The sequence below is a fragment of the Streptomyces sp. NPDC003300 genome, from assembly GCF_040610915.1.
Classification (GTDB): Bacteria; Actinomycetota; Actinomycetes; order Streptomycetales; family Streptomycetaceae; genus Actinacidiphila.
Genome location: NZ_JBEXNE010000019.1, coordinates 1 through 57671 on the forward strand (window position 1 = coordinate 1; position 57671 = coordinate 57671).

Genomic DNA, 57671 nt, shown 5'->3' on the forward strand with positions numbered 1-57671 from the left:
GCGCGCGGCGGCCACGGCACCCGCGGACCGGGTCCGCGCGGCGGCCGCCGCGGCGGCCGCGCGCCTCGGTACGGAGGCCGCGGAGGCGCTGGCCGCCGCGCAGGAGGAGGCGGCCAGGCGCCGCCGCGAGGCCGAGGAGCTGCTGGGCGCCGCCCGCGGCGAGGCCGAGCAGGAGCGCGCGCAGGCCCGCCGCGAGAGCGAGGAGTTGCTGGCCGCCGCCCGCAAGCGCGTCGAGGACGCGGCGGCGGAGGCCGACCGGCTGGGCGCGGAGGCCGACCAGCGGGCCGCGGAGGCGGTCGCGGCGGCGGAGGCCACCGCGCAGCAGGTCCGCGACTCGGTCGCGCATCTGCACCAGGAGGCCGAGGAGGAGATCGCCGGGCTCCGCTCGGCGGCCGAGCACGCGGCCCAGCGGGTGCGCGGCGAGGCCCAGGGCGAGGCGGACCGGCTGCGCGCGGACGCCAACTCCGAGCGGGAGCGGGCGTCGGAGGACTCGGCGCGGATCCGCCGGGAGAGCCAGGAAGAGGCCGACGCGGCACGGCAGTTGGCCGACCGTACGGTCACCGAGGCGATCGAGGAGTCCGACCGGCTGCGCGCCGAGGCCCGCGACGACGCCAACCGGATGCGTACCGACGCGGCGGGCCAGGCCGACCAGTTGGTCACCAAGGCCCGCGAGGAGGCCGAACGGCTCGGTATCCTCGCCAAGGACGCGCTGGACACCGCGGAGCGCGAGGCCGAGGAGGCGCGGACGCATTCGCAGCGCGTCCTCGACGAGGCGCGCGAGGCGGCCAACAAGCGCCGCAGCGAGGCCGCGGAGCAGGCGGACGAGCTGATCGGCAAGGCGCAGGCGGAGGCCCGCAGGACCGCGGCGACGGCCGAGGAGCAGGCCGACGCGATGGTCGGCGCGGCCCGCGGCGAGGCCGAGCGGCTGGTCAACGAGGCGACGGCGGAGGGCAACGGCCTGGTCGAGCGGGCGCGGACCGACGCGGACACCATGCTCGGCGAGGCCAGGCACGACGCGACGGCCATAAGGGAACGTACCGAGGAGCTGCGCCAGCGCGTGGAGTCCGAGGTCGAGGAGCTGCACGACCGGGCCCGCAAGGAGGCCGCGGAGGCGATGAAGACCGTCGGCGAGCGGGTCGACAAGCTGGTCACCGCCGCCACCGAGCAGCTCGCCGAGGCGGAGCAGAAGGCCGCCGAGATCAAGTCCACGGCCACCTCCGAGGCGAGCAAGGTCCGTATCGCCGCGGTGAAGAAGGTCGAGGGCCTCCTGAAGGAGGCCGAGCAGAAGAAGGCCGAGGCCGAGCGCGAGGCCGAGCGGGTCAAGGGGGAGGCCCGCAGCGAAGCCGATCGCATCGTGACCGAGGGCAGACGAGAGCTGGAGATCCTCGTGCGCCGCAGAGAAGACATCAACGCGGAGATCTCTCGCGTCCAGGACGTGCTGGAGGCGCTGGAGTCGTTCGAGGCACCCGGTGGCGGTGTCACCGCTGGTGCGGGCGCGGGAACCACTCGTTCGAGTGGCAAGCGCATCGATGATGCTCCACTCGATTGAGCGGACATTCTCCATACCTAATAGGCAATGGCTCGGTGACACGCCGCCTGGGCCCCTAGGATTCCCCCTATCACCTCAACCGGTCTGAATCGACAGGATCCCCATGAGCGACACTTCCTCCCCCTTCGGCTTCGAGCTCGTTCGGCGCGGATACGACCGCGGACAGGTGGACGACCGCATCACGAAGCTCGTCGCCGACCGTGACAGCGCACTGACGAGGATCACCGCGCTGGAGAAGCGCATCGAGGAGTTGCACCTCGAAACCCAGAACGCCCAGGCCCAGGTCAATGACTCGGAGCCGTCGTACGCGGGTCTCGGTGCCCGTGTCGAGAAGATCCTGCGCCTCGCCGAGGAGGAGGCGAAGGACCTGCGCGAGGAGGCCCGCCGCGCCGCCGAGCAGCACCGCGAGCTGGCCGAGTCGGCCGCCAACCAGGTGCGCAACGACGCGGAGGCGTTCGCCGCCGACCGCAAGTCGAAGGCCGAGGACGAGGGCGTCCGTATCGTCGACAAGGCGAAGGGCGACGCTTCGCAGCTCCGCGCCGACGCCACGAAGGACGCGCAGAACAAGCGCGAGGAGGCGGACGCCCTCTTCGAGGAGACCCGCGCCAAGGCCGCCCAGGCCGCCGCGGACTTCGAGACGAACCTGGCCAAGCGCCGCGAGCAGTCCGAGCGTGACCTGGCGGGCCGTCAGGCCAAGGCCGAGAAGCGCCTGGCGGAGATCGAGCACCGCGCCGAGCAGCTCCGCCTGGAGGCGGAGAAGCTGCGCACCGACGCCGAGCGTCGCGCGCGTCAGACGGTGGAGACCGCTCAGCGTCAGTCCGAGGACATCGTCGCGGACGCGAACGCGAAGGCCGACCGGATCCGCAGCGAGTCCGAGCGCGAGCTGGCGGCGCTCACCAACCGCCGCGACAGCATCAACGCTCAGCTCACCAACGTCCGCGAGATGCTGGCGACGCTGACCGGTGCCGCGGTCGCCGCGGCCGGTGCTCCGGCCGACGACGAGCCGATCTCGCGTGGCGTCCCGGCGCAGCAGTCCCGCTGATCTCCCGATCGGAAGCTCGGGCCCGGTCAGGAGCCACGGCCGCAGGAAGGGCCAAAGCGTCTGAACACGGGCTGAAGCCTCTGGACACGGGCTGAACGTTCGCCGACGGGTCGCCCGACACCCCCGCCCATCCCGGGCGGGGGTTTCGGTTTACTCCGGGGCGGTTGCTAGCCTCGCCACCATGATTGAGTTGCAGGGGCTCACCAAGCGGTACGGGGACAAGACCGCCGTCGACAATCTGACCTTCACCGTGCGCCCCGGCGTGGTGACCGGCTTCCTCGGGCCCAACGGCGCGGGCAAGTCCACGACGATGCGCATGATGCTCGGGCTGGACAACCCGACCTCGGGCAACGTACGCATCGACGGTCAGCACTACGCGCAGCTCAGCGAGCCGCTGAAGTACATCGGCGCACTGCTGGACGCCAAGGCCATCCACGGCGGGCGGACGGCGTACAACCATCTGCTGTGCCTGGCGCAGTCCAACCGCATTCCGCGGCACCGGGTGGACGAGGTGCTGGAGACGGTCGGTCTGACGGCCGTGGCGAAGAAACGTTCCAAGGGCTTCTCGCTGGGCATGGGCCAGCGGCTCGGCATCGCGGGGGCGCTGCTCGGCGACCCCGAGATCCTGATGTTCGACGAGCCGGTCAACGGTCTCGACCCCGAGGGCATCCACTGGATCCGCAACCTCATGAAGGGGCTGGCCGCGCAGGGCCGTACGGTCTTCGTCTCCAGCCACCTGATGAGCGAGATGGCGCTGACCGCCGAGCATCTGATCGTGATCGGCCGCGGCCGGCTGATGGCCGACACCTCGATGGCCGACTTCATCGAGAAGAACTCCCGCTCCTACGTGCGGATTCGCACCCCCCAGCCGGAGCGGCTGAAGGACGTGCTGGCCACGGCGGGGTTCACCCCGGTGACCACGAGCGACGGCACGTTCGAGATCCAGGACGGCGACACGGCGCAGCTCGGCGAGCTGGCCGCGCAGCATCAGGTGGTGCTGCACGAACTCAGCCCGCAGCGGGCATCGTTGGAGGAAGCGTTCATGCAGCTCACCGCGGACTCGGTGGAGTACCACGCGGGCGGTGTGCTCGCGCCGCCGCCCGGTCCGGGTGGTGCCGCGCCGCAACCCGGCGCCCCCGCCCCGCAGTGGGGTGCGGACTGGCGCAACTCCGGCTCCGGGAAGGGGAACTGACATGGCGTCTCCTACCGCCGTCCTCCAGTCGGAGTGGACGAAGATCAAGTCGGTACGTTCCACGGTCTGGACGCTGGCGCTCGCCTTCATCGTCACCGTGGGTCTGGGCGCGCTGATCTGTCTGGTGGTCAACAACACCTTCCACGACAGGTCCGCCACGGACAGGGCGACCTTCGACGCCACGAACACCAGCTTCTTCGGCATGTCGCTCGGCCAGTTGGCACTGATCGTCTTCGGTGTGCTGGTGATCTCCAGCGAGTACAGCACCGGCATGATCCGCACCTCGCTTGCGGCCGTCCCGCAGCGCGGGATGTTCTACTTCTGCAAGGTCGCCATCGCGGGCCTGCTGGGCCTGGTGGTCGGCATGGCCACCAGCTTCGTCGCGTTCTTCCTCGGCCAGGCGCTGCTCGGCTCGCACAAGACGTCGATCAGCGACTCGGGGGTGCTGCGGGCCGTCTTCGGCGCGGGGCTCTACATGACGCTGATGGTGCTGCTGTGCGTCGGCGCCGCCGCGATGATGCGCAGCCCGATGCTGGGTCTGGGCATCCTGATGCCGTTCTTCTTCCTGGTCTCGCCGATCCTGTCGGCGGTGCCGAAGGTGAAGACGTTCGCCAGGTACCTCCCCGACCAGGCGGGCCAGAAGATCATGCAGGTGGTGCCGGATTCGGGCGACCACACCGCGTACGGCCCCTGGGGCGGTATCGGCATCATGGCGATCTGGGTGATCGTGGCGCTGGTCGGCGGTTACGTGGTGCTGGCCAAGCGCGACGCCTGACGCGGTAGGGGGCCGCCTCCCGGGCGGCCCCGCACGTCGGCCGAGTCCCGATTGTCGCAATGGGGGCACCTCCCGGGTGCAACTCTGGGGGACTGTGGGGGGAACCAACCCCCACCGGCTACGCTTCCTCCCTCACGGGGGCGAGTCGCCTCCGTTGCAGCGAGGGGCGGAGCATGATCCAGGCAGTCGGCCTGACCAAGCAGTACGGCGCGAAAACAGCCGTGTACAACCTGTCGTTCCAGGTACGGCCTGGCACCGTCACCGGATTCCTCGGCCCGAACGGCTCGGGCAAGTCCACGACGATGCGGATGATCCTGGGCCTGGACGAGCCGACCTCCGGCCAGGTGACCATCGGCGGAGTGCCGTACCGGCGGCTGCCGAACGCGCCGCGCAAGGTGGGCGCGCTGCTGGACGCCAAGGCGGTGCACGGGGGCCGCAGCGCCCGCCAGCACCTGCTCTGCGTGGCGCAGCTCTCCGGCATCCCGGCCCGCAGGGTCGACGAGGTGCTGGGCGTCGTCGGCCTCCAGGACGTGGCCTCCCGCCGCTCGAAGGGCTTCTCGCTGGGCATGGGCCAGCGGCTCGGCATCGCGGGCGCGCTGCTCGGCGACCCGGAGGTGCTGCTCTTCGACGAGCCGGTCAACGGCCTCGACCCCGAGGGCATCCACTGGGTGCGCAATCTGATGCGCAAGCTGGCGAGCGAGGGCCGTACGGTCTTCGTCTCCAGCCACCTGATGAGCGAGATGGCGCTGACCGCCGACCACCTCATCGTCATCGGCCGCGGCCAACTGCTCGCCGACATGAGCGTCAAGGACTTCATCGCGCACCACTCGACCGGCTACGCGCTGGTCCGCACGCCCGCCGAGGGCGGTGAGCGGGAGAAGTTCAGCAAGGCGCTCACCGACGCGGGCGCCGCCGTACAGCCGGAGCAGGACGGCGCGCTGCGCGTCACCGGCCTCGAACTGCCCAGGATCAGCGACATCGCGTACGACGCCGAGGTCCGGATCTGGGAACTGTCGCCGCACCAGGCGTCGTTGGAGGAGGCGTACATGCGCCTGACCAGCGGCGCGGTCGACTACCGCTCGACGCAGGACCCGCGCCAGGGCCTCCAGCACGCGGCGCCGTACGCCGTCCAGGGCCCCGGCGGCTACGCGCCGCCGCCGGGAGCGCAGGGCTGGCAGCAGCCGTACGGGCAGCAACAGCCTTACGGGCAGCCGGGTTACGGGCAGCAGCAGCCCGGCTGGGGGTACCAGCAGCAGCCGATGGCCGCGCCCGTACCGCAGCAGTCGTACGCTCCCCAGCCGCCGCCGGCCGCTCCCGCCGCTCCCGCGCCTCAGCCCGCCGCACCCGCCGCACCCGCGCCTCAGCCCGCCGCACCCGCCGCACCGCCCGCACCCGCCGCCCTGAACATGGACAAGTCCGACAGCGAGGACGCCCGATGACCGCCCCGGCCCAGTTCCCGGCCTCCGCCCCCCGCGGCGGCTACCAGCAACAGCAGCCGCCGCAGCCGCAGTTCGCCTCGCAGTTGCCGGTCGCGCAGACCACCCTCGGGCAGGCGGTGCGCTCGGAGTGGACGAAGATCCGCACGGTGCGCTCCACGGTGTGGACGCTCGGCGTGATGCTTGTCCTGGTCATCGGCATCAATCTGCTGGTGGTCGTGCCGATCGACCACAGCAACGACACCAGCGTGCCGGTGCTCGCGCCCGGCCTGTTCGGCCTGATCCTGGGCCAGTTGGCGATCATCACGCTGGGCGTGCTGGTGATCACCTCCGAGTACGGCACCGGCATGATCCGTACCACCCTGACCGCGTGCCCGCGGCGCTCGCGGGTCCTGACGGCGAAGGCGATCGTCTTCTTCCTGCTGTCTTTCGTGACCACCACGGTCGCCTGCACGATGACCGCGCTCATCAGTTGGAGCGTGATGTCCGGCAAGCGGGTCTCCGGATACGACCTGGAGGACCCGCACCCGGGCGTCGTCATCAAGGACGGCGTGACCGCCGCGAGCGGCACCGAATGGCTGGGCGCGACCGTCGGCGTCGGCCTCTACGTGGCGCTGCTCGGCCTGCTGGCGCTCGCCGTCGGCACGCTGCTGCGGCACTCGGCCGGGGCGATCACCACCATGCTGGGCGTCGTCCTGCTGCCGCTGCTGATCGCGATCTTCCTGCCGTCCAGCCTGGACGGGGCCCGCGACAAGCTGGTGCGGTTCTCCGCGCCCAACTCGCTGGCCTCGCTGTACCACTTCCCGATGATCGGCGAGGGCGACCAGAACGGCCTGCCCCAGCTCATCACGCTGGCCTGCGTCACGGCGGTGCTGCTGGGAGCGGCGTACGCGACCCTCAACAGCAGGGACGTCTGAGCGTCAGGGGCGTCTGAGCGTCAGCAACGTCTGAGCGCCAGGAACGTCTGAACACCGGCGCCGCCCGAGGCGTACCGGACGGCTCAGCCGCTTCAGCCGCCGCCGGACATGGCCCCGGTTCAGTGCCGGGGGGCGTTACGGGACCGCTGCACCTTGCTGGTGCGGCGGTCCCTCGCGTTCCAGCACGCCCGGTGCCAGTGCCGCCGGTCGTCCACTCCCCCGTACTCCCGCCAGGCCACCACGTGCCCGACGCCGGGCGGGATCTCCTGGTCGCAGCCGGGGCAGCGGTAGTGCTTGCCGGAGGCGCTGCCCGCGACCGGGCGCACCACCCACTCCTCGCCCTGCCACTCCACGGTGCTGCCGGCGCCGAACCCCGACTCCTGCTGCTCCGTACGGTCGGCGGGGCGGCCTCCGCCGGGCGGGCGGTTTCGACGCGGCGACACGGGACACCTCGCGCTCTGCTGGGCTTCGCGGACTCTCCGTCAAGGGTACGCGGCCGGTCGGTCCATACCGGAACACCCGCCTCGCGCACACCAGAACGGCTCATCTCCGATATGACTGCCGAAAATCATGAAAACGTCCCAGAAAGCCGTGCCTTTGGCACGTGCCAAGCGTTACCAAGGGAGGAGGGATGAGCAATGCGAGTTGGGACTTTCGTCATAGCGGCCCAGTTCCCCGGTCAGGGCCAGGGAGAGGCGCTGCACCGGGCGATATCCTCGGCCGAGGCCGCTGACGCCGCGGGACTTGACACGGTATGGCTGGCAGAGCACCACTTCGTCCCGTACGGCGTGTGCCCGTCGGCCGTCACCCTCGCCGGGCTGCTGCTCGGGCGTACGCGGCGGATCGGCGTGGGCACCGCGGTGAGCGTGCTGCCGACCGCGCATCCGGTGGCGCTGGGCGAACAGGCCGCGCTGCTGCACCTGGCGTCCGGCGGACGCTTCACCCTCGGGGTCGGCCGCGGCGGCCCGTGGGTGGACCTGGAGGTCTTCGGCACCGGACTGGCCGCCTTCGAGGCCGGTTTCCCCGAATCGCTCGACCTGCTGCTGCGCTGGCTGCGCGAGCCCGCGGTCGGCGCGGACGGTCCGCGCTACGCCTTCCGCGAGGTGTCCGTCGTACCGCGCCCCGACGAGCTGTACGACCCGGCGGCGGAGCCGGTGGCGGGCTCGGGCCCGCCCGTCGTGGTCGCCTGCACCTCCCCCGCCACCGTCCGGCTGGCCGCGGAGCGCGGGCTGCCGATGCTGCTGGGGATGCACTGCGGGGACGAGGAGAAGGCCGCGATGGTGGCGGTCTGGCGGGAGACGGCGCTGGCCGCCGGGCACTGCCCCGACGCCGTGTCGGCCGCCGGTCATGTCTCGGCGGGCGTGGCCCAGGTCGGGGACACCAGGTCGGACGCGGTGGAGACGCTGCTCAAGTCGATGCCCGGCTGGCTCCAGCGCGGGCTCGGCGCCCACCGCACGGTGGACGGCAGCGCGCGGGCCATGCGCGACCCGCACGCCTACACCGAACTGCTCTGTGATCTGCACCCGGTGGGTCCGCCGCGGCTGTGTGCCGACCGCCTCGCGGCGACCGCGGAACGGACCGGTATCACCAGGTTCGCCCTCCTGGTGGAGGGCTCGGGGGACCTCACCGCCACCTTGGACAATGTGGCCAGGCTGGGCGCCGACGTGCTCCCGGAACTGGCCTGATTACGCGGGCGGGTCCGGTTGCGGGAGCGGGCCGCATTGTGCCGACGCCCAGTGCGCGCTAGGGCCGTGACCGGCGGTGTTCGCCGGGCGGGGCGTTACGTCAGCAGTCCCTGAACTCCGGTGACTGGTTGAGCACTTGGGACCTGACGGAAGTGAACTTGCCGTAGCTCTCGGCGATCCCGGGGTCCACCGTGTCCAGTGGGAAGACCGCCACGCGGTGGCAGTTCTGGAAGGCGAGCCGCACCCCGAAGTGCCGCTGTAGGGCCCCTCGTATCGCGTCGCTGGCCAGTGCACGGAGCAACTGGCCGCGTTCCTTCTCGCTCGGCGGCGGCACCTGGTTGTCGGCGAAGGCTCCGCCGTCGACCTTGAGCTGTGCCACCAACGAGCTGATCATCTCCCACGCGTAAGGGAGGGACGTCCTGACGCAGTCGACGAATTCCTGTTCGTCGACCTCGCCTCGCTCGGCCTGTTCGAGGAGGGCCGGTGAGACGTCGAGCGACATGGGTACTCCTCTCGTGACCCCGTGATCACACGGAGCCAGACGGACGGGTTGCCGGCGGCCGGACCAGCGTTCCCGCACGTCCGGCCTCCGCTTCAACCGTAGGGTCGTTGGTCCGACCGCACCAGGAGGTAGCACACTTAACCGGCCAAGTTTCCGCAGTCGTCCGGAGTCGTACGCACAGGGGCGGACGGGACGTGCGGGGGCGAAACGTGCGGCGGTGAATCACACGGGGCCGAATCGCGTACGGGGCGGCGCGTCCAGTAGCGTTGCGCACCATGCGTCTCGTCATCGCCCGCTGCTCCGTCGACTACGCGGGCCGGCTCTCCGCCCACCTGCCCTCCGCCACCCGGCTGCTGCTCATCAAGGCGGACGGCAGTCTGTCGGTGCACGCCGACGACCGGGCCTACAAGCCGCTCAACTGGATGTCCCCGCCCTGCACGCTCAAAGAGGGCGACGACGGCGTCTGGACGGTCGTCAACAAGGCCGGTGAGCAGCTCATCATCACCATCGAGGAGGTCCTGCACGACTCCTCGCACGAACTCGGTGTCGACCCCGGCCTGATCAAGGACGGTGTCGAGGCGCACCTCCAGGAGCTGCTGGCCGACCGGATGGAAGTCCTCGGCGAGGGCTGGACCCTGATCCGCCGCGAATACCCCACCGCCATCGGCCCGGTGGACATCCTGTGCCGCGACGCCTCGGGCGCCACCGTCGCCGTCGAGCTGAAGCGGCGCGGCGACATCGACGGTGTCGAGCAGCTCACCCGTTACCTCGAACTCCTCAACCGCGACCCCCATCTCGCCCCGGTCCGCGGGGTGTTCGCCGCCCAGGAGATCAAGCCCCAGGCCCGCGTGCTGGCCACGGACCGCGGCATCGGCTGTGTCGTCCTGGACTACGACGGCATGCGCGGCATCTCCGACGACAAGCTGCGGCTGTTCTAGCCCGCCCCTTTGACTCGCCGCGCTGGCCCGCCCCTTTGACTCGCCCCTTTGCCTCACCGCTTTGACCCGCGGCGCTGGTCCGCGGCTTCGAGGGAGTCGAGCCGGCGCGGGAGGCGGGCGCCGGCCCGGGCGGGGGTCAGTCGAGGCAGAATTCGTTGCCCTCCGGGTCGGTCATCACGATGTGGCCCGGACTGAGGAGGGCGGGCTCGTGGCGGGCGAGGCGGGTGGCGCCGAGGGCGACGAGGCGGTCGGCCTCCTTCTCGTGGGCCGCCATCCGCTCGTCGCCCTCCAGGCCGGGGGCGGCGCGGACGTCGAGGTGGACGCGGTTCTTGGCCTGCTTCCCCTCGGGGACGCGCTGGAAGAAGAGCCGGGGCCTGACGCCCGAGGGGTCGACGGCGGCGGAGCGTTCGTTGCGCAGCTCGGGCGGTACACCCATCGACTCCAGGGCCTCGTCCCAGGACGAGAAGCCCTCGGGCGGGTCCTGGAGCCGGTAGCCGAGGGCCTCGGCCCAGAAGACGGCCAGCGCGTTCGGGTCGGCGCAGTCGAAGGTGATCTGGATGTCGCGGACTTCCTGGTGCTCGTTCATGATCCCAGCGTGGCGCATATAGCGGACAGGTACGTTCCGTGATGGCCGGGCGGTGTGGAACGATCACCCGATGACCGTAGAAGCGACGACCGAACGGGTGCTGCGGCTGCTGTCGCTCCTCCAGCACCGCTCGTCCTGGACGGCCGGTGAACTCGCCGCCGAGCTGGGCGTCACCGACCGCTCGGTGCGCCGCGACGTGGAGCGGCTGCGCGCGGTCGGCTACCCCGTGCACGCGGTCCCGGGCGTCGGCGGCGGCTACCGGCTCGGCGCGGGCACCCGGCTGCCGCCGCTGCTGCTGGACGACGACGAGGCCATCGCGACGGCGGTCTCGCTGCGGCTGGCGTCGGGCGGCACGGTCGCGGGCGCGAGCGAGGCGGCGCTGCGGGCCCTCGCCAAGCTCGACCAGGTGATGCCGCCCCGGCTGCGCGCCGAGGTGCGGGCCGTCCAGGGCGCCACCGACACCCTGGTGGGCCCCACCGACGAAGTCGACCCGGACCTGCTGATGACCTTCGCGCGGGCCTGCCGGGACACCGTACGCGTACGGTTCGCGTACAGCGGCCGGGACGGCGGCACGGCGCGCGAGCGTACGGTCGAGCCGGTGCGGATGGTCACCACGGGACGCCGCTGGTACCTGATGGCCTGGGACGTCGACCGCGACGACTGGCGCACCTTCCGGCTCGACCGGATGCGCGACGCGCAGACGACCACCTGGCGCTTCCGGCCCCGCGAGCACCCCGACCCGGTCGCCTACGTGCGGCGCTCCGTGACCGAGTCCCCGTACGCGCACCTGGCCCGCGTCCGGCTGCGCGCCCGGACGGAGCTCGTGAGCGACATGGTGCCGCCGCAGGTCGGACGCGTCGAGGACGACGAGCGCGACGGCTGGTGCGTCCTCGTCATCGGCGCGGATTCCCTGGAGGTGACCGCCGCCCGCGTGGCCGCGCTGGGCTTCGAGGCCGAGGTGCTCGAACCGCCGGAGCTGCGCGAGGCCGCCGCCCGCCTGGCCCGCCGCCTCGCCGCCATGGCGGAGGGCGGCTGACCTCAGCCGGTCGGCGCGACGGTGTCCGTGGGTGCGGGGCCGGTGGCTCCGGGGCCGGTGGCTCCGGCTTCCGTCGTCGGCGGGGTGAAGGTGCCGGTCCTGGTGGGGGCGGCGCCGGAGGGGGTGAGGTTCGGCGGAGAGGAGACGTCGGCCGAGGTGGGGTCGATGGGCGGAGTCGTCGTGTCCGTCGGCGCTGGAGTCGTCGTAGGCGGCGTCGTCGTCGGAGTTGTCGGCGGCGTCGAGGGTGTCGTCGGCTTTGTCGTACGCGTCGGCGGCCTCGACGTCTGCGTGTTGCGCGGCGGCGTCGGCGTATCGCCCGGTGCCGACGTCAGGCCGCCGTCAGGGGGCGTGACCGGGGCTCCGGGGGCCGTTGTCGGGCCGCCCGTCGTCCCGGCCGGTGTCGACGGCGTCGGGGACGTGGCGGAGGCGGACGGCGAGGCGGCCGTGGGGCCGTCCGTCGAGGGATCGTCCGTCGGGGCGTCGGTTGAGGGGTCGTCCTGCTGGGCGGACTCGACCGGCTGGACCTGGTTGGGCTTGGGGCCGTCGCCCGAGGTGGCGCCCATCGTGACGATCGTGGCGAGGGCCGCCGCGAGCGCGACGCCGGTGCCGACCACTACCAGATTGCGGCGTCGGCGGTGCGTGGCGGGGCGCCCGGCCTCGCCCTGCGGTGCCGGGGCGCCGCTCTTGTTGATCACCGTCAGCGGCGTCGTGGCCGCCGTGATCGCGAGCGGCGCCGTACCGCCGGAGCCGCCCGGCGGGAGTTCGAGCAGCGCGGGCAGGTTCGGGAGGCCGCCGCCGTCACGGTCGTTGACCAGCGCGAGCGTACGGCGGCCGACGACGGTGCCCTGCCGGTCGGCGAGGGCCCCGCGCAGGGCGATGGACGCCTCCAGTTCGGCGCGGGCGCGGTCGGTGTTGCCGGTGCACAGCGCGAGGACGCCCAGCTCGTGGTGGAAGTACGCCTCTTCGGCGACCTCGCCCGACAGCCGTGCGGCCTCCTGGCCGATCCGCAGTGCCCGCTCCCAGGCGCCCCAGTGCAGCGCGGCGGCGAAGGCGGGCGCGACGGTGCGGGCGAGCAGGACGGCCGCGCTGGGGTTGCCGCCGTCGCGGCAGGCGGACATCGCGGCGAGGATCGCCTCGGACTCGGCGGCGGCGCGCTCGGGGCCGACCGAGGGGTGCCCGGTCCACCAGGCGTAGTGCAGGGCCGCGGTGTGCGACTGGACCGCGCTCAGCTCGCCGTCGGCGGTGAGCCGCGGCGCGAGCTGCTGGACGACTCCGGCGGCGAGGCGGAAGTGCGCGGAGACCGGTACGGCCAGGCCGACCGCGGTGAGTTCGCCGAGGGCCGCGTCGCCGTGGGTGTCACCGACGAGGGCGGGCAGGTGCGAGGGGTGCGGGCACTCGCCGTCGAGTGCCACGGCGAAGGCGAGGGCTTCGCGGGCCGATTCGCTCAGCCTGCTGGCGAGCAGTTCCGCGGGGGCCGCGCTCTCGGCGAGCGACGGCAGCGGCAGGTCGACGGGCGGGCCGGTGTATCCGGCGGGGCCGGGCTTGGGGGCGGACCCCGGTATCTCCGGTGTCGCGGGGGTCGCCGCGGTGTCCGGGCCGACGGTGAGCGCGTTCGCGGGGTCCTCGGCACCGTGCCCGGTGGGTGCGTCGGGACCCTGGAGTATGTCGAAGCCGGTGAGGTCGGGTATGGGCGGCGTTCCGGCGCCCTGCGGGCCGGTCGGCGAGCCGTTCTCCCACACCGAGTCGTCCCAGTCGGGCTCGGGCGGCTGGCGCAGCGCGTCCCGCTGCCGCAGCAGCGCGCCTGCCTGCACGAAGCGCAGCGGCAGGCCCTCGGACTCGAACCACAGGTCGGCCGCCCACGCGGTCTCGTCCTCGCCGAGGGGCCGCCCGGTGACGAATTGCAGCAGGTCGACGCAGGCGACGCGGGTCAGGCCCGACAGGAAGACCTCTTCGATCATCGAGTCGGCGGACGGTGTGGTGACGTCGGGTGTCGCGGACATCAGGAAGGCGCACTCGGGGGCCGCGGAGAGCAGTTCCTCCAGCCCCGCGCCGCCGAATTCCAGGTCGTCGATGACGACGACGGCGCCGGTGTCGCGCAGCAGGCCCGGCAGGTCCGCGCGGTCGGGGCGGTGGCCGTCGGTGGCGTAGACGGTGGCGAAGAGTTCCTGGAGCACGTCGGCGGGGGTGCGGCGGTAGCCGGACAGCCAGAGCACGCCGTCGGGGGCGAGGTCGGCGCAGGCGTTGGCAACGGATTCCAGCAGCGCGGTGCGGCCCGCGCCGGACGGTCCGGTGACCCGTACGGAACGGCCTCTGGCCAGCAGCCGGATCAGCCGCTCGCGCTCCTCGTCGCGCTCCAGCAGCGGCAGTTCGGGGGCGGGCGGTCCCGGCGGCGGCGACGGGCGGCCCGCGGCCAGGTGCGCGACGCGCTCCTCGGGGGTGCGGCGCAGCGGCAGCGGGCGCTCGGCGGGCGGGCAGAGGGTGACCTCGGTGCCGTCGATCGGGTTGACGGTCAGCAGATAGTCGGAGGTGGTGACGCGCAGCACGCGGGCGTTGCCGCCGCTGGAGGTGCCGCCCAGTTCCGGGGTGAGCGGGTCGCGGGAGGCGCGGGGGCCGCGCAGCGCCAGGGTGCTGTCCGTGAGGGCGGGCAGGGACCCGGTGGCGGGGCCGTTGCCGTTGCCGTGGTCGGCGGGGGCACTGAAATCGGAGCCGGAGCCCGCGGCGAAGTCGGAGCCGAAGCCGGTTCCCGGGCCGGGCGTGGGGGCCGGGCCGAAGTCGGCGGCGAAGTCCGCGCCGTGCCCGAATTCGACGCCCTGGCCGAAGTCGGGGCCGGTGGCGGGGCGCGCGTCGGCGTCGGCGACCGTCAGGTCGTCGACGTCCGGTATCGGGCGTTCGCCCGACTCGCCGGTGCGGTGGTCCATCTCGTACGCCCCCCAGGTGCGTGACGTGCGGGGGCCCGATCGGGCCGCCCTGTGTCCGCTGCCGGACCCGGCCCGATTCCCCTTTTCTGGCGTACGGGGTGGCACGCCTGCTGGCAATCTGCGGCAAACTCTAAAGGCTGCCACAGTATTCATGAAGTGCCGGGGCCACGGTGCCGCCCTTACGTCACCTTTCGGCCTCGATCGCGAGGATTCGGTGCAGCCGGGTGGCGACCAGCAGGCGCTGCATTCGCGGCGGGACCCCGCGCAGCACGAGCCTCCGGTTGGCGCGGCCCGCTCTGCGGTGGGCGCCCATGATCACGCCGAGACCGGTGGCGTCCCACGAGTCCAGCTCCGTGAGATCGAGCACCAGGTCCCCGCGGCCGGAGTCGACGGCGGTGTGCAGGGCCGAACGGGCGTCCGCCGCGCTCCGGACGTCGAGGCGGCCCCCGACGACCAGCTCGGCGTGGTCGCCCTTGATGTGCATAGTCGCTCCCCGAGGAGTGCCGGCTCGTGGGCCCGGCTCATGGCATGGCCGCCGCGGGACGGCGACGGCACGGATCATCCGTATGTCTTCACACAACTGACGGTCCGTCGTATGGAGAAGTTGCCGTCTGTGAGCGAACCGATACCGAATTCACTCCTGGGGGTGACGTTGTTTAGTACGCGTGCCCAGGATGCGCGTTCCGTACGGTGCCCCGGTGCGGGTGGAAACTCAGTACGAGTAGAAGCCCTTGCCGCTCTTGCGGCCGAGGTCGCCCGCGTCGACCATGCGGCGCATGATCTCCGGCGGCGCGAACTTCTCGTCCTGCGACTCGGTGTAGATGTTGCCCGCGGCGTGCAGCAGGATGTCCACGCCGGTGAGGTCGGCGGTGGCGAGCGGGCCCATCGCGTGGCCGAAGCCGAGCTTGCAGGCGATGTCGATGTCCTCGGCGGAGGCGACGCCCGACTCGTAGAGCTTGACGGCCTCGACGACCAAGGCCGAGATCAGCCGGGTGGTGACGAAGCCCGCCACGTCGCGGTTGACGACGACGCAGGTCTTGCCGATCTCCTCGGCGAAGGCGCGGGCGCGCTCCAGCGTGGCGTCGCTGGTCTTGTAGCCGCGGACGAGTTCGCAGAGCTGCATCAGCGGGACCGGCGAGAAGAAGTGGGTGCCGACGACGCGTTCGGGGTTGCGGGTGACGGCGGCGATCTTGGTGATCGGGATCGCGGAGGTGTTGGAGGCGAGGACCGCGTCGTCGCGCACGATCGTGTCGAGGGCGCGGAAGATCTCCTGCTTGACCTCGATCCGCTCGAAGACGGCCTCCACGACGATGTCCGCGTCCGCGGCGGCGTCGAGGTCGGTGGTCGCGGTGATCCTGGCCAGCGCCGCCTCGGCGTCCGCCGCGTCCAGCTTGCCCTTGGAGACGAACTTCTCGTACGAGGCGCGGATGCCGTCGGTGCCGCGCTTGAGCGCCGCGTCGGTGACGTCCCGCAGGACCACGTCGTACCCCGCCTGGGCCGACACCTGCGCGATACCGGAGCCCATCAGTCCCGCTCCGACGACGGCGAGCTTCTTCGCCACGGCACACACCTCTCCATTGGGGCCGAGCCATTGCGGCCGACTGGCCGAATTCGCTGATCTCGCCGGACCTTAACGCCCGTTCACCTCCGCGCGCAGCAGGAAGTAAGCGGTGTCACCGTGTGTCCTTCGTCGCACTGGGCGTCAACCGGCCGTCGGACGGGGGCGGGAGACGGCCCGTCGGGCGGGCACGCTCTACGCTCGACCGTATGGTCAACCTCACCCGCATCTACACCCGTACCGGCGACGACGGCACCACGGCGCTCGGCGACATGAGCCGGACCGCGAAGACCGACAGCCGGATCGCCGCCTACGCCGACGCCAACGAGGCCAACGCCGCGCTCGGTGTGGCGCTCGCGCTCGGCGCGCTGCCCGAGGAGGTCGCCACCGTCCTGGTGCGCGTGCAGAACGACCTCTTCGACGTCGGCGCCGACCTCGCCACTCCGGTGGTCCCCGACCCGGAGTACCCGCCGCTGCGGGTCGAGCAGACCTATGTCGACCGGCTGGAGGAGGAGTGCGACCGCTTCCTCGCCGATCTGGAGAAGCTCCGCAGCTTCATCCTCCCCGGCGGCACGCCCGGCGCGGCCCTGCTCCACCAGGCGTGCACCATCGTCCGCCGCGCCGAACGCTCCACCTGGGCCGCTCTGGAGGACCACGCGGACACGATGAACCCGCTCACCGCGACCTACCTGAACCGGCTCTCCGACCTGCTGTTCATCCTCGCCCGCACCGCCAACAAGTCCCGCGGGGACGTCCTGTGGATCCCCGGCGAGAACCGCTGACACCAGGGGTCGACATGGTCCAGACCTCTTGACCGGTGGTCCAGACCTTTCTAGGCTCCGGCTGACCCATACGGCCGGGGGTCGACACCGCCGCCCGTCGGCCTCCGGTCCTCACCGGGCGCGCCCGGGAATCCGCCCGCGAATCCGCCCGGCCGAAACCCGCGCCGAGCGACGCACCGGCCCTGAAACGCGCGAAGCCGCGCCTCCCAGAGGCACGGCAAGGAACAGGTGCTACGCCACGTTGACCCGCTGGCCGGGCGGCGCCGCTTCGAGCCAGGCGAGGAAACCCGTCAGGGCGTCGTCGCTCATCGCCAGCTCAAGCCGGGTGCCCTGATGCTCGCAGGAGAGCACCACCGCGTCCGACAGCAGGGCCAGCTCCTCCGAGCCCTGCGGGTCCCGGCGCCCCAGTACCTCGATCGCCGGACGCAACAGCACCCGCCGCGGGCGGGGCGCGTACGAGAAGACCCGGAACCACTCCACCCGGTCACCGCTGTAGCGCGCGACTCCGTACACCCAGCCCTTGCCGCCGCCGGCCGGCTCCGCGTCCTGCTCGGGAGCGGGGCGCAGGCTGCAGTCGAAAGTGCCGCCTGGCCGTTGGATCAGCCGGCGGCGCAGTCCGAAGACGAAGAGTCCGAGCAGCGCGGCGGCGATCACCGCGCCACCCACCTCAAAGGAGAGGATCACGTCCACCGACCTCCTCGCCTAGAAATGGGTTACTGCCCTTGCTGTACCGGAGCCGCGGACCGCCCCAGGAGGGCAGTCCGCGGCACCGTGGTCGTTCGGTCACGCCTGGTACGTCTGCTGATGCGGTTGTGGTGGTGCGGTTGCCCGGTCAGCCGGTCGCGCCGACCCGCGGACCGTCCTGCGGTCCGGTCAGTGCGCTCCCGCGGCGGCGGCGAGCCGGACCTCGGCACGGCGCTCGGCCGCGGCGTCGGTCTCCGACTTCGACCGCTCAAGAGCACGCTCGGCGCGCGCCACATCGATCTCGTCCGCCAGCTCCGCGATCTCCGCGAGAATCGAGAGCTTGTCGTCGGAGAAGGAGATGAAGCCACCGTGCACGGCGGCCACGACAGTGCCGCCGTCAGAGGTGCGCACCGTCACCGGGCCGGACTGGAGCACCCCGAGGAGCGGCTCGTGTCCCGGCATGATGCCGATGTCACCCGACGTGGTACGGGCGATGACCATGGTGGCCTCGCCGGACCAGACACTACGGTCCGCGGCGACCAGCTCGACGTGAAGATCGGCCAAGACGGCTCCTCGGGTTGGCACCCACCGTCCTCAGTGGATGCGTAAGACACAGAATAAGGGGTGCGAGAGGGGGCGGGCGCCCCGGGGCTTCGCCACGGGACTCACCGCCCCCCTTTTACGCTGTCGCGCGCGCTCCTACCGACGCGGACGCGCGGCCTGCGCGAGGCTCCCGCGTCAGTTGACGCCGAGCTTCGCCGCGTTGGCCTTGAGGTCGTCCAGGCCACCGCACATGAAGAACGCCTGCTCCGGGAAGTGGTCGTACTCACCGTCGGCGATGGCGTTGAACGCGGAGATCGACTCGTCCAGCGACACGTCGGAGCCGTCGACACCGGTGAACTGCTTCGCCGCGTGGGTGTTCTGCGACAGGAAGCGCTCGATCCGGCGGGCGCGGAAGACGGTGAGCTTGTCCTCTTCGCCCAGCTCGTCGATGCCGAGGATGGAGATGATGTCCTGGAGGTCCTTGTACTTCTGCAGGATTCCCTTGACGCGCATGGCGCAGTCGTAGTGGTCCTGCGCGATGTAGCGCGGGTCCAGGATGCGGGACGTGGAGTCCAGCGGGTCCACCGCGGGGTAGATGCCCTTCTCCGAGATCGGCCGCGAAAGCACGGTCGTCGCGTCGAGGTGGGCGAAGGTGGTCGCCGGGGCTGGGTCGGTCAGGTCGTCCGCGGGGACGTAGATCGCCTGCATCGAGGTGATCGAGTGACCACGCGTCGAGGTGATCCGCTCCTGGAGCTGACCCATCTCGTCGGCCAGGTTCGGCTGGTAACCCACCGCGGACGGCATACGGCCGAGCAGCGTGGAGACCTCGGAACCGGCCTGCGTGAAGCGGAAGATGTTGTCGATGAAGAACAGCACGTCCTGCTTGGCCACGTCACGGAAGTACTCCGCCATGGTCAGACCGGCCAGCGCCACGCGCAGACGGGTGCCCGGGGGCTCGTCCATCTGACCGAAGACCAGCGCGGTCTGCGGCAGCACGCCCGACTCGGCCATTTCCGCGATGAGGTCGTTGCCCTCACGGGTGCGCTCGCCGACACCGGCGAACACCGAGACGCCCTCGTGCAGCTTGGCCACACGCATGATCATTTCCTGGATGAGCACGGTCTTGCCGACACCGGCGCCGCCGAACAGACCGATCTTGCCGCCCTTGACGTACGGGGTCAGCAGGTCGACGACCTTCAGGCCGGTCTCGAACATCTCGGTCTTCGACTCGAGGTCGTCGAACTTCGGCGCCTTGCGGTGGATCGCCCAGCGGTCGGTGACCTCGGACTCGGCCTCCGGCTCGTTCAGGATCTGGCCCAGGGTGTTGAACACCCGGCCCTTGGTGACGTCGCCGACGGGCACCGTGATGCCGTCGCCGGTGTCGGTCACCGGGGCCTGGCGGACCAGGCCGTCGGTGGGCTGCATCGAGATGGCGCGGACCAGGCCGTCGCCGAGGTGCTGCGCCACCTCCAGCGTCAGCGTCTTCGTGCCGGACTCGGCGCCCGTGTCGGCCACGTCGACGTGCAGCGCGTTGTAGATCTCCGGCATCGCGTCGACGGGGAACTCCACGTCGACGACCGGGCCGATGACCCGCGCGACGCGGCCGGTGGCCGTAGCGGTTTCAACAGTGGTGGTCATAGTGGTTAGTCACTCCCCGCGTTCGCGTCGGCCAGCGCACTGGAGCCGCCGACGATCTCGCTGATTTCCTGGGTGATGTCGGCCTGTCGGGCCGCATTGGCAAGCCGCGTGAGCGACTTGATGAGGTCTTCCGCGTTGTCGGTCGCGGACTTCATCGCACGGCGGCGGGCCGCGTGCTCCGAAGCCGCCGCCTGGAGCAGCGCGTTGAAGATGCGGCTCTCGACGTAGCGAGGCAGCAGCGCGTCCAGCACACCCTCGGCGGAAGGCTCGAACTCGTAGAGCGGCAGGATCTCGCCCTTGGCGGCCCGCTCCTCGGCACCGGCGGCGGCCGTCTCGTCCAGCGAGAGCGGCAGCAGCCTGGCGTCGACCGGGGACTGCGTCATCATCGACACGAACTCCGTGAAGACGATGTGCAGTTCGTCCACGCCACCGTCGGCCGTGTCCTTGAGCACCGACTCGATCAGCGGCGCCGCGACCTTCTTGGCGTCGCCGTAGCCGGGGCTGTCGGAGAAGCCGGTCCAGGACTCGGCGACCGTCCGCTCGCGGAAGCTGTAGTACGCCACGGCCTTGCGGCCGATGAGGTACGAGTCGACTTCCTTGCCCTCCGCGCGCAGCCGCTCGATGAGCCGGTCGGCCGCCTTGATCGCGTTGGACGAGTAACCGCCCGCCAGACCGCGGTCGCTCGTGACGAGCAGGACCGCGGCGCGGGTCGGGTTCTCGGCCTCGGTGGTCAGCGGGTGCTTGGTGTTGGAGCCGGTCGCCACCGCCGTGACCGCACGGGTCAGTTCATCGGCGTACGGGGACGAGGCCGCCACCTGGCGCTGCGCCTTGACGATGCGCGAGGCGGCGATCATCTCCATCGCCTTGGTGATCTTCTTCGTGGCGGTGACGGACTTGATCCGGCGCTTGTAAACCCGAATCTGTGCGCCCATGCGATCAGCCCTCGACCAGCAGCGCGCCCGAGGACGTCTCGAACTGCTTCTTGAAGGCGGCGACCGCGTCGGTGAGCACCTCGACGGTCTCGTCCGGCAGCTTGCCGGTCTCGACGATCGCGGTGAGCAGCGACTTGTGCTCGCGGTGCAGGTAGTCGAGCAGCTCGCGCTCGAAGCGGCGGACGTCCTCGACCGGTACGTCGTCCAGCTTGCCGGTGGTGCCGGCCCAGATGGAGACGACCTGGTCCTCGATCGCGTACGGCGCGTACTGGCCCTGCTTGAGCAGCTCGACCATCCGCTGGCCGCGCTCGAGCTGGGCCTTGGACGCCGCGTCCAGGTCGGAACCGAAGGCGGCGAACGCCTCCAGCTCGCGGAACTGGGCCAGGTCCACGCGCAGCCGTCCGGCCACGCCCTTCATGGCCTTGATCTGCGCGGAGCCGCCGACGCGGGAGACCGAGATACCGACGTTCAGCGCGGGGCGCTGACCGGCGTTGAACAGGTCCGACTCCAGGAAGCACTGGCCGTCGGTGATGGAGATGACGTTGGTCGGGATGAACGCCGACACGTCGTTCGCCTTGGTCTCGACGATCGGCAGACCGGTCATCGAACCGGCGCCCAGGTCGTCGGAGAGCTTGGCGCAGCGCTCCAGCAGGCGGGAGTGCAGGTAGAAGACGTCGCCCGGGTAGGCCTCGCGGCCCGGCGGACGGCGCAGCAGCAGGGAGACCGCGCGGTAGGCGTCGGCCTGCTTGCTCAGGTCGTCGAAGACGATCAGTACGTGCTTGCCCTGGTACATCCAGTGCTGGCCGATGGCAGAACCGGTGTACGGGGCGAGGTACTTGAAGCCGGCCGGGTCGGACGCCGGGGCGGCGACGATCGTCGTGTACTCCAGGGCGCCGGCCTCCTCCAGCGAGGCGCGCACGCCCGCGATGGTGGAGCCCTTCTGGCCGATGGCGACGTAGATGCAGCGGACCTGCTTCTTCGGGTCGCCGGAACGCCAGTTGTCGCGCTGGTTGATGATCGTGTCGATCGCCAGGGCGGTCTTGCCGGTCTGCCGGTCGCCGATGATGAGCTGGCGCTGGCCGCGGCCGATCGGGGTCATCGCGTCCACGGCCTTGAGGCCGGTCTGCATCGGCTCGTGCACCGACTTGCGCTGCATGACCGTGGGGGCCTGCAGTTCAAGGGCGCGGCGGCCGTCGGTCTCGATCTCGCCGAGGCCGTCGATCGGGGTGCCGAGCGGGTCCACGACCCGGCCCAGGTAGCCCTCGCCGACCGCGACGGAGAGCACCTCGCCGGTGCGCTGCACCGGCTGGCCCTCCTCGATTCCGTTGAACTCGCCGAGGACGATCGCGCCGATCTCGCGCTCTTCCAGGTTGAGGGCGAGACCGAGGGTGCCGTCCTCGAACTTCAGCAGCTCGTTCGCCATGGCCGAGGGCAGACCCTCGACCTTCGCGATGCCGTCTCCGGCAACGCTGACCGTGCCGACCTCCTCGCGCGAGGCGGCGTCCGGCTTGTACGACTGGACAAAGGTCTCCAGCGCGTCCCGGATCTCCTCCGGCCGGATCGTGAGCTCCGCCATCTGGGTTCCCTGCTCTCCTTGTTGGGCCCGAAAGTCTTCTTGGGGGTTTCTGGGGTCAACCCCCAGAAAGGCTCTGTTAGGCTCCGTCGGCCCAACTCGGGCCGCTCGTACTGCGTCGTCGTGCTTCGTACTGCGTTCTGCGTGGCTGGTGCCGCGCGGTCCTGGTGGAGCGACCGGCTGTCAGCCCGCCATCCGCCGGGCCGCCTCGTCGAGACGGTCGGAGATGGCTCCGTTGATGACCTCGTCACCGACCTGCACCCGGACTCCGCCGAGGACCGTGGGGTCCACGTCCAGGTTCAGATGGACCTGGCGGCCGTAGATCCGGGCCAGCGCGGCGCCGAGGCGCTGCTTCTGCTGGTCACTGAGCGGAGTCGCCGACACCACTTCCGCGACCATCCGGTCACGGCGGGCCGCGGCCAGCTTGGACAGGGATTCGATCCCCGACTCCAGGCTACGTCCCCGCGGCGTGGTGACCAGCCGGACGACCAGCCGTTCGGTGACCGGATTGGCCCGCCCGCCGAGCAGCGTGTGCAGCAGTGCGGCCTTGGCCGGAGCGCCGACGACGCGGTCGGTGAGAGCGGAGCGCAGTTCGGTGCTGCCGGAGACGATCCGGCCGAAGCGGAACAGCTCGTCCTCGACGTCGTCGAGGTGACCGGCCCGCTGGGCGGTGGCGAGGTCGGCGCTCGACGCCAGCTCCTCGACCGAGTCGACCAGGTCGCGCGAGCGCGACCAGCGGGACCTGACCATGCCGGTGAGCAGGTCGAGGCTTTCGCCGCCGATCTGGCCGCCGAGGAGCTGCCGCGCCAGCGACGCCTTGGCCTCGCCGGACTTCGCCGGGTCGGTCAGGGCGCGACGGAGCGTGCCCTCGCGGTCCAGCAGCCCGGTGACGGCGGCCAGGTCCTCGGCGAGCTTGGCCACGTCGACGGACTGGACGTCCGTCAGCGCGTCGAGCCGTTCGCGGGCCGCGCCCAGCGCGTCGCGGCTCGCGCCGTTCATCGCGCCGCCTCGGCCGTCGCGGAACCGGCGGCGGGAGCCGCGTTGTCCAGGCCGTCGAGGAAGCGGTCGATGGTGCGGCTCTGCCGGGCGGAGTCCTCCAGGGACTCACCGACGAGCTTGCCCGCCAGTTCGGTGGCGAGCTTGCCGACGTCCTGGCGCAGCGCGGCGGCGGCGGCCTTGCGGTCGGCCTCGATCTGCGCGTGACCCGCGGCCACGATCTCCTCGCGCTGGCGCTGGCCTTCGGCCCGCATCTCCGCGATCAGCGCGGCGCCCTGCTCCTGCGCCTCCTGGCGCAGTCGCGCGGCCTCGTGCCGGGCCTCGGAGAGCTGCTCGCGGTACTGCTCCAGCGTCTGCTGGGCCTCGGCCTGGGTGGCCTCGGCCTTCTCCATGCCACCTTCGATGGCCTCACGGCGCTCGTCCAGAACCTTGTTGATGTTCGGGAGGAGCTTCTTGGCGAGGAAGAAGAAGACGATGGCGAAGGCGATCAGGCCGATGATGAGCTCGGGGATCGGCGGGATGAGCGGGTTCTCCGCTGTCGCCAGCGGTACCTGGGCGATCACATCAGTGCCTTCCGTCTAGGTTTCTGTTCGTCGGCCGGGATCAGGTGGCCGGGTAGACGAACGGCATGACCAGACCGATGAGGGCGAGCGCCTCACAGAAGGCGAAGCCGAGGATCTGGTTGGCGCGGATCAGACCGGCCGCCTCGGGCTGGCGGGCGAGGGCCTGGGTGCCGTTACCGAAGATGATGCCGATGCCGACGCCGGGGCCGATGGCCGCGAGGCCGTAACCGATCGAGCCGAGGTTGCCCTTGATCTGGGTGGCGGCGAGCGTCGCGTGCGCGAGAGCGGACATGCCGGTTCTTCCTTATCTTTCTCGGACCGGTGGGGGTTGGCCACCGGACATCTATCGGGTCGTGGGGGCGGTGCTCAGTGGTGCTCGGCGAGCGCGCCCTGGACGTAGCTACAGGCCAGGAGCACGAACACGTACGCCTGAACGGCCTGGATGAACAGCTCGAAGGCGGTCATCACGATGGTCATCACGAACGAGACGCCCGCGTAGGCGATGCCGATGCCGTTGAGCATGTACCAGCTCGCGATGGTGAACAGCAGCAGCAGCGTGTGACCGGCGAACATGTTGGCGAAGAGCCGGACCGCGTGGGTGAAGGGCCGCACCAGGACGTTCGAGAAGAACTCGATGGTCATGGAGAGCGGCAGCACGGCGCCGAGTGTCTTGTCGTAGCCGGTGATGTTCTTCAGGCCGCCGACGAAGCCGTGCTTCTTGAACGTCAGGTACATCCACGTGACGTAGACGATCGCGGCCAGCCCGACGGGGAAGGCGATGATCGACGTCACGGGGAACTGGGCGACCGGGATGACCGACCAGATGTTCATGATCCAGACGAAGAAGAACAGCGAGACCATCAGCGGGACGTACTTCTCGCCGACCTTCTTGCCGAGCGTCTCGTAGACGATGCCGCGGCGGACGAAGTCGTAGCCCGCCTCGCCCACCATCTGGACCTTGCCCGGGACCACCTTGGGCTTGTTGAACGCGGCCCAGAAGAATCCGACGACCACGATCGTGCTCAACAGCGCCAGCAGCATCGGCTTGTTGAAGTGGAAGCTGCCGATCGAGAAGATCGGCTCGAAGACGAACGAGTGCAGTCCGGGGGCCGGGAAGCCGCACCCGTCGAAGAGGTGGCAGTTCGTCTCGAAGGCGAGAACCTGGTCAGCACTCACCGCGAGCTCCTTCAGCGTGGCGCATGGGTACGGCAACCTCGATGTGTCGGCGGGCCTGACGGCCACGGAACGGCACTGGACTGGTGGGTCGGATGTGTACGCGGCGAGTCGGCGCTGAACCGAGCGGCAGGGCAGGCTTGAGCGCCGCTCGCGGCAGCTCCGCCGCAGTTGAGTCCGGACGATAGCAAACGAGCGGCAGGGTCTTTACACCGGCCCTACCGAACCCGCGGCTCACGACGGTGTTCCCGCCGACTCGGGCTCGACGTAAAGGATCTTGGTCTTCATGTGCGCGCGTGCCTGCGCGGCGATCCAGACGAGCGCCGCGGCCAGCAGCGAGAAGGCGAACGCGCGGGTGTTGAAGAGCGAGGTGTGCTTGAACACCGCGAGCACGATCGCCAGCAGCAGGATCTGCACGGTGTAGAGCACGAGGCCCATCATCTGGAACAGCGACGGGTACGCCTTGGCGGTGCGCTGGAGCACCACCATCCCGATCGCCATGAAGGCGATCACGACCAACGTGCCGGCGGCGGCGCCGATCGCTCCCTTGCCACCGGCCACCGCTCCGCTCACAGCGGTGGCGATGACACCGGCCGCGGCAGTGGGGACGGTGCAGTTGAGGAGAGTTCGGACGTCGTTGGACTGCATGGTGGCAGCTCCTCCGGCGGGAGTTGGGGAAAGCGGGTGTCGTCGGAGACGAGCGTAATCCGGGTTTGGGGACGTGCCTCACGCCGGAAGACCATCTCACTACGGTCTTTCGGCTTGTTTCCCGGGTTTCGTGAACGGTATCACAAAGTATTTAGCCAGGGCTTTACCATGGAGATGTGCTCACTGTCACACGGGAGAGGTATCGACACGCCGTTCAACTGACGTCCTATTTGCCCACTTCGGGGAAATTGCCGGATATGCCGGATTTAAAGGACTTTATCGATGACGGTCAACTACCGGCTGCCCACGCCGCTCAGAGCCTGCCCGACGACTACCGGCGGCTCTCGACGGGACGCCGGTCCGGCAGCCGCGAACGGTCGCCGATCGCGGTCGATCCGTGCAGCGGCGGCCGGTCCTCGGAGCGCATCTCCCGCTCGGCCGCGGCAGCGGCGGCGGCCAGCCGGCGGCGTCGGCGCCGGTAGCGTGGCGGTACGAACGCCTCGGCCCAGTGCGGCGCGCGCGGCCGGAACCGCGGCAGCAGCAGGACCAGCAGACCCAGCGCGCTCAGGCCGACGATCACCATGACGATGCCGAGGCTGGAGGAGTTCACCGAGAACGCCACCGCGGAGAAGGCGAACAGCGCCGACCAGAAGTACATGATCAGCACGGCCCGGCTGTGCGAGTGCCCGATCTCCAGCAGCCGGTGGTGCAGGTGGCCGCGGTCGGCGGCGAACGGCGACTGCCCCTTCCACGTCCTGCGGACCACGGCAAGCACCAGGTCGGCTGCCGGGATCGCGATCATCGTCAGCGGCAGCAGCAGCGGCATGTAGACCGGCACCATGAAGTGCACGGTGCTGCGGCTGGAGCCGGTGAAGTCGGTGATGGCGTCCGGGTCGACCTGCCCGGTGATGGAGATCGCGGACGAGGCGAGCACCAGGCCGATCAGCATCGACCCCGAGTCGCCCATGAAGATCCGCGCCGGGTGGATGTTGTGCGGCAGGAAGCCCACGCACATGCCGATCAGGATCGCGCTGAACAGCGTGGCGGGCGCGGCGGCCTCGACGCCGTAGCCGTACCACATGCGGTACGCGTACATGAAGAACGCGATGGCGGCGATGCAGACGACACCCGCGGCCAGACCGTCGAGGCCGTCCACGAAGTTGACCGCGTTGATGGTGATGACGACCAGCGCGACCGTCAGCAGCGTCGACTGGATCGGGGTGAGCGCGACCGGGCCGACGCCGGGCACCGGCAGCCACAGAATCGTCAGGCCCTGGAAGACCATCAGACCCGCGGCGATCATCTGCACGCCGAGCTTGACCAGCGCGTCGACGCCCCACTTGTCGTCCAGCACACCGAGCAGCCAGATCAGCCCGGCGCCGGACAGCAGCGCGCGCGGCTCGTTGGACTGCGAGAACACGTCCCCGATGTTGCTCAGGTGCGCGGCGACCAGCAGACCGGCGCACAGCCCGCCGAACATCGCGATGCCGCCCAGCCGGGGCGTGGGCTCGCGGTGCACGTCACGCGCGCGGATCGGCGGCATGGCGCCCGCCGCGATGGCGAACTTCCGTACCGGGCCGGTCAGCAGATACGTGACGGCGGCGGCGACGCACAGGGTCAGCAGATACTCGCGCACGAGCAGCCTCCGACGACTTCGGGGGCGTAGCAGCGCTGCGCACACGTCCGGGGGATCCTCACAGCGTCACACCCTAGTGGTGGCCGGGCCGAGACGGCGAACATCAATCAAGACTCACAGGGAGGGCCCACGGTTGCACACCGGCTGTACGGGGAATGTGAAGGGGTTGTCCCGGGCGTGCCGTCGCGGGCTCAGACGGCCGCGGGGATGCCCGTCAGGGCGGTGACGACGGGGTCGAGCGCGGTGTGGATCTCGTCGCCGATGCTGCGGAAGTACGAGATGGGAGCGCCGTACGGGTCGTGGACCTCGTCGGCGTCGGGGCTGGGCGCGAGCAGCCAGCCGCGCAGCGCGGCGGCGGCGCCGACCAGGGCGCGGGCGCGGTCGGTGACACTGCCCTCGGGCAGCGTGGTGGGGTCTATGGCCCGCACCAGGCGGGTGAACTCCTTGAGCGTGAAGGTACGCAGACCCGCCGCGTGTCCCATCGAGATCACCTGGGAGCGGTGGTCGCGGGTCGCGGTCAGGACGAGGTCGGCGTCGATCACGTGGTCGTCGAGCAGCTCCCGGCCGGTGAAACCGGTCGGGTCGGCGCCGTACTCGGCGAGTACGGCGGCGGCGTGCGCCTCCATCGGCGCGCCTTCGTGGCCCCAGGTGCCCGCGGACTCCACGACGATGCCGGTGGCGCCGTCGCCGAGGCGGCGCGCCAGCCCATGCCGCGTCAGCCGCTCGGCCATCGGCGAGCGGCAGACGTTGCCGGTGCAGACGTGGAGGATGCGGAAGGCGTCACCGCCCTGTCCGGGGAGGGTCCCCGCGCGGGCGGCGAGGCCCGGTATGCCACGCCCGTCGGGCGCAGTCAACTGCGCTCCTCCAGGTCGGGGACCACCTTGCGCAGCTCCTCCGCACTGATCGCCCCGGCCCGCAGCAGTACCGGGACCTTCCCCGTCACGTCCACGATCGAGGAGGCGACGGCGGACGGGGTGGGGCCGCCGTCGAGGTAGACCGCCACGGAGTCGCCGAGCATGCCCTGGGCGGCGTCGCAGTCCTGCGGCGAGGGGTGTCCCGTGAGGTTGGCGCTGGAGACGGCCATCGGCCCGGTGGCGGTCAGCAGCTCGATCGCGACCGGGTGCAGCGGCATCCGGACGGCGACGGTGCCGCGGGCGTCGCCGAGGTCCCAGTTGAGCGACGGCTGGTGCTTGGTGACCAGGGTGAGCGCGCCGGGCCAGAAGGCGTCGACGAGCTCCCACGCCTGCTCGGAGAAGTCGGTGACGATGCCGTGCAGGGTGTTCGGGGAGCCGACCAGGACGGGCGAGGGCATGTTGCGCCCGCGGCCCTTGGCCTCCAGCAGGTCGCCGACCGCCTCGGCGTCGAAGGCGTCCGCGCCGATGCCGTACACGGTGTCGGTGGGCAGGACGACGAGTTCACCGCGCTTGACGGCCGAGGTGGCCTCGCGCAGGCCGGTGGCCCGGTCGGTCGCATCCGAGCAGTCGTATCGCCGTGCCATTAGCTGACCTCCAGAAGATGCTGTGTCCCCGTCATGGTGTCGCCTTACGGGCCGTGGTGAAACGGGGGCGGTTGTTGAGATCGGGGTGGTCGGCCGCGTCCGCCCAGCCCGCGTCCTCCTTGAAGATCCACGGCACTTGGCCGCCCTGGGAGTCGGCGTGCTCGATGACGACGACGCCGCCGGGCCGCAGCAGCCGGTGCGCGGTGCGCTCGATGCCGCGGATGGTGTCCAGGCCGTCCTCGCCGGAGAACAGGGCGAGTTCGGGGTCGTGGTCGCGGGCCTCGGGCGCCACGTACTCCCACTCGGTGAGCGGGATGTAGGGCGGGTTGGAGATCACCAGGTCGACGTGACCGTTGAGTTCGGGGAACGCGGTCAGCGCGTTGCCCTGCCGCAGGTCGACCTTGCTGCCCTCGACGTTCTTGCGGGCCCACTCCAGGGCGTCCTCGGACAGCTCCACGGCGTGCACCCGCGAGCGCGGCACCTCCTGGGCCAGCGCCAGCGCGATGGCGCCGGAGCCGGTGCACAGGTCCACGATCAGCGGTTCCGCGACGTCCATGGCGCGTACGGCGTCTATCGCCCAGCCGACCACCGACTCGGTCTCCGGGCGGGGCACGAACACCCCTGGCCCCACCTGGAGTTCGAGGTAGCGGAAGAAGGCCCGGCCGGTGATGTGCTGGAGCGGTTCGCGTGCCTCGCGGCGCGCCACGGCCTCCCAGTACCGGGCGTCGAACTCGGTGTCGGCGACGCCGTGCAGTTCGCCGCGCTTGACCCCGTGGACGTACGCGGCGAGTTCCTCGGCGTCGAAGCGTGGCGACGGCACGCCCGCGTCGGCCAGTCGCTGGGCGGCCTGCGCCACCTCGGCGAGCAGCAGGTTCACTCTGCCTTCCCCCCTTAGCTGCCGTCGCCAGCGGCGGCCAGTTTGGCCGCCGAATCGGCGTCCACGCAGGCCTGGATCATCGCGTCCAGGTCCCCGTCGAGCACCTGGTCCAAGTTGTACGCCTTGAAGCCGACCCGGTGGTCCGAGATGCGGTTCTCGGGGAAGTTGTACGTACGGATGCGCTCGGAGCGGTCGACGGTACGGACCTGGCTGCGGCGGGCGTCGGAGGCTTCCTTCTCCGCCTCCTCCTGCGCGGCGGCCAGCAGCCGGGAGCGCAGGATGCGCATCGCCGACTCCTTGTTCTGGAGCTGGCTCTTCTCGTTCTGGCAGGAGACGACCAGGCCGCTGGGGAGGTGTGTGATGCGGACCGCGGAGTCGGTGGTGTTGACGGACTGGCCGCCGGGGCCCGACGAGCGGTAGACGTCGATCCGCAGGTCGTTGGGGCCGATCTCGACCTCGACCTCCTCGGCCTCCGGGGTGACCAGCACACCGGCCGCGGAGGTGTGGATACGGCCCTGCGACTCGGTGGCGGGCACCCGCTGGACGCGGTGCACGCCGCCCTCGTACTTCATACGGGCCCAGACGCCCTGGCCGGGCTCGTGGTTGCTCTTGGCCTTGACCACGACCTGGACGTCCTTGTAGCCGCCGAGGTCGGACTCGTTGGCGTCGAGGATCTCGGTCTTCCAGCCGACGCGCTCGGCGTAGCGCAGGTACATCCGCAGCAGGTCGCCGGCGAACAGCGCGGACTCCTCGCCGCCCTCCCCCGCCTTGACCTCCAGGATGACGTCCTTGTCGTCGCTGGGGTCGCGGGGCACCAGCAGCAGCCGCAGCCGCTCGGTCACCTCGTCGCGCTGCTTCTCCAGGTCCTTCACCTCGGCGGCGAAGTCCGGGTCGTCGGCGCCGAGTTCGCGGGCGGTACCGATGTCGTCGCCGAGCTGCCGCCAGGAGCGGTACGTGCTGATGATGGGGGTCAGCTCGGCGTAACGCTTGTTCAGCTTGCGGGCGTTGGCCTGGTCCGCGTGGACCGCGGGGTCGGCAAGCTGCTTTTCGAGGTCGGCGTGCTCGCCGATCAGTTCCTCGACCGCCTCGAACATCTTCGGTTCCCTAGCTGGATGAAGTGGCTGCCTGGCCTGGCTGGCCCGGGACGACAAAGCGCCGGTCCGGTCACCCATGACTGGGCGACCGGGAACCGGCGCTTGCGGGTCGCTACTTCTTGGCGGACCCGGCGGCCTTGCCGAAGCGGGCCTCGAAGCGGGCCACACGGCCGCCGGTGTCGAGGATCTTCTGCTTGCCCGTGTAGAACGGGTGGCACTCGGAGCACACGTCGGCGCGGATCTGGCCGCTCTTCTCGGTGCTGTGAGTGGTGAACGAGGCGCCACAGGTGCAGGTGACCTGGGTCTCGAAGTACTCGGGGTGGATGCCTTGCTTCAAGGGATGCTCCTAGGTTCGGGAGGGCGCCGGGTCGTACCGCGGGTTTGCGTGCACGTGAACCGGAGCCAGCGGTCCAGTCTGCCAGGACTGGCCGTATCTCCCAAAACGAGGGGTGGGCCCGGATAATTCCCGGCCCGAAAGCGCAGGTCGGAGCGGGTCCGGGGCGCGGGCCCCGGAGCGGGTCCGGGGCGGGTCCGGCCAGGTCAGGGCGTGGTGCTCGGGCTGAGGCCCGGGCTCGGCGAGGTGCCCGGGTCCGCGGTGGCGCCGGCCCCGACCACCTTCTTGGCGTTGACCTCGTCGGCGGCCGAGCCCTTGGTGGCGGCGGCCGGGATCGGCCGGTCGGCCCGCAGCGCGGCCCACACCATCGCGGCCTGCGCGGGCATCGGCTCCACCCGGTTGGGATCGCTGACCGCGTACTGGACCGGCAGTGTCACCATGTGGACATTCGTCGAGTCCAGGCCGCGCACGCTCTCCGCGAAGCCCATCAGGGAGCCGACCGAGGCGAGGTCGGAGTCGGTGGTGATGGCGCTGGTGGCGGTGTCGGCGACGTCGATCAGCTTGGTGGGGCTGGTCAGCAGGCCGAGCCCGCTCACCCGGTTCATCAGCGCCTTCATGAACGCCTGCTGGAGCTGGATCCGGCCCAGGTCGCTGCCGTCGGCCACGCCGTGCCGGGTGCGGACCAGGCCGAGCGCCTGCTCGCCGTTGAGGGTGTGGGTGCCCGCGGCCAGGTCCAGGTGGCTCTTGGTGTCGTGTATGGCCTGGGTGGTGGTGAGCGGGACGCCGCCCAGCGCGTTGATGAGGTTCTTGAAGCCGGTGAAGTCGACCTCGATGTAGTGGTCCATCCGCAGGCCCGTCATGGCCTCGACGGTCTTGACCGCGCAGGCCGGGCCGCCGACCTCGTAGGCGCTGTTGAACATGACGCTCCGCACGGCCGGTGCGGTGCCCCCGCCGGGCTTGGCGCACACGGGCCGGGGGACGAGGGTGTCGCGCGGGATGCTGACCACGCTGGCGGCCTTGTGGCCCTTGTTCAGGTGCACGATCATCGCGGTGTCCGAGCGGGCGCCGCCGCCCGCGTGGCCGTACTCGCTGTTGGCGCCGGACCGGGAGTCCGAGCCGAGCACGAGGATGTCCATCGCGCCGTTGCCCAGGGCCGCGGGGCGGTTGGTGCCGAGCGCGGAGTCGATGTCGACGCTCTTGATGTTGCCGTTGAGCCGGAAGTAGAGATAGCCCGCGCCCGCGCCGCCGAGCAGCACCAGGCCCGCGGTGCCCCAGGCGACCACGCGCAGCACCCGGCGGCGCCGGGTGCGCTGGTGCCGCCTGCTGCCCTTGCCGTCGCTGACGGCAGTGGCCCCGGTCGGCAGCTGGTCCTCGGACATGGCTCCCTCCGTTTCCTGGGCGTCGTGGGCGCGCACGGTCTTCGTGGGCTTCGCCGGCGTCACGGTCTTCGTGGGCTTCGCGGGCATTCGTCCCGAAGTGTCAGACGCTCCATCCTCCGCCGAGGTTCCCCTTCCCGGCATCCGGGGAGACCGGGAGAAGACGTGCGAGCGCCCGCGTACCCCCAGGTCAGGGGGTACGCGGGCGCTCTTTTGATCACCCTGCGTGAAACTCAGCCGAACAGGTTGTACGCATTCCAGCCGGTCCCGATCTTGACCTTGGCCGCGTAGGGGCCGGACGCGGAGCCCGTGCCCTTGTACAGCCACAGCGTGCCCGAGGCGTCCCGGGCGACCAGGTCGGCCTTGCCGTCGCCGGTGATGTCACCGACGGCCGCGAAGGCGTTGTACGCGTTCCAGCCGGTCCCGATCTTCGTACGGGCCGCCCAGGGCCCGGACGCGAGGCCCGTGCCCTTGTAGAGCCACAGGGCGCCCGCGCTGTCCCGCGCGATGATGTCGGGACGGCCGTCGCCGGTCAGATCGCCCTTGCCGTAGATCTGGCCGTTGAAGATGTCCCAGCCGCCGCCGATCTTGGCGCGGGCGCCGAGGGCGCCCTTGCCGTTGCCGGGGTAGAGCCACGAGTTCCCGCTGGTGTCGGTGGCGACCACGTCCGGCAGACCGTCGCCGTTGACGTCACCCGGCGTGATGATCGACTTCATGACGTTCCAGCCCGGACCGATCAGCACATTGTTACCGCTGTATCCGTCCAGCCAGAACAGCCGGCCGTCCGTGGTGCGGACGACCAGGTCCTGGTAGTCGTTCCGGTCCAGGTCGCTCTGACGGACCAGGTTCAGTCCGCTGAAGTCGCCCATCGACGCCTTCGGGGCGAAGGCGCCGCCGGTCGACACGTACTCGTACGCCGATCCGGCCGGTGTCACGGCGACCAGGTCGGCCTTGTCGTCCAGGCTGAGATTCGCGTCGTCGATCCGGGGGTTGACGGCGCCGACGTAGGCGCTGACCCGGCTGAAGACGCTGTACGTGCCCTGCGCGACACAGTCCTTGGTGCCCCACGAGACGACGCCGACCAGCTTCCCGGCGACCACGAGCGGACCGCCCGAGTCACCGTTGCAGGTCGCGGTGGTCCCGGCGTCCGCGCCGGAAGCGGGCGCTCCCGCGCAGACCATGTGGCCCGCGACGAATCTCGACCCGTACACCGTTGTGCACGCGGTGTTCGCGGCGACCGGCAGGGTCGCCTTCCGCAGCGTCTGCGAGGGGTCCGGGCTGCCGGAGCTGGTGCGCCCCCAGCCGTAGACGGTCCCCTGGGTGCCGGTGACGTACGAGGCGCTGTCGGTCGCCGTGGTGATCGGCAGCGGCTTGGCCGTCGTGGGGACGTCGAGCGTCAGTACGGCCACGTCGTTGTCGTACTCGGGGTTGTCGTACGTCGGGTTGCTCCACTGCCGCCACACGCCGGTGGCGGTACCGCCGTGCAGATCCGTGGTGGTGCCGTCGGCGCTGTCGGTGGGGAGCTGGTCGGTGCCGCCGATGACGACACCGTGCAGATTCCAGTTGAGGCCCGCGACGCAGTGGGCGGCGGTCAGGATCTTCGACGGGGACACCACGGTGCCGCCGCAGAAGAAGCTGTCGTCGTCCTTCGTCGAGTCGGTGCCCTTGTCGTCGAAGTACCAGAGCTGGACCATCCACGGCGCGCTGGAGATCGTCGTGGTGGTGCCGCCGATGATCTTCGGGTCGACCGTGTGCGGGCCGGCGGAGAGCTTGGTGCGGGACGGGCCGTCGTCCGCCGCCACCGCGCCCGCGACGCGGGCGCGCAGTTCCGCCTGGGACGGCGCACTGGGGTGCCCGGCCGGGTGGAGAACGGGCGGCTGCGGGTCGCCGGCCTGGGCCGGCGTCGCCAGGAACAGACTCACGGCGCCCGCGGCGACCGTGGCTGCGAGGACCGCTGTACGGCTGCGCCGCCAGCGCCCCCGGCCCTCATGGGCAGAGAACACTCAGAACTCCTGTCGTGGAAATGCGCGACGGCCGCCAACGGGCGGTGGCCGCACGGGAGATGTGCACAGGAGCGAGTAGCTGACCGGACGTCGGCGAAAAGGGGCGCGGGCAGGCTGAAGCACAGCCCTGCGGCCGGGTCGGACGTCCGAAGATGGTTCCCCCCACCTGCGACTGGCAGATCATATGACTGCCAGCTTGGCCCGGACCACCCTCACCGGTAGCCGGGAACACATGTTTGAGCAAAGAAACAGCTCGGCCCGCCGGGAAACCGGCGGGCCGAGCTGTTTCTCGTCTGTCCTGACCGGAAGGTCAGTCGTTGTTGCCCGGCGTCGTCTTCGCGATCTGCATCAGGAACTCCGCGTTGGACTTCGTCTGCTTCATCTTGTCCAGCAGCAGCTCGATCGCCTGCTGGGAGTCGAGCGCGTGCAGAACGCGGCGGAGCTTCCAGACGATCGCCAACTCGTCCCGGTCCAGCAGGATCTCTTCCTTACGGGTACCGGACGGGTCGACGTCCACCGCGGGGAAGATCCGCTTGTCCGCGAGCTTGCGGTCGAGCTTGAGCTCCATGTTGCCGGTGCCCTTGAACTCCTCGAAGATCACCTCGTCCATCCGCGAGCCGGTCTCGACCAGCGCGGTGGCCAGGATGGTCAGCGAGCCGCCGTCCTCGATGTTGCGCGCCGCGCCGAAGAACCGCTTCGGCGGGTAGAGCGCGGTCGAGTCGACACCACCGGACAGGATGCGGCCGGAAGCGGGCGCCGCCAGGTTGTACGCGCGGCCCAGACGGGTGATGGAGTCGAGCAGCACGACCACGTCGTGGCCCAGCTCCACGAGCCGCTTGGCCCGCTCGATGGCCAGCTCGGCGACCGTGGTGTGGTCCTCGGCGGGGCGGTCGAAGGTCGAGGAGATGACCTCGCCCTTCACCGACCGCTGCATGTCGGTGACCTCTTCGGGACGCTCGTCGACCAGGACGACCATCAGGTGGCACTCGGGGTTGTTCGTGGTGATCGCGTTGGCGATGGCCTGCATGATCATGGTCTTGCCGGTCTTCGGCGGGGCCACGATCAGACCGCGCTGGCCCTTGCCGATCGGCGACACGAGGTCGATGATCCGGGTGGTCAGCACGCCCGGGTCGGTCTCCAGACGGAGCCGGTCCTGCGGGTACAGCGGCGTGAGCTTGTTGAACTCCGGACGGCCGCGGCCGGAGTCGGCGCCCATCCCGTTCGCGGAGTCCAGCCGGACCAGCGCGTTGAACTTCTCGCGGCGCTCGCCGTCCTTGGGCTGCCGTACGGCGCCGGTGACGTGGTCGCCCTTGCGCAGGCCGTTCTTGCGGACCTGGGCGAGCGAGACGTACACGTCGTTGGGACCCGGCAGGTAGCCGGAGGTCCGGATGAAGGCGTAGTTGTCGAGGATGTCCAGGATGCCCGCGACGGGGATCAGCACGTCGTCGTCGGAGACCTGGACCTCGCCGCCGCCGAACTCGTCACGGCGGTTGCCCCGCCCGCGGCGGTCGCGGTAGCGCCCGCGCCGACGGCCGCGACCGTCGCCGAACTCGTCGTCGTCCTGCGCGTTGCCGCCGCCGCCCTGGCCGCCCTGCTGCTGGTTCTGGCCGCCCTGGCCGCCGCCCTGCTGCTGGTTGCCCCGGTCGCCGCGGTCGCGGTTCTGCCGGTTGCCGCCGTCGCGGTTGCCGCCCTCGGCGCCGTCCTCGCCGCGCCCGCGGCGGTCGCGCTGCCGCTCACGGCGGTCGCCGCGCTGGCCGCGCTGCCGGTCCTGGCGCTCGTCGCCGGACCCGGCGGCGCCGCCGCCGTTCTGCTGCTGCTTGCCGTCGCCCTTGGCGTCCTTGGCCTCGGTACGGCTGTCGGTCTTGCCCTCCGCGGTGTCGGCGGCGGCCTCGGCGGCGCGCTCGGCCTTCGCGGCCGACTTGGCCTGCTCACCGGCGGGCTGGCCGGGAATCTCGATCTGCTGGGGCTCCGCGGGCGCGGTGGCGGCGGCCTTGGCAGGGGCGGCCTTGGCCGCACCGTCCGCCTCGGCGGGCGCCTCGGCCAGCCGGGCCCGCGACGTCGCGCGGCGCTTGGGCTTCTCGGCCGCGGGGGCCTCTGCCGCGGGCGCGGCGGCCTGGGCCGTCGCGGCGCCGCCGCCCGCCTGCTTCTCCTTGATGGTCTCGATCAACTGGCTCTTGCGCATCCGCGCGGTGCCCTTGATCCCGAGACCGGAGGCGAGCTGCTGCAACTCGGCCAGGACCATGCCGTCAAGACCGGTCCCGGACCGGCGTCGCCGTGAGGCACTGGCCGTGGCAGCACCGGTAGCAGGCGCGTCGGCATCGGACGCGGCGACAGAGTTCTCTGCGCGCACGCCCATCAGATCGGTGGTGTCGCTCACGAAGGGTCCTTCCCTGGAGCGGACGTCGGCCTGTCTGGCTCGGCGACCGGTCGTGCTGTCCGGATCTGGGCGTTTCCGCTGCTCAGAGCCGGGGCGGTGGTCCGCCTGACGGCGGCAGAAATACATTCGGGGCTCGGCACGACAAGGGTCCTGGTGCCGACTCCGGAGCGTGCTCGACACTGCGCAGGACTGCTGCCTATGCGGTGTGGGAGGCTCCCGGAAGATAAGCGGTCCCACGGAAGGGACACAGTGCATCGCGCCCATTGGGCGTCGAATGCAGGCTTGAGGTTAACACTACCGGATCCAACAAACATTCCCCCTCTCTACGACCGGCAATCGTGTCACTGCCCCCCTGCGAGCGGCAGGACACTGGCTCCGGCCGTGTCGAGCGCCAGACGGTTGGCCGCCCAGCCCTCGCCGGCGAGCCGGGTGACCTTGTCGGCGGCGCCCTCCTCGGTGAGCGCCAGCACCGTGGGTCCCGCACCGGAGATCACGGCCGGTACGCCGTCGGCGCGCAGCCGGTTCACCAGCGCCAGGCTCTCGGGCATGGCGGGCCCGCGGTAGTCCTGGTGCAGGCGGTCCTCGGTGGCGGGCAGCAGCAGCTCGGGGCGCCGGGTGAGCGCCTCCACCAGCAGCGCGGCCCGGCCCGCGTTGGCCGCGGCGTCCACATGCGGGACGGTACGCGGCAGCAGCCCGCGGGCGGTCTCGGTGAGCAGGGGGGTGGCGGGCACGAACACCACGGGGACCAGCGAGCGCGCCGGGTCCAGCCGGATCGCGCGGGCCGCGCCGCCCTCGGTCCACGCCAGGGTGAAGCCGCCCATCAGGCAGGCGGCGACGTTGTCGGGGTGGCCCTCGATCTCGGTGGCCAGCTCCAGCAGCGCGATGTCGTCGAGTACGGCGGGGCCGCCTATCGTCACCGCGCGGGCGGCGATGATGCCCGCGCAGATGGCGGCGGAGGACGAACCGAGGCCGCGGCCGTGCGGAATGCGGTTGGCGCACACCACCTCGAGGCCGCGCGGCTGACCGCCCAGCAGGTCGAAGGCGGTCCGCAACGACCGTACGACCAGGTGCTTCTCGTCCCTGGCCAGGGTGTCGGCGCCCTCGCCCGCGATGTCCACGTGCAGGCCGGAGTCGGCGACGCGGACCACGACGTCGTCGTACAGGCCGAGCGCCAGGCCGAAGGCGTCGAAACCGGGGCCCAGATTGGCGCTGGTCGCGGGGACGCGCACTCGTACTGCGGCGGCGCGGAACGCGGGACCGGCCATCGTTCGACGAATCTCCTCGTGCGGTTCGCCCTGCGGGCGCGGCGTCATCGCCGGGCGGCGGGGCGGGGGAGGCACTGCCCATTGGCAACTGCCGGAGTCGGGCACACTGCGGTGCCGCTGAGGTAAGCCTATCGAAGGAAGGTTCTCGTGCGACATAGGGCGCACGAAGAGCGCGTGATGCGTGTCGCCCCTCCCCTGTGCGCCCCGTGCCTGCGGCACGCTTCCCCATGACGGCGAGCCGATCTTTTCAGAGCCGCCGCACCGCCGAGGACGGCGAGCCGATCTTTTCAGGGGCGCGGGGAACTGCGCGACAAGCCCCCACCGGGCTGTCAGCCCGGAAACAGCCGCAACTGCCCCGCTGGGGCCGGTTGTTAGGCCGCCCCACCGTCGGTGGCTGAGCGCGCAGTTCCCCGCACCCCTGGCGGGGCGCGTCCCGCCCCGGAGACGGCCCGGCTCAGACCAGCCCGAGCCGCTGCGCAGCAGCATCGGCATCGACCGGCACGATCACCGGCTGCGGAGCACCCTCCACGGCCCACCCGGGGTCCTTGAGCCCGTTCCCGGTGACCGTGCAGACGATCCGCTGACCGGGATCCACCTTGCCCTCTTCGCGGGCCTTGAGCAGCCCGGCGACCGAGGCGGCGGAGGCGGGCTCGACGAAGACGCCCTCCTTCGCGGCCAGCAGCCGGTAGGCGGCCAGGATCTGACGGTCGGTCACGGCCTCGATGAGGCCGCCGGACTCGTCGCGGGCCTGCTCGGCCTGCTGCCAGGACGCGGGGTTGCCGATCCGGATCGCGGTGGCGATCGTCTGCGGCTGACGTACCGGCGCGCCGTTGACGATCGGCGCGGCGCCGTGCGCCTGGAAGCCCCACATCCGCGGCCGCGAGGCGGACACACCGTCCGCCGCGTATTCGCTGTAGCCCTTCCAGTACGCGGTGATGTTGCCCGCGTTGCCGACCGGGAGGAGGTGGATGTCGGGGGCGACACCGAGCGCGTCCACGATCTCGAAGGCGGCGGTCTTCTGCCCCTCGATACGGGCCGGGTTGACCGAATTGACCAGCGCCACCGGGTACTTCTCGCTCAGCCCGCGCGCCAGGTCGAGGCAGTCGTCGAAGTTGCCGTCGACCTGGAGGATGCGGCTGCCGTGCACCAGCGCCTGGCCCATCTTGCCGAGCGCGATCTTGCCCTGCGGCACCAGCACCGCGCAGACCATGCCCGCGCGCACCGCGTAGGCGGCGGCCGACGCCGAGGTGTTGCCGGTCGAGGCGCAGATGACGGCCTGCGCGCCCTCTTCCTTGGCCTTGGAGATGGCCATGGTCATGCCCCGGTCCTTGAAGGAGCCGGTGGGGTTGGCGCCCTCGACCTTCAGGAAGACGTCACAGCCGGTCAGCTCGGACAGGAGCTGGGCGGGGACCAGCGGGGTGCCACCCTCCAGCAGCGTGACCACCGGGGCGCCCGGGGCGACCGGCAGCCGGTCCCGGTACTCCTCGATGATGCCGCGCCACTGGTGGGTGCCCGACATTCGGGGCCGGTCGACGGTTCCGTTGTTCATGGTGCTGTTCATAGCGGGCCCTACTCCCCTTCCACACGCATGATGCTGGCGACGCCGCGTACGGTGTCGAGTTTCCGCAGGCTGGCGACCGTCGCCGAGAGGGCGGAGTCGAGCGCGCGGTGAGTGACGACGACGAGAGAGGCCTCGCCGTCCTTACCCTGCTGCCGCACCGTGTCGATGGACACGTCGTGCTCGGCGAAGACCGTCGCGACCTGAGCCAGGACGCCCGGTTTGTCCGCCACGTCGAGGCTGATGTGGTAGCGGGTGACCACATCGCCCATCGGGCTCACCGGCAGTTGCGTGTACGCGGACTCGCCGGCGCCGGTGGTCTCGGCCAGCTTGTTGCGGCAGGCGGCCACCAGGTCGCCGAGGACGGCGGAGGCGGTGGGTGCACCGCCCGCACCAGGACCGTAGAACATCAGCCGCCCGGCCGCCTCCGCCTCGACGAAGACCGCGTTGTACGCCTCGCGCACCGAGGCCAGCGGGTGGCTGAGCGGGATCATCGCGGGGTGGACGCGCGCGGTCACCGAGCGCCCGTCGGGGCGGCGCTCGCAGATGGCGAGCATCTTCACCGTGCAGCCCATCTTCCGCGCGGACGCGATGTCGGCGGCGGTGACCTCGGTGAGGCCCTCGCGGTGCACGTCGTCGATGGTCACGCGGGTGTGGAAGGCGATTCCGGCGAGGATCGCGGCCTTCGCGGCGGCGTCGAAGCCCTCGACGTCGGCGGTCGGGTCGGCCTCGGCGTATCCGAGCGCGGTCGCCTCGTCCAGCGCCTCGCTGTACCCGGCGCCGGTGGAGTCCATCTTGTCGAGGATGAAGTTCGTCGTGCCGTTGACGATGCCCAGCACCCTGTTGACCTTGTCGCCCGCGAGCGACTCGCGCAGCGGCCTGATCAGCGGGATCGCCCCGGCGACGGCGGCCTCGTAATACAGGTCGACACCGTGCTCGGCGGCCTTGGCGTGCAGCTTCGCGCCGTCGGCGGCGAGCAGCGCCTTGTTCGCGGAGACCACGGACGCGCCGTGCTCGAAGGCGGTGGTGATCAGCGTGCGGACCGGCTCGATGCCGCCGATGACCTCGACGACCACGTCGATGTCGCCTCGTTTGACCAGGGCGGTCGCGTCCGTGGTGAGGAGTTCGGCGGGGACGCCCTCGCGGACCCGGTTGGGGCGGCGTACCGCGATCCCGGCCAGTTCGATGGGGGCACCGATCCGCGCGGCGAGGTCGGCGCCCTGCGTCGTGAGGATGCGCGTGACCTCTGAGCCGACCACTCCACAGCCCAGCAGCGCCACCTTCAGCGGACGCGTACGCATCATCCGACCTCGTCTCTCGTACAGCTCCGTGCGGACCCGGGGTCCGTACAGCTCGTGGATGGGAACCAGTCTCACTCACCGGACGGGAGATGCCACGCCCTGTCCGGTGAGTGAGACCGGCCGTTCACCCGGCGATATTTCACGTCACCGAGCGCGTTCGGCCCGTGAGATTACGCGTCAGCGGGCCCTCGTACTGCCGAATCGCCTCAACGTGCTTGCGGGGACGGTGAATTCTTCACCATCGCGGGCGCTTCGCGCTGCCGTCGTCCCGGCGGCGTCTGGCGGCATTTCGGCGGCTCTTCGGCGGCTTTTCCGCGGCCTTTTCGGCACCTTCGGGGTCAGCCGACGTCCAGCCGCAGCAGGTCGTCCTCCGTCTCGCGGCGGACGATCACCCGCGCCCGGCCGTCGGTGACCGCGACCACCGGGGGCCGCAGCGCGTGGTTGTAGTTGCTGGCCATGGCCCGGCAGTACGCGCCGGTGGCCGGTACGGCGAGCAGGTCGCCGGGCGCGAGGTCGGCGGGGAGGAAGGCGTCCTTGACGACGATGTCGCCGCTCTCGCAGTGCTTGCCGACGACCCGGCTGAGCATCGGCTCGGCGTCACTCGTACGGGACACCAGCGAGACGCTGTACTCGGCGTCGTAGAGCGCGGTGCGGATGTTGTCCGACATGCCGCCGTCGACGCTGACGTACGTGCGCAGGCCGTCCAGCGGCTTGATCGTGCCGACCTCGTACAGCGTGAAGGCGGTCGGTCCGACGATCGCGCGGCCCGGCTCGACCGAGAGCCGGGGCACCGCGAGCCGGGCCGCCTCGCACTCGCGGGTGACGATCTCGCCGAGCGCCTTGGCGATCTCCTGCGGCTCGCGCGGGTCGTCGTCGGTGGTGTACGCGATGCCGAGGCCGCCGCCGAGGTCGATCTCGGGCAGCTCGACGCCGTGCTCGTCGCGTACCTCCGCCAGCAGCGACACGACACGGCGGGCGGCCACCTCGAAGCCGGCCATGTCGAAGATCTGCGAGCCGATGTGGCTGTGGATGCCGACCAGTTCGAGGCTCTCCAGCTTCAGCACCCGGCGGACCGCCTCCGCGGCCTGCCCGCCCGCCAGCGCGAGACCGAACTTCTGGTCCTCGTGCGCGGTCGCGATGAACTCGTGGGTGTGCGCCTCGACGCCGACCGTCACCCGGATCTGCACGCGCTGCCGCTTGCCCTGCCGGTCCGCCTCCGCGGCGACCCTGGCGATCTCCTGGAACGAGTCGAGCACGATCCGGCCGACGCCGGTCTCCACCGCGCGCTCGATCTCCGCGGTGGACTTGTTGTTGCCGTGCAGCGCGATCCGCTCGGCGGGCATCCCCGCCTCCAGCGCCACCGCCAGCTCCGTACCGGAGCAGACGTCCAGATTCAGCCCCTCCTCGTGCAGCCACTTCACGACCGCGCGGGACAGGAACGCCTTGCCCGCGTAGAAGACGTCCGCGTCGTGCCCGAAGGCCGCCCGCCACGCGCGGCAGCGGGCCCTGAAGTCCGCCTCGTCGAGGATGTACGCGGGCGTGCCGTATTCCTCGGCGAGCGCGCGCACGTCCAGGCCGCCGACTTCGGCGGCGCCGTCGGCGTTACGGGTGACGGTGCGGGACCAGACGCGGGTGTCGAGGGTGTTGAGGTCGGCCGGCGGGGCAGCGTAGTGGCCCTCGGGCAGCACATCGGCGTGGCGGGGCCCGGCGGGGTGTGCGGAACGGCTCACGGTGTCGTCTTTCTTCGCAGATCGGGGGTTGTTTTATGGGGTGCTGGGTTGTGGACCGGCCTCGTCGTCGGCCCGCTGTCGTTCGCCGGGCTTCCGGCCGTCAGACGCGGTCGGGAGCGCTGATGCCGAGGAGGTGGAGGCCGTTGGCGAGCACGATGCCGGTGGCGTCGGCGAGCCGGATCCGGGCGGCGTGGACGGCCGAGGGTTTCTCGTCGCCCTTCGGCAGCGCGGGGCACTCGTCGTGGAAGCGGAGGAAGGCGTCGGACAGCCGTTCCAGATGGCGGGCGAGCCGGTCGGGCGCGCGGCGCCGTGCGGCGGTCTCGATGACGCGGGGGAAGTCGGCGATCAGGCCGAGCAGTTCGGTCTCCGCGGGGTGGTGGTACGGGTCGTCCACCGTGCTCTCGATCTCCACGCCCAGGTCATGGGCGTTACGGAGCAGCGCGCGGGTGCGGGCGTGGGCGTAGCGGATACGGAAGAGCGGGTTGCTCTCGCGCTGCGCGAGGAACGTGTCGTCCGTACGGGGCGGGTCCTCGGCGGGCGGCCGGAGCAGCGACCAGCGGGCGGCGTCGGGGCCGAGGCGGGCGACGGGGTCGTCCTGGGGTTCGGCCGCCGTCACGCGTTCCTCGGCGGCTGCTGGCGCGGCGCCCGCGGCGCGCAGCAGCCGGTTCACCGCCTCGGCGACGGCCTGGGCCCGTACGGCCCCTTCTTCCGCGGCCACGCCGCCGGCCTCACCGGCCAGGCCGTCCCCGGTCCCGTACTCCGGGCCCTGGGCGCGCACCTGCCGGACGACGTCCGCGTACGCCCACGCGTTGAGGGTGATGTTGAGGAAGCCGGGGCCCGCGATCTCGACCAGCGCGATGCCGGGCTCGGCGCTGAGCCGCCTGCTGAGGATCTCCGCGACCTGTCGCGGCGGGCGCCCCGCGGCTCCCGCGAGCTGCAACGCCACGTTCGTCGCGTAGTCCCCGCATCCCGGCCGTGGGGGCCTCTGCACCACGACTCGCTCCGGCACCTCCACCCCCAGCTCCCCCGCCGCGACGGCACGGCGCACCGTACTCAGCACGGTGCGGGACAGCTCAGCGGGGGTCACGCGGCAAAGCCTAGGCGAGGGGGTGGGCCTCGGGGCGACCGGGTTTTCCCAGGGGGGTCGCGGCAGCGGCTTTGCGGGGGGGCGGGGGGCGTCTTTCGACGCGGGGGGCGGGGCGGGGGCCGCACGGGTCGGTGCGGGGTGCGGCGCTAGCTCTCCGCGGGGGCAGGCGCCAGGCCCGACCGGCCTTGTGGGGTGGGGCGGGGCGGGGCGGGCGCGGCATTCTCGGCCAACGGAACGGGCCCCTGCCGAACGGGCTCGGGTACGGTCCCCCAGCCCTGTCCAGGCACCGGGCTTACGCGGAACCGGGTGCGGAAGCCGTCTGCCCGCGGGGCTCGGGCGGCACGGGGCCGCGCCGGACCAGCCCACGTACGGTCTCCACGAGGTCGGCGGGCTCGAAGGGCTTCGCGACATAGGCGTCCACCCCGCCCGTCCCCTCCGGCAGGGACCCGGCGCTCACCATGACGATGCCCACGCGCCGCGTCTCCGGATCCGGGTCCGCCCGCAGCCGCGCCGCCGTCCGTACCCCGTCCAGCCGCGGCATGACCACATCCAGCGTCACCACATCCGGCCGCACACTGTGCACGATCTCCAGGCACTCGGCACCATCAGCCGCGGTCACGACCTCGAAGCCCTCCAGCTCCAGGTTGACCCTGATCAGTTGCCGGATCACCTTGTTGTCATCCACAACAAGCACCCGGCCGGACGCACCCGCCACACCTCGAAGAGTAGGCGTGCCCCTCTCGATGCGTCCGCGTTTTGCCCATTTCTTCCCCGCCACGGGTGAACCCCCCTCCCCCCAGCACCCCCCACCTCCCCTCCCCCACCCAAACCCTGTCCAGCCCACCTCCCCCAACCTGCTAATGTTCTTCCCGTCGCCCCCGTAGCTCAGGGGATAGAGCAACGGCCTCCGGAGCCGTGTGCGCAGGTTCGAATCCTGCCGGGGGCACTTCCGGAAACAAGGCTCTGACCAGCAGAAATGCCGGTCAGAGCCTTTCTTGTACCTGCCAAAAGACACACGGTCTTCTGGCCGATGCTCTTTTCGGGGCCGCTCGGGCCTCCCAGAGCCGGTGCCAACCGCCACTCCCCCATCTTTGCGCTGGTCAGCGGCCTTGCACGTCGAAGTGGACGGGGCGCACGGCCGGCGCTAGGGGCCGCTCGGACGGGCCGGGCGCCCGGCTGCCACTTCCTTGGGGCAACCGCCCATGACCTGCCCCGATGCCGCGAGAGCCCTCGAAAACGCAAGCGGCGTTGGGGCGTTTGCGCATGACTTGAGTTGTTACAGGTGGTAGGGCTGTCCGGCCTGCGTGGGGGTGATCTGGTCGGTCGGGACCTCCTTGAGGGCGGCCATCACCTCGGGGTCGGAGACGAGGGAAATCAGTTGGGCAGCGGTAAGAGGCTGGCCCTTCTCCAGGGACAGCGTTTTGGGATTCACCGCCGTGGCGCCGTTGGACAGACCCCATGCCTGACCGTCTTGGGTGTATATCCGCACGGTCACGGTGTACCCGTCCTGTTGAGCGGCCGCTTCCCAGGCCCAGCCCCGGGAGCCGTCCGCCAGCGAGACGGGCTGGCAGTTGCTGTTGATCTGGGAATCGGTGCACGGGTTCTTCGCGCCTGCGAGGTTCTGCAGCCCGACCAGCGTCCCCAGTTCTGTCACCGTTCCATCGGAGCGCACCAAGTTGAAGTCACTTGGCCCGGAGCCGTCTTCGAGTGTCATTCCCGCCGGCAAGCGGCCGACCAGCGCCGCGCGCAAATCGGCGTGTGCCTTGTCGAGGTTGGCGCGGCTGTTGTCGTGGGGCGGGAGCGAGGGGGTTCGGGCCTGACCCGCCAGATCCGTTGTCACGCTCTGATCCTTCGAGCCTGCTTGGGCGTGCGTCAGGCTGTATCCCACGCCGAGCCCCGCAACGGCCAGGACCGCGGTGCCCAGCGCGACCTGCCGTACGATCGCGCGCCGCTGCTTCCTGCCTCCCCGGACGATCTCCTCCATGTCCGGTCCGTCGTCGGGCTCGGCGTTCAGGGCCTGCCGCATCGCGTTCTTCACGTCGTTCTCGTTCATCACCTGACGGTTCCTTTCTCCCCCAGCGTTTCCCGCAGCGCGGCCAGGCCTCGCGTCGCGTCCGATCGGACGGTTGCGGGTTTGCGGTTCACGATTCGTGCGACCTCGTCCACCGGCATGTCCTCCCAGTACCGCAGCACCACGACGGCGCGCTGTATCGCGGGCAGTGATTGCAGTGCGGTCAGCAGCGTCTGACGCAGTGCTATGTCGGTGTCGTCGAGGAGCTGGTCGGCAAAGTCTTCGGCGGGGAGTTCCCCTGCTGATCCTTTGCGTTGCCAGTCGATCCAGGTGCGGGTCAGTGTTGTACGTGCGAAAGCGTTGGCTCGGGCGGCCCGGCGTAGCGTCCACCAGCGGACGTACACCTTGATAAACGTTGCCTGCACCAGATCCTCGGCGGTGTGCCAGTCGCCGCACAGCCAGAACGCCGTACGCCGCAGCGCAGCCCATTCCGTGCGGGCGAACTCCTCGAACTCCACGCAGCTCCCCCTCGTCGAACATCTAGTAGACGAGACGTCATGGCCCCCGCGTTGCAGTTGCGGTGCGTCGGACTTACGGCTGTTTTCTCCTCATGGGCGACCGAGCTGCACACCACGGGCTGCGCATCGATCACGGTCGACGTCGAGGTGCTGTGGCGCCTGCTTCCACCGGACAGGCCTGCGATGAGCATTCGTACCTTTTGCGGAATTAGTCAAAAGCTGTGAGTCAACGCCCAGGAGGCGCAGCCTCGTTCGGGGTGCCCCCGAGGCAAACCGATCACAGGACGTCGGTTCGACGGTTGCCTTCTGTGCCTACGCATCCGCTTAATGGAGGTCTGCGTGTTCCGTCCCGCTCGTTTCGTTGCCGTGGCTGCCACCCTTGCGATGGCAGCCCTGACCGGGTGCTCCTCGTCCGGCTCGTCGGGCGCCGCGGGCAAAGGCTCGTCCCCGTCGACGGCGCCCTCGACTTCGTCCAGCGCGCCGACCGCCCAAGCCGCCCCCCGCTCGAAGGCGGACGTACGGATCACGAAGGCCGGGGTGGAGGACGACCCGGTGCGGGGGCCGCACGCGTACGTCGTGCACTACACGGTGACGAACCACGGGGCCGGTGCGGCGGACTGCTTCGCGCAGTTGGAGTTCCTGGACGCCGACGGTGACCACCTGGGGAACACGGGGATCACGGCTGACACGCTCGGGGCGGGCAAGTCCAAGACGGGCGACGCCGCGCCGCTGGACGTCGAGATCCAGAACGGGAAGATCGCCGATATCCGGTCGGTTCGTGTGACCGAGGTGGACCGTACGCCGTCGTCGTGACGGTCTCGGATCCGAGGTCGGTAGGTCGTTGGACCGCAGGTGACGGACGGATAGTTGGGAGCAGAGCGGCGTGACGGCGACGACGGATGATCCGTGGCTCGTGGATGCGATGTGGCGGGCGGTCGACTTGCGGGTGGCGTACCTCGAGGAGGACCGGGCTCGGGTCGTGAGCAGTCCGGCTGGCCTGGACGACGCCCGCCTGACGAAAGCTTCGCTTATCTGAAATGAACCAGAAACGCAACGAAGACAACCTCGCAGCGGGACTAGGACGTATTCTTAAAAATCGGAGGAATTTACTGCAACGAGGCCGAATGGCTCAAGAATCGGAATGAAAAACTTACAGTACCAGCCCAGATCAGCGAACCCAGAGGACTCCGAAATGAGCCTCTTGTTCACACTCGCCGAGAAAGTCACCCGAGAATACCCCGGGGAGAACAGCAGGTCTCCACCGCTTTCAGAATTTTGAATCCCTACGGCAACTCCGCTCACCGATCCGGAGATCCATGAATTCTCGATTAGGCACAGCACTGCATCCAGATCGGCGGAGTCAGCCCGGATCCAATCGTACAGATCATCCCCGGCATTTACAAAATACGAAATACCCTCACGATCAAATTCTACCCCAGCCTCTCGCAAACCACGGATGACTCCCTTAATATCCAACGGGCCTTCAAAGGTAAAATCGATCGATGATTCTCTACTCATACTTTATTAGCCACTCTCCTTCGGGATCATCTGCCACGGAATGCCCTTCTTTCGAGCCACGAGATAATACCTTCAGAAAATAATCCGGAATGTCCGCCTGTGCCATGTCCCAAAAATTTACCGGATTTGGCCTCATGCCAAGTTTCCGCCCCGGTCACCTCGTCCGTAAATTTACCTTCTCGTGAATACAATTCTCATGCTCCGGGCCATTTCACTGGGCGGCTGCATACCTGATTCGTGGGCTTCGTCGAAGGCTTGATTGAGGCCATCCCCGAGGGTTTTGGCGCCATCGACGGCTTGGACGCCGCCGTAATCAACGGCAGCCGTGCTTTCCACGCCTGCGTCAGACGCTGGAGGTAGTCGTAGGTGAAGCACTGCGTGTCGGTTTTCGCGGTGCCGCCGCCGTCCTGTACGTCGCTGATGGACGTGATCTGCCCTGCCGGGTCATAGGTGTAGGCAGTTGCATCCACGTGGGTGGCGCCGGACTGCATATCCAGGGCGGTGTTCAGCAGCCGCCCGGTGGAGGCTTCCCAGGTCCAGGCCGGCCGACGCGCACGCCTCACGCAACGCGGCCAAGGTCGTATCGGCTGTGAACTCCGCAGCTCCGCCACCCGTTTGACCCTGGTCAGGCACACCGGCTCACCCTGCCAGCAGCGTCAGCGGTGAGGTCGGGGGCTTTGCGTATGTGCGGCCGGATGCGGCGGACCGCGGCGGCCGTTTGCCAGTGATCGCCGGTCACGACGGGTCGGTGAACGTCTATCCAGGCCAAGGGGAAAAGGCTTTCGACTGGTCGAGACGGAACAGGGGACCGGGGTTCTCGGGGGCCCAGCCACGTGTGAGGGCAGCGCGCACAGCGGAGGCGACGTCTGATGGGAGCACCGGGCTGCCCGCCGAATGGACCGCGTTCCGCATGTGCGGTTGATCTGTTCTGACGGTGAGAACTGCGCCGGACCGATCAGCGCGTTCGACCGCGTATGTGCAAGGCGCCCAGCCGAGGAGCTGGTCGTACGTCGGCCTGCGCCGCAGCCGCCACCGGTAGGTCACGCCATCGACCACGATCCGTCGTGATCCCTTTTTCACCAATGTCATACGCACCCCCTCGGCAGCGCGGATGCTATCTGTTCACGCTCAACCGCCGCGATTGGATTCGGCGAAAGCTGACGGGGACCGCACCAGTTGTGCACCTCACCGGAGTGCGTTCACGCGTTGGCGAGGGAGGGGCGGGCGGCGGGGTCAGGCGGAGACGGGGTAGAGGAACCAGCGGGACTCGTCGTTGGTGCCGCAGGTGGCGATCATGAGGCGGCGGTCGGAGCCGCCGGGGCTGACGTTGCCGGGGCGGATGCAGAGGTTGCCGCTGATGAAGCTGCGGATGTGGACGGCACTGTTGCCGACGGGTTCGAGCCACCAGAGCTGGTTGTCGGCGAGGGTGCCGTCGCAGTTGGCCTCGTTGAGGGTGGTGCCGGCGGGCTGGGGGCCGCGGTTGGGCATGTCGAGGCAGAGATCGTCCTTGGCGTTGACGAAGAGGACGAGGTCGGTGCCGCCGGGGCCCTTGCCGACGGGCTGGACGCGCATGTTCCAGATCTGGTTGTCGTTGCTGGTGCCGTCGCACTTGTGGGTGTTGACGGACCCGCCGACCTTGCCCGCGCCGAAGTAGGGGATGTCGGCGCACAGCGCCGTCGCGGCGTTCAGGAGCAGCGCGGTGGAGGGATAGACGGCGATGGTCGGCGTGGGAGTGGCGGTCGCCTTCTCGGACCGCTTCGGCGAAGGCGTCGGCGAGTGGGTGGTGTGGACCGGCGCCTTGGGCGTGGCGGAGTGCGACGGCTTCGGCGTCGGCTTCTGCGCGGTGGGGCTGACGGAGCCGGTGGGGAGGTGGGCGAGCCGGTCGGCCGCCTTGGTCTGCGCGGCCGTGAGCTCCTTCGCGTCCTGGTCGGCCTGGTGGCCGCGCCAGGCGCCGATCCCCATGGTGGCGCCCGCGGCGAGCGCCAGTACGGCCGTGGCGCCCGCGACCCTGGAGCCCAGCCGGGAACGCTCCCCCGGCTGACGGGCACTGCTCGTGAGCACCTCGACGAACCGTGCCCGCCGCCGCCGCTTCGCCTCGTCCTGATCGGTGTCGCTCAACGCCCGTTCCCCACTCGCCAAGAGTCCAACAAAGAGATGCCCATCGCTCAGACGCACATGAAGGCCCTCAGGTCACACCCGGCCAGTCAAGCACCAGGACCGAGGCCAACGGCCGCCCCCGAAACCGGATGGGCACGGAATGGGCACGACATGAGCAGAAGGACCGGCGGGACGGCGCCGCCCGGCCCGGTGCGGCGTCCACCGGCCGCGTGCCGTGCGCGGCGGTGCCCGTACCGCTTGGCGACCGGAGTCCCCCACTCCCCTTGCGCACCACGAATATCACACGGCGCGTGCACCCCGCTACGGCGGTTCCTCTCGCGGATCCGGTGCCGGTGCGGGCACCGGATCCGCCGAGGCGTCCGGGGCGATCGGCGCTCTCGCCCTCACCGCCTCGTGGCCGGGCGCGGTTCGGAGCCGAAGAAGACCTCGGGCGCCGGTTCCCCGCCGGAGGCGGCCCGGCGCCGCGGGCCACTGGCCGTACCGAAGCCGAGTCGCAGCGGCGCTGACGGCGGCGCGGACAGGGGCGCGGACGGGGGCGAGGACGGGACGGTGGCCGCCACGTGCCGGTCGGGCGCCGAGGGCACCGGAGCCGGGGCAGGGGCCGGGGCCTGGTCCGAGGCCAACTCCGGTGCCGACAGCGGCGATACGGGCGGTACGGGCCGCTGCTCCGGTACGGCGCCGACGGGCTCGGTCGCCGCCCACCGCGCGGTGTACGGAGCGGGGTCCGCCTGCTGGAAGAGCAGGACGGGGCGGCCGTCGTCCGGTCCTGCCGTCCAGGGGGTTCCGTCCGGCGTCAGTACGGTGACCCGGAGCCCGAGCACGGGTGCGGCCACCGCGAGCACGAGCCAGTCCGCGTCATCGGAACCGGTCCCCGTACGTACGGCTTCGACGGCCGCTTCCTCGGAGCCGACGAGCGGCTCCGTCCGTCCGGGGGCAGTCAGGCCCGTGAGCGGCGGCCACAACCGCCGTTCCCCCGGCGGCCGTTGCGCGTCGGTCACGAGCGCGTCGGCCAGGGTGTCCCGCAACTCCTGCGACCCGGCGGGCCGTCCGTGCCCCACGAGCCGTCCGCTCTCCACCGGCGCGACGGCGGTCAACGCGTGTGTCACCGCGTCCCCTTGGTCGAGGATGTACAGCGGCGCCAGCCCGCGCTCGGCCAGCCGGTCCTCCTGCGAGCGTGCGGGGGACGGGAGTTCGGGGGCGGCGTGCGACGGACGTACGGCCACGGGCATCGCCGGTGCCGCTGGTGCCACGGGCGTCGCCGGTGCCGCCGGTGCCACGGCTTCGACCGGTACCGGACGGGACACGGGCGCCTGCTCCGTGACAGGAGCCTCGTACGCGACAGGGACCTCGCCCGCCGCCGGGGCCTGATCCGTAGCAGGCTCCTTGCCCTTCCCCGGCGGAACGTCCGCGCCCGCCCGCACGAGCGGCGCCGCGAAAGAGGTGCCGGTACGAGGCGTCACGGGAACGTGGACCGCCTCGTCCCCCGGCAGGGCCGGCACCATGTGCAGGCCGTCGCCGGAGAGCACCGGCACGTACGCGGTCGCGGACGGATCGAACTCGTCCCATACCTCGGCGACCTGCTCGATGTTCCCGACCTCGCCGATCCAGCCGCTGTCCCCGTACATGATCATGCCGGTCGGCGTGTGGATGAAGTCGTCACCGAAACTGACCCAGCCACCCGGAGACAGGACCGTGCCGTCCGGCAGCCTGATCCAGCCGCCCGGATCGACCTCGTACCCCAACGGCCGTGACGACGACGGCGTGTCGGCCGGAGGCAGCGGCAGGTCGAACACCGCGAACTCACCAGGTCGACCGGTCGTACGCGGACCCGCCGCAGGAGCGGGAACCCGCACCAGACCCGTGTCGGAGCGCGGCTCCATCAGCGTGACCACCCGCCCGATGCCCCACTGCTCCCGGATCGGATCGATCCCCACGTCCGGCGAACCGCCCCGCGCTCCCCACCGGTTGCCCGGCAGATCCCACGAGCCGCTCGGCCGCCCCGCCGAACTTCCCGGCCGACCCGACGACCCGCTCGGTCGGCTCGACGACCCACTCGGTCGACCCGACGACCCGCCCGGACGGTCCCAAGACCCGCTGGGCCGACTCGAAGACCCGCTGGGCTGGCCCGACATACCGCTCGGCTGCCGCGACAGCCCGCTCGGCCGCCCCGAAGACACGCTGGACCGCCGCGACAGCCCGCCCGGCTGACTCAAGGACACGCTCGGCCGCCGCGACGAACTTCCCGGGCGGCCGGACGACCCTCCCGGCCGACCTGACGAACCGCCAATCGGCCGGTTCGAGCCCGGAATTCGAGGGTGCCGGTGCGCGAAGTAGACGTCCCAAGCGTGCCCGGGCGGATACATGTTCCGGACGGGCGACGGCATCGCGAGGTCCTGGTACATGTTGTACAAGCCCTCGTACTGACTGGCCGCGACGGGCGTGCCGGTGAAGTCCATGATGTTGAGGATCGCGCCCGTGTCGATCTGGCTGAGACCGACGTTCAGGTAGTCCACCCCGTCGTGCGGGAGCGGAACGGCCCTCGGGGTGATCGACGGCGCGTTGCGCGGACCGACCAGGAACGGGAAGGGGAACGCGGGGTCTCCGGCGAAGATCGGAGTCGCGTTCACCTCCCACGGGTCGAGCAGGACGATGTTGCGAGGCCGCTCGGGATAGCCGACCGCGATGAACACGTGGTCGGTGTACGGCGCGATGGCGTGCAACGGGTGTTCGCCCGGGTGGAGGTTGAGCGGCACGTGCCAGATCCGCATCCCCGGGGGCAGCTGCCTCCGGTTCAGGAGGACGTAGGTCAGGGCCGCGTGCTCACCGCAGTTGCCGGTGTTGACCAGCGACGCCTGGGCCGCGCTCTGCCCCAACGACTCCTGGATATTGCGGGGTTGAACGCGGGGCACCTGACGGGCCAGGTGGTTGCGCACCAGGAGCGCCCCGCCCGTCGCCGCGACCGAGGACGCCTGATTCGACTGGCCTCCGTGCAGGATCTCGCGTACCCCGGCGAAGATCTCATGGCCGAGGTCCATCAGCCACAGCTCGTTCTGCAAAGGCTCCGACGGGAGCATGTCGGGCGGAAGGGGATCGCCCATCCCCACCCGCCGTCCGCCGCGACTCGCCGCCTCGGCCGCGTCCCGTTGCGCGTAGTAGTTGGTGTGCCACTGCACGGACTGACGGTTGAGCCGCTCGATGGCGAACCACTGCTCGGGCGCCATGCCGGGCGGCGGAGCCGTCGCGGTCGGTACGTAGAAGGGGGCGGGCTGCCAGCTCGGCAGGCGGGGTGAGGGCGGCGCGTCCGCCATCTCCACGTCCTCCGGCTCGAAGGAGCGCGCAGGCGGCCGACTGGGCCCCGCGGTCGGCGGATACGGCTGCCTGCTCGACCCTGCGGTCGGCGGGTACGGCTGCCGACTCGATCCGGCGGTGGGCGGGTACGGCTGTCGGCTCGATCCCGCCGACGGCGGATACTGCTGCCTGCTCGATCCCGACGAGGGGTACTGCTGCCTGCTCGGCTCGGCGAAGGAGGACTCCCTGCTCGGCCGGCGGGTGAACCCGGAGGAGGGGTAGGACAAGACGCCCGTCCGCCGGACCGACCCGGAGGAGGGATAGGACCGGCGGCTCGACCGGCGACCGGAAGACGACACCGGCGGCCTGCTCTCCTCCCTCGGATCGGTGTAGACCGTAGTCCTGGAATACCCTCCCGAACCCGAGTACGACGATGACCCGCCCGGGAGCGACATCGGACGACCGGTCACGATCATCTGCGCGATGGCCTGGCCACGCGGCCGCAGCGGCATACGCTGCCGCCAGTCGGGCAACTGCGCGTGCAGCTCCGGCACATCGGCCACCGTCACCGGCGGATGCGTCGCGTCCAGCCGGTGCAGTTCCGTGTTGATGTCCTGGGCCAGGACCACCTGATCGAATTCACTCAGGTCGGAACCGTGGCCGGACGTCCCCTGCGCGGGAGGCGACGGCACGGCGGACGGCGTCGGCGCCATCGGCCGGACGACGGGCGCCCAGGCCGCCGCGGGCGTCTCGTCCCAGCCGGAAGTCCCCTCCGTCGCGGGCTCCTTGCCCTTGGCGGACGGACCCGGTGCACCGGATGTGCCCGATGTGCCCGCCGTGCCCGATGTGCCGGTCGGCACGGGGCCACGGGGCCGCGGCGTCTCGGAGCCGGGGTGCGCGATCGGGGCCGCCGCCTGCGTCTCCGAGTCGGTACGGGGCCGCAGCGGGATGTGCACGGCCTGGTCGCCGGGGTGTACCGGCACCATGTGCAGGCCGTCGCCGGAGGGCACCGGCAGGTGCGGGGCCGCCGACGGGTCGAAGTGGTGCCAGGTCGCGGCGATCTGCTCGATGTTGCCGACCTCGCCGATCCAGCCGCTGTCGCCGTGCATGATCGCGCCCGTGGGGGTGTGGATGAAGTCGTCCCCGAAGCTGACCCAGCCGCCGGGCGACAGCACGCTGCCGTCCGGGAGCCTGATCCAGCCGCCCGGATCGACCTCGTACCCCAACGGCCGTGACGACGACGGCGTGTCGGCCGGAGGCAGCGGCAGGTCGAACACCGCGAACTCACCGGGCCTGTCGGCCGTACGCGGACCGGCCTCCGGGGCAGGACCGCGCACCAGACCCGTGCCGGAGCGCGGCTCCGCCAGCGTGACCACCCGCCCGATGCCCCACTGCTCCCGGATCGGATCGATCCCCGTGTCCGGCGAACCGCCCACCGTACGGGCCGGGCCGCCCGGCTGGTCCCACGGCATGCTCGGCCGACGCGACGAGCCGCTCGGCCGCCGTGAAGAACCGCTGGGCTGACCCGAAGAGCCGCCAGGCTGGCGCGATGAGCCGCTGGGCCGACGCGAAGAACCGCTGGGCTGACGCGACATGCCGCTCGGCTGCCGCGACGGCCCGGCCGGTCGACCCGAAGAGCTGCTCGGCCGACTCGACGAACCGCTCGGCCGGATCAGACCCGACGGCTGACCCGACGAACCGCCCGGCCGGATCAAGCCGGGCTGCTGGGGGTGCCGGTGCGCGAAATAGGCGTCCCACGCGGGGCCGGCCGGATACATGTTCCGGACGGGCGCCGGCATGGCGAAGTCCTGATACATGTTGTACACCCCCTGGTACTGGCTGGCGGGGAGAGGCGTACCGGTGAAATCCATGATGTCGTGGACTTCGTGCCCGATCTGACGATGGCCGATGGCCAGGTAGTCGATTCCGTCATTCGGCAGAAGAACGGCCCGCGGGTTGATCGACGGCGCATTGCGCGGACCGACCAGGAACGGGAAGCGGAAAGCGGGATCCCCGGCGAAGATCGGAGTCGCGTTCACCTCCCACGGGTCGAGCATGACGATGTTACGGGGCCGCTCGGGATAACCGACCGCGATGAACACATGGTCGGTGTACGGGGCGACGGGGTTGTCGCCGGGTTCACCCCGGTGCAGATTCAGAGGCACGTACCAGATACGCATGCCGTCGGGCAGCCTGTGCCGGTTCACGAGCGTGTAGGTCAAGGCCGCGTGCTCACCGCAGTTGCCCGTGCCGGTGATGGATGCCGTGGCCGCGCTCTGCCCCAGTTGTTCCATGGTATTTCTGGGCTGCTCCCGGGGAGCGACCTGCCGGGCCAGGGAAAGGCGAATCTGGAGCGCCCCGCCCGTCGCCGCGACCGAGGACGCCTGATTCGACTGGCCCCCGTGGAGAATGCGGCGTACGTCGGCGAAGACCTCATGACCGAAGTTCAACAACTCGATCTCGCGCGGCAGCGGCTCGAACGGCAATGTGTCGTGCGGAGAGACCGGTATTCCCTGATTCCGCAGGTTCTGGCGGATCGCCTCCTCTTGAAGGCCCATTCGCCGGTAGTAATCGGTGTGCCATCGCTCGGAGATCCGCTGGGCCTCCAGGATGTCGTGCCAATGCCTGTCGGAGATGCCGTGGGGCCGGACCGTCGCGGTCGGCGCGTAGAAGGGGGCGTGCTCCGGGGGCGGCGCGTCCATCATCTCCACGTCCCCGATGTCAGAGACGGGGGTGCGCGGTCGGCTCGAACTCGGCGGCGGGTACGGCTGTCGGCTCGATCCCGACGGCGGCGGGTACGGCTGTCGGCTCGATCCCGACGGCGGCGGGGCGTACGACTGCCCGCGCGACCCGGAGCTGCTGGGCTGCCTCCTCGGCGCGGGGGCGGGCGGCGCGATCGGTCGGCGGCCGAGCCCGGAGGAGGGGTAGGACAGCAGGCCAGGCCGCTGGACCGACCCGGGGGAAGGATAGGACCGCCGGCTCAACCGGCGCCCGGAGGACGAGACCGGCGGCCTGCTCTGCTCCCTCGGGTCGGTGAAGACGGACGTCCTGGAATATCCTCCCGAACCCGAATGCGAGGACCCGCCGGGGAGCGACAGCGGCTTGCCCGTCACCATCGTCTGCGCGATCGCCTCACCGCGTGGCCGCAACGGCATGCGCTGTCGCCAGTGGGGCAGTTGGGCGTGCAGCTCGTCCACGTCTCCTGGGCGGACCGGAGGTCGGCGTGGATCGAGCCGGTGCAATTCGCGGTTGATCTCGTGCGCCAGGATCACCTTGTCGAATTCGCTCAGGCCGGGACCGTGGCCCGACCCCTCCTGCTCATGCGGCTGTTCGCCCGGCGGCACGTGCTCCGAGGGGGGTGCCTCCTCCGACGCGGGCTCCTTGCCTTTGCCCTTGCCCTCATCGGTCGCGGGCTCCTTGCCTTTGCCCTTGTCCGACGAGGCGGGGGCCGGCTCGGTGGTGGTCTCCGACGTCGACTTGCCGTTCTGGGGCTGCTTGCCCTCCTTGCCGGAGGGAGCGGGCGACTTGGGCTCGGGGGCCACCGTGGTCGGCGGGGCCTCCTTCGTGTGCGGTGCGGCGGCCGGGGGTTCCTTGCCGACCGGCGGTACGGTCTGGCCGCCGTCGGGCCGACTGCCGTTCCCGGAACCGGAGTCCTTACCGGAACCGGGCTCGTGCGGCGGCGGCGCGGTCTCGATCTGCGTATGGCTGCTGTTGCCCTGGTTCGGACGCAGATTGCCAGGGCCGTCGCCCGAACTCCCGTTGCCGGAGTTCGACCGCCCGCCCGGTACGTCGTCGAGCGTCGCAGGACCGTCGTAACCGGGGCCCTTGCGCGTCGGCTGCTTCGGCGCGGGCGGCAGCTTCGGTCCGCCCCCGTGCGAGCCGTCGCCCCGGCTGCCTGAACCGGGCGGCTTCCACAGGCCGTTCGGGTCCGGGATGCCGCCGCCCAGGCGGTGTCCCGGATTCTCCATCGGATCGGAGCTGACGGGCTTGGACGACGTTCCGGATGACGTCCCGGACGATCCGCCCCGACCCGGCTCCTTCCAGCCCGAATCCGGCGCGGGCTTCGCGCCGCCCAGCGTCCGACCGGGGTTCGCCATCGGGTCGGAGTGCGACTCCGGGCCGCCGGAACCCTGCGGCTTCGTCTCCGGCGCGGGGAACGGATTCTCACCCGGACCACCCAACCGACGCCCCGGATTGTCCATCGGATTCGGACTCAACGGCACCGGCGACGACTCAGAAGAACCACCCGAACGCGGCTCCGTGCCCGGCACCGGCTTCCCATTGCCCAGCGTCCGACCGGGATTCGCCATCGGGTCGGAGTGCAACTCCGGCCCGCCGGAACCCTGCGGATTCGACTCGGGCGCGGGGAACGGATTCTCACCCGGACCACCCAACCGACGCCCCGGATTGTCCATC

General features: G+C 70.8%; 46 protein-coding genes, 1 tRNA gene and 2 pseudogenes (1 of these 49 running past the window's edge). 12 read left to right on the plus strand and 37 right to left on the minus strand.

Annotated elements, in window-relative coordinates; all coding sequences use genetic code 11:
- The 6 genes and pseudogenes from ABZX65_RS25085 to ABZX65_RS25110 all read left to right on the plus strand — a co-directional run.
- A pseudogene (locus tag ABZX65_RS25085) lies at positions 1-1549 on the plus strand (hypothetical protein); the annotation flags it as partial.
- Positions 1550-1652: 103 nt separating this feature from the next.
- Positions 1653-2591: a cellulose-binding protein gene (locus ABZX65_RS25090; RefSeq protein WP_188281921.1), complete on the plus strand. Its 939-nt coding sequence runs from the start codon at positions 1653-1655 to the stop codon at positions 2589-2591.
- A 181-nt stretch (positions 2592-2772) separates the two neighbouring features.
- The gene (locus ABZX65_RS25095) at positions 2773-3783 is read left to right on the plus strand and encodes an ATP-binding cassette domain-containing protein (protein ID WP_355344135.1); all 1011 of its coding nucleotides are present in this window, start codon (positions 2773-2775) and stop codon (positions 3781-3783) included.
- Between the two features lies 1 nt (position 3784).
- Entirely contained in the window at positions 3785-4558 is a 774-nt protein-coding gene (locus tag ABZX65_RS25100; RefSeq protein WP_355344138.1) for an ABC transporter permease, read from the plus strand.
- 173 nt (positions 4559-4731) lie between these two features.
- Positions 4732-5997 carry an ABC transporter ATP-binding protein gene (locus ABZX65_RS25105; RefSeq protein ID WP_355344141.1) on the plus strand — a complete coding sequence of 422 codons (1266 nt, stop codon included), beginning with the start codon at positions 4732-4734 and terminating at the stop codon, positions 5995-5997.
- Complete coding sequence (locus tag ABZX65_RS25110; RefSeq protein ID WP_355344144.1) at positions 5994-6911, plus strand: ABC transporter permease; 918 nt, start codon at positions 5994-5996, stop codon at positions 6909-6911. Before ABZX65_RS25105 ends, ABZX65_RS25110 begins: the two co-directional genes overlap by 4 nt.
- A gap of 119 nt (positions 6912-7030) precedes the next feature.
- Here the strand turns inward: ABZX65_RS25110 and ABZX65_RS25115 are convergent, their stop codons facing one another.
- A complete protein-coding gene (locus tag ABZX65_RS25115; protein WP_355344147.1) occupies positions 7031-7354 on the minus strand; it encodes an ATP/GTP-binding protein in 324 nt (107 codons plus the stop codon).
- 195 nt (positions 7355-7549) lie between these two features.
- Between ABZX65_RS25115 and ABZX65_RS25120 the strand changes: the two genes are divergently transcribed.
- Complete coding sequence (locus ABZX65_RS25120) at positions 7550-8596, plus strand: LLM class flavin-dependent oxidoreductase (RefSeq protein ID WP_355344150.1); 1047 nt, start codon at positions 7550-7552, stop codon at positions 8594-8596.
- Positions 8597-8696: 100 nt separating this feature from the next.
- Here the strand turns inward: ABZX65_RS25120 and ABZX65_RS25125 are convergent, their stop codons facing one another.
- Positions 8697-9098: an SCO5389 family protein gene (locus ABZX65_RS25125; protein WP_188281928.1), complete on the minus strand. Its 402-nt coding sequence runs from the start codon at positions 9096-9098 to the stop codon at positions 8697-8699.
- A 275-nt stretch (positions 9099-9373) separates the two neighbouring features.
- On the opposite strand from ABZX65_RS25125, the gene nucS reads away from it, so the two are divergent.
- Positions 9374-10036 (plus strand): endonuclease NucS, encoded by a 663-nt coding sequence (gene nucS, locus ABZX65_RS25130; RefSeq protein ID WP_355344154.1) that lies wholly within the window; start codon positions 9374-9376, stop codon positions 10034-10036.
- 136 nt (positions 10037-10172) lie between these two features.
- On the opposite strand, the gene ABZX65_RS25135 is transcribed toward nucS, so the two are convergent.
- Positions 10173-10622 (minus strand): VOC family protein, encoded by a 450-nt coding sequence (locus ABZX65_RS25135; protein WP_355344157.1) that lies wholly within the window; start codon positions 10620-10622, stop codon positions 10173-10175.
- 70 nt (positions 10623-10692) lie between these two features.
- Here ABZX65_RS25135 and ABZX65_RS25140 point away from each other — a divergent pair, with 70 nt between their 5' ends.
- On the plus strand, positions 10693-11658 hold the full coding sequence (locus ABZX65_RS25140; RefSeq protein ID WP_355344160.1) for a YafY family protein: 966 nt from the start codon (positions 10693-10695) through the stop codon (positions 11656-11658).
- Positions 11659-11660: 2 nt separating this feature from the next.
- Here ABZX65_RS25140 and ABZX65_RS25145 read toward each other — a convergent pair whose 3' ends face one another.
- From ABZX65_RS25145 to ABZX65_RS25155, 3 genes are all read right to left on the minus strand, one after another.
- Entirely contained in the window at positions 11661-14576 is a 2916-nt protein-coding gene (locus ABZX65_RS25145; protein WP_355344163.1) for an ATP-binding protein, read from the minus strand.
- 184 nt (positions 14577-14760) lie between these two features.
- Positions 14761-15060, minus strand: coding sequence for an STAS domain-containing protein (locus tag ABZX65_RS25150; protein WP_188281939.1), 300 nt, complete (start codon positions 15058-15060; stop codon positions 14761-14763).
- A 228-nt stretch (positions 15061-15288) separates the two neighbouring features.
- On the minus strand, positions 15289-16137 hold the full coding sequence (locus ABZX65_RS25155) for a 3-hydroxyacyl-CoA dehydrogenase family protein (RefSeq protein WP_355344167.1): 849 nt from the start codon (positions 16135-16137) through the stop codon (positions 15289-15291).
- 206 nt (positions 16138-16343) lie between these two features.
- Between ABZX65_RS25155 and ABZX65_RS25160 the strand changes: the two genes are divergently transcribed.
- On the plus strand, positions 16344-16916 hold the full coding sequence (locus ABZX65_RS25160) for a cob(I)yrinic acid a,c-diamide adenosyltransferase (RefSeq protein ID WP_355344170.1): 573 nt from the start codon (positions 16344-16346) through the stop codon (positions 16914-16916).
- A 231-nt stretch (positions 16917-17147) separates the two neighbouring features.
- Here the strand turns inward: ABZX65_RS25160 and ABZX65_RS25165 are convergent, their stop codons facing one another.
- The 25 genes and pseudogenes from ABZX65_RS25165 to ABZX65_RS25285 form a co-directional block, all read right to left on the minus strand.
- The gene (locus ABZX65_RS25165; RefSeq protein WP_355344173.1) at positions 17148-17600 is read right to left on the minus strand and encodes a DUF2550 domain-containing protein; all 453 of its coding nucleotides are present in this window, start codon (positions 17598-17600) and stop codon (positions 17148-17150) included.
- 189 nt (positions 17601-17789) lie between these two features.
- Positions 17790-18164: a F0F1 ATP synthase subunit epsilon gene (locus ABZX65_RS25170; protein ID WP_355344176.1), complete on the minus strand. Its 375-nt coding sequence runs from the start codon at positions 18162-18164 to the stop codon at positions 17790-17792.
- A 174-nt stretch (positions 18165-18338) separates the two neighbouring features.
- Entirely contained in the window at positions 18339-19781 is a 1443-nt protein-coding gene (gene atpD, locus ABZX65_RS25175; RefSeq protein WP_355344179.1) for a F0F1 ATP synthase subunit beta, read from the minus strand.
- A gap of 5 nt (positions 19782-19786) precedes the next feature.
- Entirely contained in the window at positions 19787-20713 is a 927-nt protein-coding gene (locus ABZX65_RS25180) for a F0F1 ATP synthase subunit gamma (protein ID WP_355344182.1), read from the minus strand.
- A 4-nt stretch (positions 20714-20717) separates the two neighbouring features.
- On the minus strand, positions 20718-22289 hold the full coding sequence (gene atpA / locus ABZX65_RS25185; RefSeq protein ID WP_355344185.1) for a F0F1 ATP synthase subunit alpha: 1572 nt from the start codon (positions 22287-22289) through the stop codon (positions 20718-20720).
- Positions 22290-22469: 180 nt separating this feature from the next.
- Complete coding sequence (locus ABZX65_RS25190) at positions 22470-23285, minus strand: F0F1 ATP synthase subunit delta (RefSeq protein WP_355344188.1); 816 nt, start codon at positions 23283-23285, stop codon at positions 22470-22472.
- Positions 23282-23845: a F0F1 ATP synthase subunit B gene (locus ABZX65_RS25195; RefSeq protein WP_188281951.1), complete on the minus strand. Its 564-nt coding sequence runs from the start codon at positions 23843-23845 to the stop codon at positions 23282-23284. Before ABZX65_RS25195 ends, ABZX65_RS25190 begins: the two co-directional genes overlap by 4 nt.
- Before the next feature lie 40 nt (positions 23846-23885).
- Positions 23886-24137 (minus strand): ATP synthase F0 subunit C, encoded by a 252-nt coding sequence (atpE, locus tag ABZX65_RS25200; protein WP_188281952.1) that lies wholly within the window; start codon positions 24135-24137, stop codon positions 23886-23888.
- Between the two features lie 74 nt (positions 24138-24211).
- Positions 24212-25021, minus strand: a complete 810-nt coding sequence (gene atpB / locus ABZX65_RS25205) for a F0F1 ATP synthase subunit A (RefSeq protein ID WP_355344193.1) — start codon at positions 25019-25021, stop codon at positions 24212-24214.
- Positions 25022-25252: 231 nt separating this feature from the next.
- Complete coding sequence (locus ABZX65_RS25210; RefSeq protein ID WP_188281953.1) at positions 25253-25666, minus strand: hypothetical protein; 414 nt, start codon at positions 25664-25666, stop codon at positions 25253-25255.
- Between the two features lie 331 nt (positions 25667-25997).
- A complete protein-coding gene (locus ABZX65_RS25215) occupies positions 25998-27302 on the minus strand; it encodes an MraY family glycosyltransferase (RefSeq protein ID WP_188281954.1) in 1305 nt (434 codons plus the stop codon).
- Between the two features lie 191 nt (positions 27303-27493).
- Complete coding sequence (locus tag ABZX65_RS25220) at positions 27494-28132, minus strand: protein-tyrosine-phosphatase (RefSeq protein ID WP_317452698.1); 639 nt, start codon at positions 28130-28132, stop codon at positions 27494-27496.
- 20 nt (positions 28133-28152) lie between these two features.
- Positions 28153-28800 carry an L-threonylcarbamoyladenylate synthase gene (locus tag ABZX65_RS25225; RefSeq protein ID WP_188281956.1) on the minus strand — a complete coding sequence of 216 codons (648 nt, stop codon included), beginning with the start codon at positions 28798-28800 and terminating at the stop codon, positions 28153-28155.
- 31 nt (positions 28801-28831) lie between these two features.
- Positions 28832-29677, minus strand: a complete 846-nt coding sequence (prmC, locus tag ABZX65_RS25230) for a peptide chain release factor N(5)-glutamine methyltransferase (protein WP_188281957.1) — start codon at positions 29675-29677, stop codon at positions 28832-28834.
- A gap of 14 nt (positions 29678-29691) precedes the next feature.
- A complete protein-coding gene (gene prfA / locus ABZX65_RS25235) occupies positions 29692-30771 on the minus strand; it encodes a peptide chain release factor 1 (RefSeq protein ID WP_355344200.1) in 1080 nt (359 codons plus the stop codon).
- 112 nt (positions 30772-30883) lie between these two features.
- Positions 30884-31108 (minus strand): 50S ribosomal protein L31, encoded by a 225-nt coding sequence (gene rpmE, locus ABZX65_RS25240; RefSeq protein WP_188281959.1) that lies wholly within the window; start codon positions 31106-31108, stop codon positions 30884-30886.
- 203 nt (positions 31109-31311) lie between these two features.
- Positions 31312-32484 carry an LCP family protein gene (locus ABZX65_RS25245; protein WP_355344203.1) on the minus strand — a complete coding sequence of 391 codons (1173 nt, stop codon included), beginning with the start codon at positions 32482-32484 and terminating at the stop codon, positions 31312-31314.
- Between the two features lie 230 nt (positions 32485-32714).
- Positions 32715-34484 carry a trypsin-like serine protease gene (locus ABZX65_RS25250; protein ID WP_355344206.1) on the minus strand — a complete coding sequence of 590 codons (1770 nt, stop codon included), beginning with the start codon at positions 34482-34484 and terminating at the stop codon, positions 32715-32717.
- A 310-nt stretch (positions 34485-34794) separates the two neighbouring features.
- Positions 34795-36861, minus strand: a complete 2067-nt coding sequence (gene rho / locus ABZX65_RS25255) for a transcription termination factor Rho (protein WP_355344209.1) — start codon at positions 36859-36861, stop codon at positions 34795-34797.
- A gap of 341 nt (positions 36862-37202) precedes the next feature.
- Positions 37203-38126, minus strand: a complete 924-nt coding sequence (thrB, locus tag ABZX65_RS25260) for a homoserine kinase (RefSeq protein WP_355344212.1) — start codon at positions 38124-38126, stop codon at positions 37203-37205.
- Between the two features lie 454 nt (positions 38127-38580).
- Positions 38581-39675 carry a threonine synthase gene (gene thrC / locus ABZX65_RS25265; RefSeq protein ID WP_355344215.1) on the minus strand — a complete coding sequence of 365 codons (1095 nt, stop codon included), beginning with the start codon at positions 39673-39675 and terminating at the stop codon, positions 38581-38583.
- 20 nt (positions 39676-39695) lie between these two features.
- A complete protein-coding gene (locus ABZX65_RS25270; RefSeq protein ID WP_355344218.1) occupies positions 39696-40988 on the minus strand; it encodes a homoserine dehydrogenase in 1293 nt (430 codons plus the stop codon).
- A 335-nt stretch (positions 40989-41323) separates the two neighbouring features.
- Entirely contained in the window at positions 41324-42715 is a 1392-nt protein-coding gene (gene lysA, locus ABZX65_RS25275; protein ID WP_355344221.1) for a diaminopimelate decarboxylase, read from the minus strand.
- Positions 42716-42815: 100 nt separating this feature from the next.
- Positions 42816-43802: an ArgS-related anticodon-binding protein NrtL gene (gene nrtL, locus ABZX65_RS25280; protein ID WP_355344224.1), complete on the minus strand. Its 987-nt coding sequence runs from the start codon at positions 43800-43802 to the stop codon at positions 42816-42818.
- A gap of 292 nt (positions 43803-44094) precedes the next feature.
- Positions 44095-44566: pseudogene (locus ABZX65_RS25285) on the minus strand (response regulator).
- 110 nt (positions 44567-44676) lie between these two features.
- On the opposite strand from ABZX65_RS25285, the gene ABZX65_RS25290 reads away from it, so the two are divergent.
- Positions 44677-44748 (plus strand) — tRNA-Arg (locus ABZX65_RS25290).
- Between the two features lie 330 nt (positions 44749-45078).
- On the opposite strand, the gene ABZX65_RS25295 is transcribed toward ABZX65_RS25290, so the two are convergent.
- Together ABZX65_RS25295 and ABZX65_RS25300 are read right to left on the minus strand one after the other, a co-directional pair.
- Entirely contained in the window at positions 45079-45855 is a 777-nt protein-coding gene (locus ABZX65_RS25295) for a hypothetical protein (protein WP_355344227.1), read from the minus strand.
- Positions 45855-46331 (minus strand): SigE family RNA polymerase sigma factor, encoded by a 477-nt coding sequence (locus ABZX65_RS25300; protein WP_355344230.1) that lies wholly within the window; start codon positions 46329-46331, stop codon positions 45855-45857. Before ABZX65_RS25300 ends, ABZX65_RS25295 begins: the two co-directional genes overlap by 1 nt.
- A 366-nt stretch (positions 46332-46697) precedes the next feature.
- Here ABZX65_RS25300 and ABZX65_RS25305 point away from each other — a divergent pair, with 366 nt between their 5' ends.
- Positions 46698-47144 (plus strand): hypothetical protein, encoded by a 447-nt coding sequence (locus ABZX65_RS25305; RefSeq protein WP_355344233.1) that lies wholly within the window; start codon positions 46698-46700, stop codon positions 47142-47144.
- Positions 47145-47420: 276 nt separating this feature from the next.
- Here the strand turns inward: ABZX65_RS25305 and ABZX65_RS25310 are convergent, their stop codons facing one another.
- The 4 genes from ABZX65_RS25310 to ABZX65_RS25325 all read right to left on the minus strand — a co-directional run.
- Entirely contained in the window at positions 47421-47849 is a 429-nt protein-coding gene (locus ABZX65_RS25310) for a hypothetical protein (protein ID WP_355344236.1), read from the minus strand.
- 194 nt (positions 47850-48043) lie between these two features.
- Positions 48044-48412, minus strand: a complete 369-nt coding sequence (locus ABZX65_RS25315) for a hypothetical protein (RefSeq protein WP_355344239.1) — start codon at positions 48410-48412, stop codon at positions 48044-48046.
- A 670-nt stretch (positions 48413-49082) separates the two neighbouring features.
- The gene (locus ABZX65_RS25320; protein ID WP_355344242.1) at positions 49083-49967 is read right to left on the minus strand and encodes an RICIN domain-containing protein; all 885 of its coding nucleotides are present in this window, start codon (positions 49965-49967) and stop codon (positions 49083-49085) included.
- A gap of 383 nt (positions 49968-50350) precedes the next feature.
- Positions 50351-57671: the 3' portion of a hypothetical protein gene (locus ABZX65_RS25325; RefSeq protein ID WP_355344245.1), read on the minus strand. 2546 nt of this gene lie beyond the right edge of the window; the window shows 7321 of its 9867 coding nt (coding positions 2547-9867); its start codon lies off the right edge, out of view; the stop codon is at positions 50351-50353.

Coding starts and splice junctions, on each gene's coding strand:
- ABZX65_RS25120 (WP_355344150.1), top strand. CDS start 7,550: ATGCGAGTTGGGACTTTCGTCATAGCGGCCCAGTTCCCCGGTCAGGGC.
- ABZX65_RS25145 (WP_355344163.1), bottom strand. CDS start 14,576: ATGGACCACCGCACCGGCGAGTCGGGCGAACGCCCGATACCGGACGTC.
- thrB (WP_355344212.1), bottom strand. CDS start 38,126: ATGGCCGGTCCCGCGTTCCGCGCCGCCGCAGTACGAGTGCGCGTCCCC.
- ABZX65_RS25245 (WP_355344203.1), bottom strand. CDS start 32,484: ATGTCCGAGGACCAGCTGCCGACCGGGGCCACTGCCGTCAGCGACGGC.
- nucS (WP_355344154.1), top strand. CDS start 9,374: ATGCGTCTCGTCATCGCCCGCTGCTCCGTCGACTACGCGGGCCGGCTC.
- ABZX65_RS25310 (WP_355344236.1), bottom strand. CDS start 47,849: ATGAGTAGAGAATCATCGATCGATTTTACCTTTGAAGGCCCGTTGGAT.
- ABZX65_RS25270 (WP_355344218.1), bottom strand. CDS start 40,988: ATGATGCGTACGCGTCCGCTGAAGGTGGCGCTGCTGGGCTGTGGAGTG.
- ABZX65_RS25225 (WP_188281956.1), bottom strand. CDS start 28,800: ATGGCACGGCGATACGACTGCTCGGATGCGACCGACCGGGCCACCGGC.
- atpE (WP_188281952.1), bottom strand. CDS start 24,137: ATGTCCGCTCTCGCGCACGCGACGCTCGCCGCCACCCAGATCAAGGGC.
- ABZX65_RS25160 (WP_355344170.1), top strand. CDS start 16,344: ATGGTCAACCTCACCCGCATCTACACCCGTACCGGCGACGACGGCACC.
- ABZX65_RS25135 (WP_355344157.1), bottom strand. CDS start 10,622: ATGAACGAGCACCAGGAAGTCCGCGACATCCAGATCACCTTCGACTGC.
- ABZX65_RS25210 (WP_188281953.1), bottom strand. CDS start 25,666: ATGCAGTCCAACGACGTCCGAACTCTCCTCAACTGCACCGTCCCCACT.
- atpA (WP_355344185.1), bottom strand. CDS start 22,289: ATGGCGGAGCTCACGATCCGGCCGGAGGAGATCCGGGACGCGCTGGAG.
- ABZX65_RS25090 (WP_188281921.1), top strand. CDS start 1,653: ATGAGCGACACTTCCTCCCCCTTCGGCTTCGAGCTCGTTCGGCGCGGA.
- ABZX65_RS25105 (WP_355344141.1), top strand. CDS start 4,732: ATGATCCAGGCAGTCGGCCTGACCAAGCAGTACGGCGCGAAAACAGCC.
- ABZX65_RS25295 (WP_355344227.1), bottom strand. CDS start 45,855: ATGAACGAGAACGACGTGAAGAACGCGATGCGGCAGGCCCTGAACGCC.
- ABZX65_RS25150 (WP_188281939.1), bottom strand. CDS start 15,060: ATGCACATCAAGGGCGACCACGCCGAGCTGGTCGTCGGGGGCCGCCTC.
- ABZX65_RS25110 (WP_355344144.1), top strand. CDS start 5,994: ATGACCGCCCCGGCCCAGTTCCCGGCCTCCGCCCCCCGCGGCGGCTAC.
- thrC (WP_355344215.1), bottom strand. CDS start 39,675: ATGAACAACGGAACCGTCGACCGGCCCCGAATGTCGGGCACCCACCAG.
- ABZX65_RS25180 (WP_355344182.1), bottom strand. CDS start 20,713: ATGGGCGCACAGATTCGGGTTTACAAGCGCCGGATCAAGTCCGTCACC.
- atpD (WP_355344179.1), bottom strand. CDS start 19,781: ATGACCACCACTGTTGAAACCGCTACGGCCACCGGCCGCGTCGCGCGG.
- ABZX65_RS25095 (WP_355344135.1), top strand. CDS start 2,773: ATGATTGAGTTGCAGGGGCTCACCAAGCGGTACGGGGACAAGACCGCC.
- ABZX65_RS25100 (WP_355344138.1), top strand. CDS start 3,785: ATGGCGTCTCCTACCGCCGTCCTCCAGTCGGAGTGGACGAAGATCAAG.
- prfA (WP_355344200.1), bottom strand. CDS start 30,771: ATGTTCGAGGCGGTCGAGGAACTGATCGGCGAGCACGCCGACCTCGAA.
- ABZX65_RS25140 (WP_355344160.1), top strand. CDS start 10,693: ATGACCGTAGAAGCGACGACCGAACGGGTGCTGCGGCTGCTGTCGCTC.
- ABZX65_RS25125 (WP_188281928.1), bottom strand. CDS start 9,098: ATGTCGCTCGACGTCTCACCGGCCCTCCTCGAACAGGCCGAGCGAGGC.
- ABZX65_RS25190 (WP_355344188.1), bottom strand. CDS start 23,285: ATGAACGGCGCGAGCCGCGACGCGCTGGGCGCGGCCCGCGAACGGCTC.